Source organism: Ornithinibacillus contaminans (genome assembly GCF_001038425.2).
GTDB lineage: Bacteria > Bacillota > Bacilli > Bacillales > Amphibacillaceae > Ornithinibacillus > Ornithinibacillus contaminans.
Window position 1 is genome coordinate 1 of the sequence record NZ_LDPV02000053.1, and the last position, 57,671, is coordinate 57,671.

54 protein-coding genes (1 of these 54 running past the window's edge) are annotated in these 57,671 nt (G+C 41.7%); 47 read left to right on the forward strand and 7 right to left on the reverse strand.

Going from position 1 to position 57,671, the window contains the following annotated elements; genetic code table 11:
• Positions 1 to 593: IS256 family transposase (locus JF53_RS15835; protein ID WP_201777894.1), on the reverse strand; the 593-nt coding region annotated here is incomplete at its 3' end.
• A gap of 96 nt (positions 594 to 689) precedes the next feature.
• On the reverse strand, positions 690 to 893 hold the full coding sequence (locus JF53_RS15840; RefSeq protein ID WP_047981125.1) for a DUF2187 family protein: 204 nt from the start codon (positions 891 to 893) through the stop codon (positions 690 to 692).
• Between the two features lie 428 nt (positions 894 to 1,321).
• Between JF53_RS15840 and JF53_RS15845 the strand changes: the two genes are divergently transcribed.
• The 35 genes from JF53_RS15845 (at position 1,322) to spoIIID (ending at position 38,411) form a co-directional block, all read left to right on the forward strand.
• Positions 1,322 to 1,921 carry a low molecular weight protein arginine phosphatase gene (locus tag JF53_RS15845; RefSeq protein ID WP_047981126.1) on the forward strand — a complete coding sequence of 200 codons (600 nt, stop codon included), beginning with the start codon at positions 1,322 to 1,324 and terminating at the stop codon, positions 1,919 to 1,921.
• Positions 1,922 to 1,945: 24 nt separating this feature from the next.
• Complete coding sequence (locus JF53_RS15850; RefSeq protein WP_047981127.1) at positions 1,946 to 3,238, forward strand: methyl-accepting chemotaxis protein; 1,293 nt, start codon at positions 1,946 to 1,948, stop codon at positions 3,236 to 3,238.
• Between the two features lie 39 nt (positions 3,239 to 3,277).
• Positions 3,278 to 3,724 (forward strand): ribose 5-phosphate isomerase B, encoded by a 447-nt coding sequence (gene rpiB / locus JF53_RS15855; RefSeq protein ID WP_047981128.1) that lies wholly within the window; start codon positions 3,278 to 3,280, stop codon positions 3,722 to 3,724.
• A 259-nt stretch (positions 3,725 to 3,983) separates the two neighbouring features.
• Positions 3,984 to 4,520: a TIGR01440 family protein gene (locus JF53_RS15860; RefSeq protein ID WP_047981129.1), complete on the forward strand. Its 537-nt coding sequence runs from the start codon at positions 3,984 to 3,986 to the stop codon at positions 4,518 to 4,520.
• A 116-nt stretch (positions 4,521 to 4,636) separates the two neighbouring features.
• Positions 4,637 to 5,872, forward strand: coding sequence for a serine hydroxymethyltransferase (locus tag JF53_RS15865; protein ID WP_047981130.1), 1,236 nt, complete (start codon positions 4,637 to 4,639; stop codon positions 5,870 to 5,872).
• Between the two features lie 482 nt (positions 5,873 to 6,354).
• Positions 6,355 to 6,984: a uracil phosphoribosyltransferase gene (gene upp / locus JF53_RS15870; protein ID WP_047981131.1), complete on the forward strand. Its 630-nt coding sequence runs from the start codon at positions 6,355 to 6,357 to the stop codon at positions 6,982 to 6,984.
• Between the two features lie 24 nt (positions 6,985 to 7,008).
• Entirely contained in the window at positions 7,009 to 8,124 is a 1,116-nt protein-coding gene (wecB, locus tag JF53_RS15875) for a non-hydrolyzing UDP-N-acetylglucosamine 2-epimerase (RefSeq protein WP_047981132.1), read from the forward strand.
• 93 nt (positions 8,125 to 8,217) lie between these two features.
• A complete protein-coding gene (locus tag JF53_RS15880) occupies positions 8,218 to 10,434 on the forward strand; it encodes a S8 family serine peptidase (protein ID WP_053071908.1) in 2,217 nt (738 codons plus the stop codon).
• A gap of 646 nt (positions 10,435 to 11,080) precedes the next feature.
• Positions 11,081 to 11,455, forward strand: coding sequence for an ATP synthase subunit I (locus JF53_RS15885; protein ID WP_047981133.1), 375 nt, complete (start codon positions 11,081 to 11,083; stop codon positions 11,453 to 11,455).
• Positions 11,456 to 11,472: 17 nt separating this feature from the next.
• Positions 11,473 to 12,198 carry a F0F1 ATP synthase subunit A gene (gene atpB / locus JF53_RS15890; protein WP_047981134.1) on the forward strand — a complete coding sequence of 242 codons (726 nt, stop codon included), beginning with the start codon at positions 11,473 to 11,475 and terminating at the stop codon, positions 12,196 to 12,198.
• A gap of 92 nt (positions 12,199 to 12,290) precedes the next feature.
• Positions 12,291 to 12,503, forward strand: a complete 213-nt coding sequence (atpE, locus tag JF53_RS15895) for a F0F1 ATP synthase subunit C (RefSeq protein WP_047981135.1) — start codon at positions 12,291 to 12,293, stop codon at positions 12,501 to 12,503.
• 129 nt (positions 12,504 to 12,632) lie between these two features.
• A complete protein-coding gene (gene atpF / locus JF53_RS15900) occupies positions 12,633 to 13,148 on the forward strand; it encodes a F0F1 ATP synthase subunit B (protein ID WP_047981136.1) in 516 nt (171 codons plus the stop codon).
• Positions 13,145 to 13,687: a F0F1 ATP synthase subunit delta gene (locus JF53_RS15905; protein ID WP_047981137.1), complete on the forward strand. Its 543-nt coding sequence runs from the start codon at positions 13,145 to 13,147 to the stop codon at positions 13,685 to 13,687. Before atpF ends, JF53_RS15905 begins: the two co-directional genes overlap by 4 nt.
• Before the next feature lie 210 nt (positions 13,688 to 13,897).
• Positions 13,898 to 15,409 (forward strand): F0F1 ATP synthase subunit alpha, encoded by a 1,512-nt coding sequence (gene atpA / locus JF53_RS15910; protein WP_047981138.1) that lies wholly within the window; start codon positions 13,898 to 13,900, stop codon positions 15,407 to 15,409.
• 94 nt (positions 15,410 to 15,503) lie between these two features.
• The gene (gene atpG, locus JF53_RS15915) at positions 15,504 to 16,358 is read left to right on the forward strand and encodes an ATP synthase F1 subunit gamma (protein ID WP_047981139.1); all 855 of its coding nucleotides are present in this window, start codon (positions 15,504 to 15,506) and stop codon (positions 16,356 to 16,358) included.
• Between the two features lie 30 nt (positions 16,359 to 16,388).
• On the forward strand, positions 16,389 to 17,789 hold the full coding sequence (gene atpD / locus JF53_RS15920) for a F0F1 ATP synthase subunit beta (RefSeq protein ID WP_047981140.1): 1,401 nt from the start codon (positions 16,389 to 16,391) through the stop codon (positions 17,787 to 17,789).
• A gap of 93 nt (positions 17,790 to 17,882) precedes the next feature.
• Positions 17,883 to 18,281, forward strand: a complete 399-nt coding sequence (locus tag JF53_RS15925) for a F0F1 ATP synthase subunit epsilon (RefSeq protein WP_047981141.1) — start codon at positions 17,883 to 17,885, stop codon at positions 18,279 to 18,281.
• Positions 18,282 to 19,027: 746 nt separating this feature from the next.
• A complete protein-coding gene (locus JF53_RS15930) occupies positions 19,028 to 19,258 on the forward strand; it encodes a DUF1146 family protein (protein ID WP_201777920.1) in 231 nt (76 codons plus the stop codon).
• A 104-nt stretch (positions 19,259 to 19,362) separates the two neighbouring features.
• On the forward strand, positions 19,363 to 20,076 hold the full coding sequence (locus JF53_RS15935) for a YwmB family TATA-box binding protein (RefSeq protein WP_047981142.1): 714 nt from the start codon (positions 19,363 to 19,365) through the stop codon (positions 20,074 to 20,076).
• Between the two features lie 34 nt (positions 20,077 to 20,110).
• The gene (gene murA, locus JF53_RS15940) at positions 20,111 to 21,421 is read left to right on the forward strand and encodes a UDP-N-acetylglucosamine 1-carboxyvinyltransferase (protein ID WP_047981143.1); all 1,311 of its coding nucleotides are present in this window, start codon (positions 20,111 to 20,113) and stop codon (positions 21,419 to 21,421) included.
• 148 nt (positions 21,422 to 21,569) lie between these two features.
• Positions 21,570 to 22,127 (forward strand): hypothetical protein, encoded by a 558-nt coding sequence (locus tag JF53_RS17595; RefSeq protein WP_157052551.1) that lies wholly within the window; start codon positions 21,570 to 21,572, stop codon positions 22,125 to 22,127.
• A gap of 47 nt (positions 22,128 to 22,174) precedes the next feature.
• A complete protein-coding gene (locus JF53_RS15950) occupies positions 22,175 to 22,999 on the forward strand; it encodes a M55 family metallopeptidase (protein ID WP_047981145.1) in 825 nt (274 codons plus the stop codon).
• A gap of 69 nt (positions 23,000 to 23,068) precedes the next feature.
• Positions 23,069 to 23,875 carry a serine hydrolase gene (locus tag JF53_RS15955; RefSeq protein ID WP_047981146.1) on the forward strand — a complete coding sequence of 269 codons (807 nt, stop codon included), beginning with the start codon at positions 23,069 to 23,071 and terminating at the stop codon, positions 23,873 to 23,875.
• Between the two features lie 117 nt (positions 23,876 to 23,992).
• Positions 23,993 to 24,925 (forward strand): ABC transporter permease, encoded by a 933-nt coding sequence (locus tag JF53_RS15960; protein ID WP_047981147.1) that lies wholly within the window; start codon positions 23,993 to 23,995, stop codon positions 24,923 to 24,925.
• 1 nt (position 24,926) lies between these two features.
• Positions 24,927 to 25,880, forward strand: coding sequence for an ABC transporter permease (locus JF53_RS15965; protein WP_047981148.1), 954 nt, complete (start codon positions 24,927 to 24,929; stop codon positions 25,878 to 25,880).
• Positions 25,881 to 25,888: 8 nt separating this feature from the next.
• On the forward strand, positions 25,889 to 26,893 hold the full coding sequence (locus JF53_RS15970; protein ID WP_047981159.1) for an ABC transporter ATP-binding protein: 1,005 nt from the start codon (positions 25,889 to 25,891) through the stop codon (positions 26,891 to 26,893).
• A 15-nt stretch (positions 26,894 to 26,908) separates the two neighbouring features.
• Positions 26,909 to 28,576 carry a peptide ABC transporter substrate-binding protein gene (locus JF53_RS15975; RefSeq protein ID WP_047981149.1) on the forward strand — a complete coding sequence of 556 codons (1,668 nt, stop codon included), beginning with the start codon at positions 26,909 to 26,911 and terminating at the stop codon, positions 28,574 to 28,576.
• A 232-nt stretch (positions 28,577 to 28,808) separates the two neighbouring features.
• Positions 28,809 to 29,732 (forward strand): S66 peptidase family protein, encoded by a 924-nt coding sequence (locus tag JF53_RS15980; protein WP_047981150.1) that lies wholly within the window; start codon positions 28,809 to 28,811, stop codon positions 29,730 to 29,732.
• On the forward strand, positions 29,729 to 30,832 hold the full coding sequence (locus tag JF53_RS15985; RefSeq protein WP_047981151.1) for a dipeptide epimerase: 1,104 nt from the start codon (positions 29,729 to 29,731) through the stop codon (positions 30,830 to 30,832). Before JF53_RS15980 ends, JF53_RS15985 begins: the two co-directional genes overlap by 4 nt.
• Positions 30,833 to 30,876: 44 nt before the next feature.
• Complete coding sequence (locus tag JF53_RS17915; protein WP_053071910.1) at positions 30,877 to 32,040, forward strand: C40 family peptidase; 1,164 nt, start codon at positions 30,877 to 30,879, stop codon at positions 32,038 to 32,040.
• 5 nt (positions 32,041 to 32,045) lie between these two features.
• The gene (locus tag JF53_RS15995) at positions 32,046 to 33,056 is read left to right on the forward strand and encodes an ABC transporter ATP-binding protein (RefSeq protein WP_047981162.1); all 1,011 of its coding nucleotides are present in this window, start codon (positions 32,046 to 32,048) and stop codon (positions 33,054 to 33,056) included.
• Between the two features lie 548 nt (positions 33,057 to 33,604).
• On the forward strand, positions 33,605 to 34,762 hold the full coding sequence (spoIID, locus tag JF53_RS16005; RefSeq protein WP_083443662.1) for a stage II sporulation protein D: 1,158 nt from the start codon (positions 33,605 to 33,607) through the stop codon (positions 34,760 to 34,762).
• A 260-nt stretch (positions 34,763 to 35,022) separates the two neighbouring features.
• Positions 35,023 to 35,913: a M23 family metallopeptidase gene (locus JF53_RS16010; protein WP_047981153.1), complete on the forward strand. Its 891-nt coding sequence runs from the start codon at positions 35,023 to 35,025 to the stop codon at positions 35,911 to 35,913.
• Positions 35,914 to 36,333: 420 nt separating this feature from the next.
• Entirely contained in the window at positions 36,334 to 37,368 is a 1,035-nt protein-coding gene (locus tag JF53_RS16015) for an AimR family lysis-lysogeny pheromone receptor (RefSeq protein WP_047981154.1), read from the forward strand.
• Positions 37,369 to 38,129: 761 nt separating this feature from the next.
• Entirely contained in the window at positions 38,130 to 38,411 is a 282-nt protein-coding gene (gene spoIIID, locus JF53_RS16020) for a sporulation transcriptional regulator SpoIIID (protein ID WP_047981155.1), read from the forward strand.
• 493 nt (positions 38,412 to 38,904) lie between these two features.
• On the opposite strand, the gene JF53_RS16025 is transcribed toward spoIIID, so the two are convergent.
• Positions 38,905 to 39,921, reverse strand: a complete 1,017-nt coding sequence (locus JF53_RS16025) for a nuclease-related domain-containing protein (RefSeq protein ID WP_047981156.1) — start codon at positions 39,919 to 39,921, stop codon at positions 38,905 to 38,907.
• 658 nt (positions 39,922 to 40,579) lie between these two features.
• Here JF53_RS16025 and mreB point away from each other — a divergent pair.
• From mreB to JF53_RS16055, 6 genes are all read left to right on the forward strand, one after another.
• Complete coding sequence (mreB, locus tag JF53_RS16030) at positions 40,580 to 41,581, forward strand: rod shape-determining protein (protein ID WP_047982576.1); 1,002 nt, start codon at positions 40,580 to 40,582, stop codon at positions 41,579 to 41,581.
• A gap of 104 nt (positions 41,582 to 41,685) precedes the next feature.
• Positions 41,686 to 42,489 carry a flagellar hook-basal body protein gene (locus JF53_RS16035; protein ID WP_047982577.1) on the forward strand — a complete coding sequence of 268 codons (804 nt, stop codon included), beginning with the start codon at positions 41,686 to 41,688 and terminating at the stop codon, positions 42,487 to 42,489.
• A gap of 11 nt (positions 42,490 to 42,500) precedes the next feature.
• Complete coding sequence (locus JF53_RS16040; RefSeq protein WP_047982578.1) at positions 42,501 to 43,322, forward strand: flagellar hook-basal body protein; 822 nt, start codon at positions 42,501 to 42,503, stop codon at positions 43,320 to 43,322.
• A gap of 83 nt (positions 43,323 to 43,405) precedes the next feature.
• A complete protein-coding gene (locus tag JF53_RS18020; RefSeq protein WP_083443663.1) occupies positions 43,406 to 43,876 on the forward strand; it encodes a DNA-directed RNA polymerase subunit beta in 471 nt (156 codons plus the stop codon).
• Between the two features lie 108 nt (positions 43,877 to 43,984).
• Complete coding sequence (gene fabZ / locus JF53_RS16050; protein WP_047982579.1) at positions 43,985 to 44,407, forward strand: 3-hydroxyacyl-ACP dehydratase FabZ; 423 nt, start codon at positions 43,985 to 43,987, stop codon at positions 44,405 to 44,407.
• A gap of 178 nt (positions 44,408 to 44,585) precedes the next feature.
• Positions 44,586 to 44,894: a hypothetical protein gene (locus JF53_RS16055; protein WP_157052552.1), complete on the forward strand. Its 309-nt coding sequence runs from the start codon at positions 44,586 to 44,588 to the stop codon at positions 44,892 to 44,894.
• 60 nt (positions 44,895 to 44,954) lie between these two features.
• On the opposite strand, the gene JF53_RS16060 is transcribed toward JF53_RS16055, so the two are convergent.
• Complete coding sequence (locus JF53_RS16060) at positions 44,955 to 45,143, reverse strand: YjfB family protein (RefSeq protein ID WP_047982580.1); 189 nt, start codon at positions 45,141 to 45,143, stop codon at positions 44,955 to 44,957.
• A 191-nt stretch (positions 45,144 to 45,334) separates the two neighbouring features.
• Here JF53_RS16060 and JF53_RS16065 point away from each other — a divergent pair, with 191 nt between their 5' ends.
• Entirely contained in the window at positions 45,335 to 46,651 is a 1,317-nt protein-coding gene (locus tag JF53_RS16065; RefSeq protein ID WP_083443664.1) for a hemolysin family protein, read from the forward strand.
• Between the two features lie 80 nt (positions 46,652 to 46,731).
• Complete coding sequence (locus tag JF53_RS17605; protein ID WP_157052553.1) at positions 46,732 to 46,872, forward strand: hypothetical protein; 141 nt, start codon at positions 46,732 to 46,734, stop codon at positions 46,870 to 46,872.
• A gap of 239 nt (positions 46,873 to 47,111) precedes the next feature.
• Here JF53_RS17605 and JF53_RS16070 read toward each other — a convergent pair whose 3' ends face one another.
• Positions 47,112 to 47,564: a threonine/serine exporter family protein gene (locus JF53_RS16070; RefSeq protein WP_047982582.1), complete on the reverse strand. Its 453-nt coding sequence runs from the start codon at positions 47,562 to 47,564 to the stop codon at positions 47,112 to 47,114.
• Between the two features lie 719 nt (positions 47,565 to 48,283).
• Here JF53_RS16070 and JF53_RS16075 point away from each other — a divergent pair.
• The gene (locus tag JF53_RS16075; protein WP_053072038.1) at positions 48,284 to 50,473 is read left to right on the forward strand and encodes a sensor domain-containing protein; all 2,190 of its coding nucleotides are present in this window, start codon (positions 48,284 to 48,286) and stop codon (positions 50,471 to 50,473) included.
• 70 nt (positions 50,474 to 50,543) lie between these two features.
• Here the strand turns inward: JF53_RS16075 and JF53_RS16080 are convergent, their stop codons facing one another.
• Positions 50,544 to 51,254, reverse strand: a complete 711-nt coding sequence (locus JF53_RS16080) for a threonine/serine exporter family protein (protein WP_047982753.1) — start codon at positions 51,252 to 51,254, stop codon at positions 50,544 to 50,546.
• Positions 51,255 to 51,594: 340 nt separating this feature from the next.
• On the opposite strand from JF53_RS16080, the gene JF53_RS16085 reads away from it, so the two are divergent.
• On the forward strand, positions 51,595 to 52,680 hold the full coding sequence (locus tag JF53_RS16085; protein WP_047982583.1) for a glycosyltransferase family 4 protein: 1,086 nt from the start codon (positions 51,595 to 51,597) through the stop codon (positions 52,678 to 52,680).
• A gap of 329 nt (positions 52,681 to 53,009) precedes the next feature.
• The gene (locus JF53_RS16090) at positions 53,010 to 56,117 is read left to right on the forward strand and encodes a S8 family serine peptidase (RefSeq protein WP_053072039.1); all 3,108 of its coding nucleotides are present in this window, start codon (positions 53,010 to 53,012) and stop codon (positions 56,115 to 56,117) included.
• Positions 56,118 to 56,702: 585 nt separating this feature from the next.
• Here JF53_RS16090 and JF53_RS16095 read toward each other — a convergent pair.
• A complete protein-coding gene (locus JF53_RS16095; RefSeq protein ID WP_157052554.1) occupies positions 56,703 to 57,086 on the reverse strand; it encodes a hypothetical protein in 384 nt (127 codons plus the stop codon).
• A 189-nt stretch (positions 57,087 to 57,275) separates the two neighbouring features.
• Between JF53_RS16095 and JF53_RS16100 the strand changes: the two genes are divergently transcribed.
• On the forward strand, positions 57,276 to 57,671 hold the 5' portion of the coding sequence (locus tag JF53_RS16100) for a glycerophosphodiester phosphodiesterase (RefSeq protein WP_047982585.1). 300 nt of this gene lie beyond the right edge of the window; 396 of the gene's 696 nt are visible here — the first part of the coding sequence; its start codon is at positions 57,276 to 57,278; its stop codon lies beyond the right edge, outside the window.

Here is a 57,671-nt window from a genome sequence, read left to right on the forward strand (position 1 = left end):
GTATAGCCTAAAATGGTGTAAACAGCGTACTTTTTTGTCTCGTATTGATTGCGAATGGTTGTGTACATGCAGTCTACAAAGACAAAAGGATAACATTCATCTAAAGGACGACTTTGCCATTCTTCTAAATCAGGCAGCACGGTATCTGTGATATCAGAAACCATTTCATGAGACACAGAAAAGCCGTAAATGTCTTCAATGGTAGATGATATGTCTCGTTGGGACATGCCTCTCGCATACATGGAAATAACCTTGTCCTCTATTTCAGAAACATCTTTTTTACGTTTCGGGATGATCTGAGGTTCAAAAGAGCCGTCACGATCTCGTGGCACCTCGATTTCCACTTCCCCAGCACTGGTATTTAAGATTTTCTTTCCGTAACCATTTCTCCTGTTATCTGTGCTCTTTTCCCCTTTATCGTTTGAATCATAGCCAAGATGATGGTTCATTTCACCTTTTAACATGGATTCAAACATAGGGCCAAATATGTCTTTCAGTGCATTCTGCATGTCTTGTACGGACTCTGGTTGGTATTGTTCTATAATTCTATTAGCTAACTCTACTGATTTTGGATCACGCTTCGATTTCGCCATTAGAAACAACTCCCCAATTCATATATTCTTAGTTTAACAATAAAAAAATAAACTGCGAAGTAAGAGCCGTACGCTCTCTTACTTACACAGTTTATATTACACTCCCGAAATGATCATATACTTTCCGTGTCTAACGACGGTGTTAGGCATTTCATACCCTAGTGTAGTAGCTGCTTCCTTGGATAACTCCACTAATACACTATTCTCCCTTACTTGAAAAACTTTCCCTTTATATTGATTCTCTCTTCTGTCAAAAAGAACGATGTCACCGATGCTCGCTGTTTGTAATGAATTTTTCATTTACTTATTCCCTCCTAATGGATTGAATCCTTAATGAAAATCGCTATATGTACTATATAGACATTTTCAAGGTTTTGTAAACAAACTGTGAATCACCAACTGTCCGACTTTCGCATATTGTATCGTTACAATTGAAATACGTTAATCTTATAGTATTACTATTGGCTTATAATTTCTACAATTTTAAATGATTTTTGACAATTTCCTTATTTTTAACTAGGAAAAAAGTACTAACACTCTATAGAGGCGTCATCCTATCTAATCATTTCTTCTTTTTCTGTCAACACCATCTATTCTGTGTTATATTTTAGTTAGCAAGTCGATGGTCTATGACTGAAAATGGTTTTAGGCTATAAGTAATTTTACACGGTTGGAATACCGTGTTCGGATTTGTATCATGCCGCCTGATTAGAACTGGAGGTATTGTAATGAAAATTTTGTTTGTATGTACGGGAAACACATGCCGCAGCCCGATGGCAGAGGCGATTGTAAAAGCTAAAATGCCAGAAGTAGAAGTAAAGTCGGCAGGGATTTTTGCAGCGAAGAATCAGCGAGCATCAAAAAATACCATACTGGCACTGGAACAAAAACAGATTCCGTTAGACCATCTGTCACAGCCAGTCACGGAACATTTGCTGAACTGGGCAGACCTTGTTCTGACCATGACGACCCAGCATAAGCAGTCACTAATTGTGCAATATCCGAACTTTCAAGACAAGTATTACACGCTTAAGGAATATGTGTCTGATTCCGATAAAAAAGTATGGAATGAATTAAAGAAGCATTATGCCGAATATGAAACGAAGCGTTCCCAATTTATTCATGAGAACCAGCATAAGCTAGAGCAGCATGTTTTGGAACAAAAGCTACGAGACTATTTAAAACAAGATATTGACCGAATTCAGCAATTAGAAGGTAGTTTAATTAATTATGATATATCCGATCCATTTGGTGGGGACTTAAAAACCTATCAGCAAACCGTAGCCGAAATGGAAGCATACATCGAGTTATTAATGAAAAAAATATAAATACTACTATTGGGGGCTAACACAATGAGCAAAAAGTACCGCTTTGGATTACGATTGAAGTTAGTATTATTCACCACTATTTTAGCAGTAATCACGTACACCACCAGTGCATTTTTTCTTTATTTTCTCTATGATTATGTAGTGGAATTTTGGCAGGTTTCGATGGAATTATATACGATTATAACGTTATTCTTAGGGATTTTTTGGTCGGGAGTGCTTGCCTATTTTGCAGCCCGAATGCTTACCAAGCCGTTAGATCGATTAGCTGTTGCGGCATCAGAAGCAGCAGCAGGGAATTTGAATCAAGCAATTGTGATTCCGAAGACAGATGATGAAATCCAAACTTTGAGCACATCGTTTGATACGATGTTAAGAAATTTAAGTGAAATGGTACATAATATAGATGACCATTTTGAGAATACCAATCAATCGGTTATTCAATTGCGTGCTGCATCGAGTCAAGTCGCACAGCATTCTAATTTGATCAGTGCATCTATTGAAGAAATTTCGAAGGGAGCGGAAAGTTCTTCCGAAGCAATTCAAAATACGGTGGAATCCGTGGAAGAAGCAACCGTCCTAGCCGAAAAAGTACAAGAAAAAGCGGGACAATCAAAGGATAAATCCCAGACAATGTTAGAAACGTTATCGACTAGTAAACAGGTCGTAAACCAACTCGTTGAAGGTATCCAGCAGCTAGCGAATGCACAAGAGGTATCCTTGAAAGATGTGGATAACTTGAAGCAAAATGCCCTTCAGGTAGAATCGATTATTACGATGGTTGGCGAAATTGCCGAGCAGACGAATCTACTAGCACTGAATGCATCGATTGAGGCGGCAAGAGCAGGGGAGCACGGAAAAGGATTTGCAGTAGTTGCCGAAGAAATTCGCAAGCTCGCAGACCAAAGTGCACAAGCTGTTCAGCGAATTTCCGAGCTTATCGAAGCAATACAAGAGGATGTCAATCAAGTCGTTCATAAGATTAATGAAAATGTTCAGCATGCGAAAAAAGAAGCAGATAACGGTGTGGCAACGAATGTTGCGATTGAGCAAATGTCTAGCTCTGTTGAAGAAGTGGCGAATGAAATCGAGGTTATTTTAACGATAGTGAACCAGCAATTAACATCCATTCAAGCGACAGCTTCTCAATCACAGGAAGTTGCGGCAATCGCTGAGGAAACATCAGCTGGAACGGAAGAGGTCAATTCCTCCATCCAAGAACAAGCTGCAACGATTGGAAAAGTGGATGAGCTCGTTCATGAACTAGAAGACCAGGCAAAAGGATTGAATCAGCAAATTCAAAAGTTTAAAGTGAATTAATAGATACAATACCACATCACGGTAAAGGAGCGATTCGAAATGAAAGTAATAATTTCAGGTGACCATGCCGGAATGACAATCCGTAATGAAGTAAAGAGTTTATTAGAGGAAATGGGTATTCCATATGAAGATATAGGCTGCACGTGTGAAACCTCCGTTGACTACCCAGATTATGCGCTACCAGCAGCAGAGCGAGTAGCGAGTGGTGAGTTTGATCGCGGTATTTTAATTTGTGGTACTGGAATTGGTATGTCCATCGCTGCCAATAAGGTAAAAGGCATTCGCTGTGCATTAACACATGATGTTTACAGTGCAAAGCTAACACGCCAGCATAATGATTCGAATATGATTGCAATGGGTGAGCGTGTTATTGGTCCAGGACTTGCAAGAGAAATTGCCAAAACTTGGCTGGAAACGGATTTTGAAGGTGGACGCCACGAAAACCGCCTTGGAAAAATCAATACGTACGAAGAAAATAATCGATAAAATCTGGAGGCTGGAACATAAGTAAAATGAGAAGATGAAAGGACGAACAATGCACTGATTCAGCGACTCCTGCGGGAGGAAGGGCAACGGTGAGCCCCCGCAAAAGCGATAGCTCTGAGGAGGCTAACCAGCCCCCTGCGGAAAGCGAAGTATATTCCCGGAGCGGGTATCGTGCGACAGCGTTCGGATTTTATCTAACCATAAACACTTATGTACCAGCCAATTACCATTTTAAATAATACTGGTAAGGTGATGTGGCATGCAGGACATTCAACGTGATTTATCGGCAATCACGACGGAAATCATGCAAGAAAATTTTCTTAAAAAAGATGCTCTTTTTGTAATCGGTTGCTCTACAAGTGAAGTTGCTGGAAAACGAATTGGTACAGCAGGCAGTGAAGAAATAGCTAGGCAAATTTTTTCAGCAATGACGGATCTTAAGCACCAAACCAGCATCCATCTCGCATTCCAATGCTGTGAGCATTTAAACCGAGCATTAGTCGTGGAGCGCGCCACAATGGTGAAATTCCAGCTAGAAGAAGTAGCAGTTGTGCCCGTTCCAACGGCAGGTGGTTCAATGGCTTCCTTAGCCTATAAGGAGATGGATGATCCAGTTGTTGTAGAGAATCTAAAAGCAGATGCTGGAATTGACATCGGCGAAACTTTGATTGGTATGCATCTAAAGCATGTGGCAGTACCAGTTCGCTTTAACCAACGCTATGTTGGCAGTGCACGAGTAACGGCAGCAAGAACACGACCGAAACTAATTGGTGGAAGCAGAGCCGTTTACGAGTAGTATCAGCTTTTCTAGTTATAGTCCTATGAAATGGAGCATGCTACTTAGCGGCATTCCAATACATAACGATTCACAACTAAAATTCTAGTTTGGAAACTACGGGGAGGATATGGCCAATGGAACATGTAAAACAAGGAGATCGTGAATTATTTGAAGCAATGGAAGCGGAAAAAAAGCGTCAACAAACGAAAATCGAGTTAATTGCCTCTGAGAATTTTGTGTCAGAAGCGGTTATGGAAGCAATGGGATCCGTATTAACCAACAAATATGCAGAAGGTTATCCAGGCAAGCGTTATTATGGGGGCTGTGAGCATGTTGATGTTGTAGAAAATCTAGCTAGAGACCGTGCAAAACAATTGTTCGGAGCAGACCATGCTAATGTTCAACCGCATTCTGGTGCACAAGCAAACATGGCTGTTTATTTTTCCGTACTAGAGCCAGGTGATACGGTCCTTGGCATGAACCTTAGCCATGGCGGTCACTTAACACATGGTAGCCCGGTTAATTTCAGTGGTTCACTATATAACTTCGTGGATTATGGAGTGGATAAGGATACAGAGCAGCTAAATTATGATGCTGTTTTGGAAAAAGCAAGAGAAGTGAAACCGAGGTTGATCGTAGCGGGTGCTAGTGCATATTCCCGTCTAATTGATTTCTCAAAGTTCCGCGAAATTGCTGATGAAGTCGGTGCCTACTTGATGGTTGACATGGCCCATATCGCAGGTCTTGTCGCTGCAGGCTTACATCCAAATCCAGTACCATATGCAGATTTTGTAACGACCACTACCCATAAAACATTACGCGGACCACGTGGTGGCATGATTCTTTGTAAAGAAGAGCATGCGAAAAAAATTGATAAAGCGGTATTCCCTGGCATGCAAGGTGGTCCATTAATGCACATCATTGCAGCTAAGGCTACTTCTTTTAAAGAAGCATTATCCGATGATTTCAAACGCTATTGTAAGCAAATCATCTTAAATGCAAAAGCGTTAGGAGACGCATTAGTTGCTGAAGGGATCCGGGTTGTATCCGGTGGTACAGACAACCATCTATTGTTATTGGATGTAACTCCATTAGGAATTACCGGAAAAATTGCCGAACACGTGCTAGACGAAATCGGCATTACCGTTAACAAAAACACGATTCCATTTGATACTGAAAGCCCATTTGTCACAAGCGGAATTCGCGTCGGCACACCGGCCGTAACAACACGTGGCTTCAAGGAAGTTGAAATGCGTGAAATTGCAGCAATCATTTCATTAACCTTGAAAAATCATGAAGATGAAGCGGTATTGAAGGAAGCGGCTGACCGTGTGTTAGCTTTAACAGAAAAATCACCATTATATGTGTAGCGTTGAGAGAGGATGCCGTTTTCGGCGTCCTCTTTTTGCTGCCTGAGCACGGGTGGACGCGTTGCTGGGTTTACGATGAATTAACAGTATTCCGCGCTGAATTCCAGCTACAATCCAAACTGGAATCCCGAACCGATGCAAGTTTATGCCGAAGTGCCACTCAGAAAACCCGAACTCTCGCACACAAATCCCGAACCCCAAGCGAGGAATCCCGAACGCCTCCCGGAATCCCGAACCAAAGCAAGTTTATGCCGAAGTGCCACTCAGAAAACCCGAACACCACCACACAAAACCCGAACCCCAAGCGAGGAATCCCGAACCAAAGCAAACCCCCGCCCGCAACTCACACCCCCACCCAGACCTGAGCCCCCACCCCCACCCACCCAAGCAATTTTCCCAAATCCACCTCGTTTACCTTGAATAACTGGCGTTTTTTCAGTACAATTTTAAAGATGTAACTTATACGAAGGAGTGGTCGCCAAATGGGAAATGTACATGTTTTAGATCATCCGTTGATCCAGCATAAATTGTCTTATATTCGAGATAAGAATACTGGAACGAAGGAATTTCGGGAGCTAGTGGATGAGGTTGCGATGTTAATGGCTTTTGAGATTACACGTGATTTGCCGCTAGAGGAGACTACGATTGAAACACCGGTAACAACGACGAATACGAAGGTGTTAGCTGGGAAGAAAATTGGCTTGATTCCAATTTTACGTGCAGGACTTGGAATGGTAGATGGAATGCTGAAGTTAATTCCAGCAGCAAGAGTTGGGCATGTTGGATTATACCGTGATCCTGAAACATTGAAGCCTGTTGAATATTACATAAAACTGCCTTCTGATATTGAAGAGCGTGAATTAATTGTTATTGATCCGATGCTAGCGACTGGTGGATCAGCCAATGATGCGATTCAGTCACTTAAGAACCGCGGGGCAAAAAATATCCGCCTGATGTGTTTAATCGCTGCGCCAGAGGGTGTGGAAGTGATTAAAGAGGCACATCCAGACGTCGATATTTATTTGGCTGCACTGGATGAAAAACTTGATGATCATGCATATATTGTACCTGGTCTAGGCGATGCCGGTGACCGTTTGTTTGGTACAAAATAACTAAAGCGTATCGGAGTGGGGAAGATGGCAAAACGTATCAAAGTGATGACGATATTTGGGACAAGACCAGAAGCTATTAAAATGGCTCCGCTCGTGCTTGAACTGAAAAAAAGAACGGAAGAATTTGAACCCATCGTCACGGTAACAGCACAGCATCGAGAAATGCTGGACCAAGTATTAGATATTTTCAACATTACCCCTGATTACGATTTGAACATCATGAAGCAAAAACAGACATTAGCACAAATCACAACTCGGGCACTAGAAGGTCTCGATGAGGTGATGAAAAAAACGCAGCCGGACATTGTACTTGTTCATGGTGATACAAGTACGACATTCGCTGCTTCCCTTGCAGCTTACTACAATCAAATTGCGGTTGGCCATGTGGAAGCGGGACTCCGGACATGGAATAAATATTCCCCATATCCAGAGGAAATGAATCGTCAGCTTACTGGCGTTTTGGCAGATCTGCATTTTGCACCGACGGAAAAATCAAGGCAAAACCTGTTGGATGAAAATAAACCATCGGACAAAATTTTGGTCACCGGGAATACCGCAATTGATGCTCTGAAAACAACAGTCAATGCGGACTATTCTAGTGGTATCTTACACAACATAGGGGACAGGCGACTGGTGTTGATGACAGCACACCGCCGAGAAAACCTAGGTCGAAACATGCAGCAAATGTTCCGAGCTATCAAGCGATTGGTGGAAAAGCACCAAGATATCCATGTTGTGTATCCAGTGCATTTAAACCCTGTTGTTCGGGAAACCGCGAATGAAATTCTTGGGAATGATGACCGCATCCAGTTAATCGAACCGCTAGATGTCGTAGATTTTCATAATTTTGCATCGAGAGCGTATTTGATTTTGACCGATTCAGGTGGAGTGCAGGAGGAAGCGCCATCACTTGGTGTTCCAGTACTTGTTCTTCGTGATACGACTGAACGCCCTGAAGGAATCGATGCTGGCACATTAAAGCTAGCTGGTACGGATGAGGAAACCATTTTCAATTTAGCGGATGAATTGTTATCAGACAAAGCAGCACATGATAAAATGGCAAAAGCGTCCAATCCATATGGAGATGGTGAAGCATCCCGTCGCATTGCAGATGCGATAGCGGCATATTTTAATAACTAAACTGTTAAGGAGATTCCTAGATGCTAGGGTCTCCTTTTGTTATGTATCAATCCTTTTCCTTTTACAAATGCTACTAAGAGAGGAGGGGAAAGTATGTGGACAAGAAAATTAACAATGCTAGCGATGATTATTGGTGTTTCGTTTTTTTGCAGTCCGATTAAAGCACAAATGCTAGTAGATGATCAATCGATCATCATTGAGGTGGAAGGAAATCCTGAGGCACATAAAGAATACATAGAAACCTATCATCCTTTTATCGAAGTAATGGCGACCTATGACACATTATTTAACGGATTAGCATTACAAGGAGCCCCGAAGGATTTAGCGAAAATGGGGACATTGGATTTTATCAAAGCAGTCCATACGGTTCAGCATTATGAAGCAATGCTGTCACCAACCATTGGAAAAATTTCTGATCCAACAGAACTGGAAAAAAACCAAGATATTGTGTGGCCAGCTGAGCTAAACAACACGACATATACTGGAAAAGGTATCACCGTTGGCGTGATTGATACAGGGATTGATTACAACCACCCTGATTTACAGGAAAATTATATAGGTGGTTATGATGTAGTCGACTTGGATGATGACCCAATGGAAACACAGGAATCGGAAGGGATTCCGACTGAACACGGGAGTCATGTTGCTGGCATTATCGCGGCAAACGGCAATATGAAGGGTGTAGCACCAAATGCAAAAATTCGCTCCTATCGCGCTCTAGGACCGGGCGGTAGTGGTACTTCTGTACAAGTAATTGCGGCTATGGAACAGGCAGTTCAAGACGGAGTGGACGTTATCAATCTGTCCTTGGGGAATTCGGTAAATGGACCAGACTATCCAACGAGTGTTGCGGTCAATCGAGCGTCAGAGCTTGGGGTAGCAATTGTGATTGCCAATGGAAATAGTGGTCCAGAAAACTGGACAGTGGGAGCACCAGCCACAGCACGAAACGCTTTAGCAGTCGGCGCTTTTGCCAATTCCCAAACCTTACCAATGCTCTACGATGCCTTGTCCAATCAAAAGATTTCCCCGGTTCCAATGATGGGCTCTGTGCCGTGGGACTTAACCAAGAGCTATGAAATAGTTGCTAATCCAGAAGCACCACTAGAAGGAAAAATTGCCTTACTACAGCGTGGAGAAGTGCCATTTTATGATTTAGCAAAGCAAGCAGAGGAAAAAGGTGCTATTGCGGTGATAATTTACAACAACGAACAGGGCAGTTTTCAAGGAGCAATCACGGGCCGTGACGAACCGATTACTATTCCAGTTGTATCTGTGTCCAAAAAAGACGGAAAAAGGCTGTTAAACATGGCAAAGCAACAAGCCCATCCCTATCTTGAAACAATATACGAACAAACGAAAAGCGGAGTAGCTACTTTTAGCTCAAGAGGACCGGTAACCGTCAATTGGGAAATAAAACCGGATGTACTAGCACCTGGAACGAATATTTTAAGCACAGTTCCAGGAGGCGGATATATGCCGATGCAAGGAACCAGTATGGCAAGTCCGCATGTTGCAGGTGTCGTTGCCTTGCTGAAGGAAGCGCATCCCAACTGGACGAATGAACAAATTTTTGGAGCGCTAAAAACTACGGCATACCGATTGGAAACAGAGGATGGAACACCAGCTGAACCAATAGGGCAGGGAATGGGAAAAATCGATCCGAAGCGTGCCATCGAAACGACAACAATTATTCACAATCCTTCATTAGGATTTGGGAAAATTGATGAATACCGGAAAACAAAAACAATGAAGCTTACCATCGAAAATACTGGCGACCAGCCACAACGCTACTCGTTTTCCATTCCCAAAAAGCAAAAAGGATTAAGCTGGAAACTGCCAATGTCTTTTACAGTGGAAGCGGGAAAGAAGCTAACAGTACCAGTGGAACTAGGCATCACGTCAACACAACTAGAAAAAGGCATTCATCAAGGGTGGCTAGAGCTACAGTCAGATTCGGACACTTTTACCCTTCCATATTTATTCATAAACGAAACAGCCGACTTTCCGAAAGCGACCGGCTTTGAATTTAGTCTAAAGCCATTCTCGGAGGATGAATACGTATACCGGTTATATGTAACGGAAAAGGCAAAATCCGTATCCGTGGAATTATATGATCCACAATCATTAGTATTTGACCGTATACTCTTTACGATGGAAAACATAAAAACGGGAATGAACGAAGGCTACATGTCCAAACGAGAAATCGGCAAGCCGGGCTATTACCTCGCCATCATTACCGTACAACAGCAAGACGGAACATACGAAAGCTACCAAACGGAACTAATGCTAGAACCAGACTTACCATGAATAGTAGTAGGAGAGAGTAGGAATAATCATACACGGAGCGATTAAATGCAGGATGATATATTTGCGCGAAACGTTTTATTTTTTCGGTAAAGTCTATCCTACTCTCTCCCTACAAAAATATGGAACGAATTTCACAAAAATGTCACTACTATAAAAAGGGTAATTCGATATAATGAAAGCAAGGAAACACACCTGCTGTCAATTTTGGAAAAACACTATCGTTCTTTTGTGAAATTTGCACAAAATTGATAGGAAACCAATTGACAACAAACTATACCTAAGGTACACTTGCTAAGTATGGAATGATAAGGTTTTCATTAAACTGAAATTACTATGTTTAATTTTCCAAATACATAGAATTTAACTTGAAGACCTCTCCAGTCTAGAAACCCCATATTCTCTTGGGAAAAAGAGAGTTTTCTTGTGGGGAAAACACCATACCTAGCAATTGTGACAACAAGCACAATATCTGCTAATTTAGTAGGTGAAGCCATTCTCAAGACTTTTTCTCGATAGCTAATTAAAAACTAGTTTCCACTAGACCAACCTTCACCATCATCGGTCTTTTACTAGGAATTAGCTAAGTTAACACAACAAGAATGGTGACAGTTGTTAGGGAATTTACCAAGTCGGGAGTAAATCAATCATGACCAACAATCAAACTGCAATGTCCCGTCAACGTAAATGGATGTTTTACCTTCTAGCAATTCTCGTTCTTGGAGTAGGCTTTACTCCGTATGTAACGATTTTCCTCGGGCTACTTTTAGGAAGTGCCATTAGCTTCTACAATCTTTATCTATTACAAAAGAAAACAAGTGAATTTACAGAAGCAGTCGCAAAGAAACAGCCAGCACGAGGATTGGGAACTATTTCTAGATTTGCAGCAGTTGCTTTAGCAGTCATAATCGCCCTTCGTTATGAAGCGTATTTCAATATGATTGCTGTTATAATTGGATTAATGACTTCTTATTTAGTCATTATGATAGATTTTATTGTTTACAAAAATAAGGATAGTGCTTGAAAGAGGGGTGAATAAGTATGGATCATGGCGCACCGATAGTACATGACGTCTTTGGGATCAGTTGGCTTGATTTCAATCTGTCCAATGTATTGATGATTATCGTAACATCCTTAATTGTTTTCGTCCTTTCCGTTTTAGGCGCAAGAAAGTTGAGAATGAAACCAACTGGTGCACAGAATGTCATGGAGTGGGTTCTCGACTTTGTCAAAGGAATCGTCAATGACACAATGGATTGGAAAACAGGAAAGCTATTCTTACCATTAGCATTAACCCTATTTACATATATCCTTGTTGGAAATATGTTAGGTGTTATTACAAATGGTGTATACAATGGGGAAACATGGTGGAAATCACCAACAGCAGATCCAGGTATCACACTAACATTAGCAGCAATGGTAATTATTTTATCGCATTTTTATGGAATTAAATTGCGTGGTGGAAAAGCATATGTGAAATCATATTTCCAACCATTATGGCCACTATTCCCAATTAAGTTAATTGAGGAATTCTCGAATACCTTAACATTAGGTTTACGTCTATTCGGTAACCTATATGCCGGTGAGGTACTACTAGCATTACTAGTTGGTTTAACTGCTCACAATGGTATTGTAGGATTCTTAGGTGGTGCAATTCCATTCTTAGCATGGCAAGGATTTAGTATTTTCATTGGAGGAATCCAGGCATTTATCTTCACGATGCTTGCAATGGTGTATATTTCTCACAAAGTAAGTGAAGAACACTAACTTATTAATTAACCAGTTTTAATAGAATATCTGTTGAAACCGGAAATTATCTTAAAAAAATTATATGGATATCTTAAGGAGGATTTTATATTATGGGAGCTTTAGCAGCAGCAATAGCAGTAGGTTTAGCAGCACTTGGTGCAGGTGTAGGTAACGGATTAATCGTAAGTCGTACAGTTGAAGGAATCGCTCGTCAACCTGAGCTTAAAGGTCAACTTCAAACAACAATGTTTATCGGGGTAGGTCTAGTAGAGGCAATGCCTATCATCGCAGTAGTTATCGCATTAATGGTAATGGGTAGCTAATTAAATATACCTCTAACTAAAAATGGCGAAGATGTCCTTTTGAACTTCGCCGTTATTTTTACCTGAGTAAGGAATGGACTTTTAAAATACAGTAAAATGTACGAATCAGGTTGAAAGGAGTGAATTTAAGTGCAAGCATTCACTATTTACGCATCGCTTGGTGGATTTTATGTAGGAGATATGTTAGTACAGCTAGTTTTCTTTGCTATACTTCTATTATTAGTGGCCAAGTTCGCTTGGGGTCCAGTTGTGGACATGATGAAAAAGCGTGAAGATTATGTAGCGAATGAAATCGAAGCAGCAGAACAAAGCCGCATCGAGGCTGAAACCGCAGCGAAACAAGCGCAAGAACAATTAAATCAAACGAAATTAGAAGCACAAAAAATTATAGAGGATGCGAAAAGCGCTGGTGTGAAGCAGGAGCAAGATATTATTGAATCGGCTCGCCAGGAAGCAGAACGCATCAAAAAATCTGCCCAGGCAGATATCAGGAACGAGAAAGAAAAAGCACTTCAAGCACTTCAAGATCAAGTGGCATCCTTATCTGTTCTTATTGCAAGTAAAGTAATTGAGAAAGAGCTAAGTGCACAAGATCAGGAGAAGTTGATAAACGAATACATTAAAGAGGTAGGAGAAGAGCGATGAGTGAAGCAGTAGTTGCCAAACGTTATGCAGATGCTCTTTTCCAACTCGGAAGTGAATCGTCACAGCTTGATAAATTCGTTGATGAATTGACAGTTGTGAAGCAGGTTTTTCAAGAGAACAGTGATTTACAAGCATTTCTAATGCATCCACGTGTTACAAACGATAAAAAGAAACAATTTTTAGAGGAAGTGTTTAAAGGTGTTTCTAAGGATGTTGTGAACACACTTAAATTATTAGTGGAACGACATCGTACAGCGATCATTTCTGATATTATTGATCAATTTATCGAGCATGTAAACAATGCAGGCGGAATTGCACAAGGAACAGTATATTCTGTTCGTAAGTTGTCAGATGCTGAACAGAAAGAGCTTGAAAACTCATTTGCAAAACGTCTGAACAAAAATACAATCAAACTTGTTAACGTAGTAGACCCTTCTATCGTAGGAGGCGTAAAAATCCGCATGGGCAATACCATCTATGATGGAACTATTAGTGGAAAACTACGACGTATTGAGCAAAATATTAAACTTGGCAGCTAGGAAAGGATAAAAACTTTCCACCTGCATAAGAAAACGAACAGAAAGAGCGTTCGTCGTATCTTGGGTATTTGAGGAAGTACATACTCCTCGTAAAGCTACAAGAAGTAATTTCGAAAAACAGTTCATGTAGCAATACATGAAGTCGCTTCGCCAAAAAACGAGCGAATGCGAGTTTTTCTAACGAACATTTGATGATAGGGGTGAAATGGTATGAGCATCAAAGCTGAAGAAATTAGTAAATTAATTAAGCAGCAAATCGAAAATTTCGATTCAGATATTGAAGTAAGTGATGTCGGCACAGTTATTGAGATTGGGGACGGTATCGCACGTGCTCATGGCCTTGATAATGTCATGGCTGGAGAGCTTGTTGAATTTTCAAATGGTGTAATGGGTATGGCACAAAACCTTGAAGAATCGAACGTTGGTATCGTTATCCTTGGCCCATACACAGGAATTAAAGAAGGCGATGAGGTTCGTCGCACAGGACGTATCATGCAAGTACCAGTTGGGGAAGAACTAATTGGTCGTGTTGTAAACCCATTAGGGCAAGCAATTGACGGTGGTAAACCAATTGAAACGACGAAAACTCGTCCAATCGAGTCTGCGGCTCCAGGTGTTATGGATCGTAAATCCGTACACGAGCCACTTCAAACTGGTATTAAAGCGATCGACGCCCTTGTACCAATCGGGCGTGGACAGCGTGAGCTTATTATCGGGGACCGTCAAACTGGTAAAACAACAGTTGCGGTTGATACGATTTTAAATCAAAAAGACCAAGACATGATTTGTATCTATGTTGCAATCGGACAGAAGGAATCAACCGTTCGTGGAACCGTTGAAACATTCCGTCGTTACGGTGCATTAGATTACACTATTGTTGTTGCGGCGGGTGCATCTGACCCTGCTCCATTATTATACCTAGCACCATATACAGGGGTAACAATGGGTGAGGAATTCATGTATAACGGCAAGCACGTTCTTGTTGTTTACGATGATCTTTCCAAACAAGCAGCAGCATATCGTGAGCTTTCCCTATTACTTCGTCGTCCTCCAGGTCGTGAAGCATTCCCAGGGGATGTATTCTACTTGCATTCACGCTTACTCGAGCGCGCTGCAAAATTAAGTGATGCAAAGGGTGGCGGTTCGTTAACTGCATTACCATTTGTTGAAACACAAGCAGGTGATATTTCTGCTTACATCCCAACAAACGTAATCTCCATCACAGATGGACAGATTTTCTTACAGTCTGATTTATTCTTCTCAGGCGTACGTCCAGCGATTAATGCAGGTCTTTCTGTATCACGTGTTGGTGGTTCAGCACAAATCAAGGCGATGAAGAGTGTAGCCGGTACATTACGTCTAGACCTAGCATCATTCCGTGAACTAGAAGCATTTGCTCAGTTTGGGTCAGATCTTGATAAAGCGACACTAGCAAAACTTAACCGCGGGGAACGTACTGTAGAAGTCTTAAAACAAGGATTACACAAACCACTTAAAGTTGAATACCAAGTTGTTATTATCTACGCACTTACAAAAGGATTCTTAGATGATATTCCAGTTGAGGATATCACACGCTTTGAATCGGAACTTAATGTATGGCTAGATTCTAACCGTGCAGATTTACTTGCAACGATTCGTGACACTGGAAAACTTCCAGAAACAAGCGATATGAACGATGCAATTGAATCATTCAAGAAAACATTTTTAACTTCTGAAAACTAATAGATGATTTTTTGGAGTAAGCGTCGGCATATCTTAAGTTTCCATTAGTGCTTAAATATGCCACCTACTTCCCATGAAAGGGTGGTGAAAGAGCTTGGCATCACTTAGAGATATTAAGAATCGAATTGATTCTACAACGAAAATGAAAAAAATCACCAAAGCGATGGAAATGGTATCGGCATCGAAAATGAACAAGGCAGAACAAAATGCAAAATCATTTGTGCCTTATAGCAAGAAAATGCAAGAAGTCGTTGCAAGTATTGCGAATAATACCGATGCAGATCATCCAATGCTACAAAAGCGTGAGGTGAAAAAGACAGGTTATATCGCGATTACTGCTGATAGTGGATTAGCAGGAGGATATAATGCAAACATTTTAAGGAATCTAAATCAAACGATTGGGAAGAACCATCAATCAGCAGATGAATATACGGTGATTGCAATTGGACGTATGGCGGTTGACTTCTGTAAGAAGCGTAACTTACCAGTTGCGAAAAGCATTATTGGCTTGCCAGCCCAGCCATCATTTAATGAAATTAAAACAATTGCTTCTGAAACGGTGCAAATGTATACAGACCAAGAGATTGATCGATTAGTAATTATTTACAATCATTATGTAAGTCCAATCTCGCAAGTCGTTACAACAAACCAACTATTGCCAATTGAACATGTTGATGCATCTGGTTCAACTAGTCAATATGAATATGAGCCAAATGAAGAACAAATCTTGGCAGTACTTTTACCGCAATACGCTGAAAGTCTGATCTATGGTGCATTACTGGATGCAAAAGCAAGTGAACATGCTGCACGAATGACAGCAATGCGTAGTGCAAGTGATAATGCATCTGAATTGATCGATGATTTATCCTTGGTCTATAACCGAGCACGCCAAGCAGCAATCACACAAGAAATTACTGAGATTGTTGGCGGAGCGAGCGCTTTAGAATAGTAGTAAATGAGTTTGTTAGGAGGGAAATCGATGAGCAAAGGACACGTTACACAAGTAATGGGACCAGTCGTTGACGTACGATTCGAAGACGGCCAGCTTCCAGAAATTTATAACGCATTAACTGTCCAACTTGAAGATACAGCAAGTGGAGCGTTAACACTTGAGGTTGCACTTCATCTTGGCGACAATTCAGTTCGTACAATTGCAATGGCATCAACCGACGGAATTAAACGTGGCATGGTAGTAGAAAACTTAGGTAGACCGATTTCTGTACCTGTTGGTGACGTTACATTAGGGCGCGTATTTAACGTATTAGGAGAAAAAATTGACTTGGATGAAGAACTACCGGCGGATATTCGTCTAGATCCAATCCACCGTCAAGCTCCTAATTTTGAAGATCTATCAACTGAAACTGAAATTCTTGAAACAGGAATTAAAGTAGTAGACCTTTTAGCACCATATATTAAAGGTGGTAAAATCGGTCTATTCGGTGGTGCCGGTGTAGGTAAAACCGTATTAATCCAGGAATTAATTAATAACATCGCTCAAGAGCATGGTGGTATTTCTGTATTCGCTGGTGTAGGGGAACGTACTCGTGAGGGTAATGACCTTTACTACGAAATGAAAGATTCAGGCGTTATCGCAAAAACTGCCATGGTATTCGGTCAGATGAACGAACCACCAGGTGCGCGTATGCGTGTTGCCTTAACTGGTCTTACAATGGCAGAATACTTCCGTGATGAAAAAGGCGCAGACGTGCTATTATTCATCGACAACATTTTCCGTTTCACACAAGCAGGTTCAGAGGTATCCGCCCTACTTGGCCGTATGCCATCTGCCGTTGGTTACCAACCAACACTTGCAACAGAAATGGGTCAATTACAGGAACGTATTACATCAACTAACAAAGGTTCAGTTACATCAATTCAAGCAATTTATGTACCAGCCGATGACTATACGGATCCAGCTCCAGCAACAACATTCGCTCACTTAGATGCGACAACAAACTTAGATCGTAAACTATCTGAGCAAGGTATCTACCCTGCGGTGGATCCATTAGCATCTACTTCTCGTGCACTTGACCCTGAAATCGTTGGTCATGAGCATTACGAAGTAGCTCGTGAAGTACAGGCTACCCTGCAAAAGTACCGTGAATTGCAAGATATCATCGCAATCCTTGGTATGGATGAGCTATCTGATGATGATAAATTAACAGTAGCTCGCGCACGTCGTATCCAGTTCTTCCTATCACAAAACTTCCACGTAGCTGAGCAATTTACTGGTCAAGAAGGTTCATATGTACCAGTAAAAGAAACAGTTAAAGGATTCAAAGAAATCCTTGAAGGAAAATACGATGACCTTCCAGAGGATGCATTCCGCCTAGTTGGCCGTATTGAAGAAGTAGTAGAAAAAGCGAAAAGCATGGAATAATAAAGATTGGGTTAGCGTGAAGGTCATTCCTTTATGAAGCTCCTGTTAGTGTGATCGCTGACAGGAGTATAGCCAGTCCAAGGAGGGGTTACATTGAAAACACTAACTGTGAGTGTTGTTACTCCTGATGGCCCTGTTTTAGAAGATACGTATGAAATGGTTAGCTGTCGCGCAGAAAATGGTGAACTCGGTATTTTACCAGGGCATATTCCATTAGTTGCGCCACTTGCAATAAGCGCTGTTCGTTTAAAGCGCGAATCAAGTGAAGACCAGCTAGCGATTAACGGTGGATTTTTGGAGGTTCGCCCAGATAAAGTAACCATACTTGCACAATCTGCTGAAAAACCTTCAGACATCAACGTCGCACGTGCCGAAGCGGCAAAAGAACGTGCCGAAAGCCGACTTCTATCCAAAGAAGATCATATTGATCGTGTTAGGGCAGAATTAGCACTCAGAAGAGCACTCAACCGCTTAAAGATTGCTCAAAAATAATATTTGTTTATCAAAATCCCCTGTGGCCAGCGCTGCAGGGGATTTTTTTGTGGGGAAGATGCTAAGGGCAGTGCTGTGTTCGGGATTTCTTTGCGAACTTCGGGATGTGTCGGCACATGTTCGGGCTAACTGATTGGCACTTCGGGATAAACTCATCATTATTCGGGATACATTGCTGTGTTCGGGATATCTCCACAAACTTCGGGACTGCTCAGCCTACGTTCGGGATAAATAACTGGCACTTCGGCATAAAACCACTTATGTTCGAGCCTAGTGGAGTCGGAATTCAGCGAGAATCGCGATTAATTCAGCGTAGCAGCAGATAATTCAGCGAGAGCCACGATTAATTCAGCGCAACAGCAGATAATTCAGCGAGAGCCACGATTAATTCAGCGCAACAGCAGATAATTCAGCGCGCAACGTCAATATTTCAGCGTACCGAATTTATAGCAACTATAAAACTCATGCACAACAATTCAAATTTAAATTTGCACCACATCACCTCTCTTTCCCACACCACCCCAACTCGCTCACCACATTTCCAATTGAAACCCTGGGAATATATTACCAATCCAAAATCCAACATACTCCACGCCAATGTCGATATTTCCCGGGAAATGTGAAATTTTTTTCTCGGAGCTGCTCGCTTTGTCGAAGTATAGTAATTACCCATGCATCATTTGACATCGGGATAAATGCATGGCAGAGTACTAGTAGAATGAACTTTAATAAATAAGGTGGTTATTATGTTATCAATTGGACAAGTTGCACTCATGAGTATCCTGTCACACATCATTTTTATCTTCATCACCTGGCGATTAATGCAGACAATAAATTTTGATCCGTTAATTCGGAAAGGACGCGGAACAGAAGCGAAAATTCTAATGCTGTTTATAACTATTGTCATTGGTACAGGGATCAGCAGATTTTTCCTCGAATTCTTGCAATGGTCACAGGATCTTATTTACCTGCTCTAAATTACTGAGCAGAATAGGAAACTAGTAAACTATTAAAATGAAATGTATGTAATTCACCTCCCTTGTTCATACTTGTAGATAAGTAGAGCAGGGGGAATTTTATTATGAAACGAATTTTGATGATTAGTCTTGGCGTAATGTTTATTGCTAATACTGTAATGGCACAAAAAATTGATACCAATGAACTAATTGAAATAGCAGGAATGATGGAAGAAAATGATTTAGATATTGATAGCTGGGAAGTTACGGTGAAGGAAAATAAGACAGAATCAATGCTGCAAGATATCATACAGGAACTTAGCACCGGTTATTCGGTCACGAAAGAAGAGAACGAGAACAGTATAATATATTCAGTTACGGACACTCATAAAACGGGTAATTTATTCGTAACTTATAGGGCGTTATTTCCAAAAAACAAGCAGTACCAAGCGGAGCTGGTTGTAACAATACAAGGAAATACGTGGGGTGCTGAGGTTCAATCTGATTATCTAGAAAACTTGTCAAACATAACTGGAAAATATTTTTCTGACAACGCAAAAATATACTCTTGTATGAACTCTAAGGCTAGTGCTATAATGAAAAAGGATTATATAGTAAAGAATCTGACAAAAAAGCTTGATTTGCGACATAAATATAGACAAAATGACAATTTAAATACGACAAGAAATATAGAAATCATATATGGCTACACCTCGTTATGGAGCCATGCAATTACCATTCAGGATACACCAGTAAACGTACAAATCGTCACGAAACATGGTGGTAATGGTGGTGTCCAATTTACAATTGGAACACCCATCCTAATAAATGAATATTAATATAGTGAAAATGGATCTGAAGGAGATTTGGAATATGGATAAAATCATCGTAAGAGGCGGACAGCAATTGAATGGTAATGTTCACATTGAGGGTGCCAAAAACGCCGTACTACCAGTGATTGCTGCGAGTATTCTTGCTAGTGAAGGGAGAAATGTTATACACGACGTCCCAGTTCTAGCTGATGTTTATACAATTAATGAAGTTTTACGAAATATGAATGCAGATGTAGATTTTAACAATAATACGGTTGTAATTGATGCTTCAAAGGATTTAATAACGGAAGCGCCATTTGAGTATGTTCGAAAAATGCGTGCCTCCGTTCTTGTTTTGGGTCCGTTACTTGCTCGTTACGGGCATGCGAACGTAGCAATGCCAGGTGGATGTGCAATCGGATCGCGCCCTATTGATTTACACCTTAAAGGTTTTGAAGCAATGGGTGCAAAAGTTCATGTCGGAAATGGCTTTGTAGAAGCTGAAGTAAATGGTAGATTAAAAGGTGCAAAGATTTATTTAGATATGCCAAGTGTTGGTGCTACAGAAAATATCATGATGGCTGCCGCACTTGCAGAAGGAAGAACAGTTATTGAAAACTGTGCTAAAGAACCAGAAATCGTTGACCTAGCAAACTTCCTAAATAAAATGGGTGCTAAAGTTGTCGGTGCAGGTACAGAAACAATCCGCATAGATGGCGTAGAAACGCTACATGGTACGGAGCATTCAATCATTCCAGACCGAATTGAAGCAGGTACCTTCATGGTTGCTGCTGCTATTACTGGTGGGAATGTCCTAATCGAAAATGCAGTCAGTGAACACCTACGACCACTTATCTCGAAATTAGATGAGATGGGTGTAACAGTTATGGAAGAAGGAAATGGCATCCGAGTAATCGGACCAGATGTGCTACAAGCAACAGATATTAAGACATTGCCACATCCTGGATTCCCAACGGATATGCAATCCCAAATGATGGCACTAATGCTTTGTGCACATGGCACAAGTGTCATTACCGAAACGGTATTTGAAAATCGTTTTATGCACGTTGAAGAGTTCCGTCGCATGAATGCAAAAATGAAAATTGAAGGCCGCAGTGTCATCATTGAAGGCCCAACTGAACTACAAGCAGCAGAAGTAGCAGCAACAGACCTACGTGCAGCAGCTGCTCTAATTCTTGCTGGCCTTAGAGCGGATGGCTTAACAAGAGTAACCGAATTAAAACACTTAGATCGCGGATATGTTGATTTTGCTGGAAAGCTAGCTAAGCTAGGCGCAGATATCGAACGCGTCGATGAAAATGGCGACATTGTTAAACCACAAGAAGTAGATTTTGTAGCAGAAAGCTTATAATAGAATAGAATATTATCAAAAGTGGAGCATTGTGACGATGCTCTGCTTTTTTTGTTTGGTTTTGGGCGGAGGATTAAGGAAGTGCTGATGCTAGGATGCGAGAGGCGGGGTAGGGGTATCAGCAGAAATATGAGATTAGCAGCAGGAAATGGCTAACTTCAAGCTAACCGCACCGAGTGTAACATCGCTCAAACCACCAAAGTATCGCCCGAAAACCAAGAACATCGCTCGAACCACCAAAGTATCGCTCGAAAGCCGAGAATATCGCTCAAACCACCAAAGTATCGCCCGAAAGCCGAGAATATCGCTCGAACCACCAAAACATCGCCCGAAAACCAAGAACATCGCTCAAACCACCAAAGTATCGCTCGAAAACCGAGAACATCGCTCAAACCACCAAAGTATCGCTCGAAAGCCGAGAATATCGCTCAAACCACCAAAGTATCGCTCGAAAGCCGAGAATATCGCTCAAACCACCAAAGTATCGCCCGAAAGCCGAGAATATCGCTCGAACCACCAAAGTATCGCCCGAAAGCCGAGAATATCGCTCAAACCACCAAAGTATCGCTTGAAAACCGAGAATATCGCTCAAACCACCAAAGTATCGCCCGAAAACCAAGAACATCGCTCAAACCACCAAAGTATCGCCCGAAAACAGAGAACATCGCCCGAACCACCCCACCCCAAAAAACAACCACTCATGTAACCCCAACCCAACACATATACTGTAATAAAAACGGGAGGGGACTTGTTATGAAGCTATACTTATCGGTTGATATGGAAGGGATAACGGGCTTGCCGGATTATACATATGTTAGTTCTTCCCAGCACAATTACGAGCGCGCTCGTAAAATCATGACAGATGAAACCAATTATATTCTCGATACCGCATTTAAGACGGGTGCTAAGGAAGTCCTTGTGAATGATAGCCACTCCAAAATGAATAATATATTAATCGATCAGCTGCATCCGGAAGCACAATTGATAACTGGTGATGTGAAGACGTATTCAATGGTACAAGGACTAGATGACAGTTTTGATGGCGCAATGTTCATTGGATACCATGCAAGAGCCGGAATGCCTGGGGTGATGTCGCATTCGATGATTCATGCAGTAAGGAATTTTTATATTAATGATCAGCAAATTGGGGAACTGGGGATGAACGCATTACTTGCCGGTTATTTTGGTGTGCCTGTTTTACTAGTTTCTGGGGATGATGAGACTGCAAAAGAGGCAGAAGAACTGATACCGAATGTGACGACTGTTGTGGTGAAGGAAGCAATTTCAAGGTCGGCTGCGAAAAGCTTAACACCGAAGAAGGCTGGGGAATTATTGCAGCAAAAAGTGACACAAGCTCTCGAAAATAAACAAAATGCACAGCCACTCATTCCACCTGACAATCCAACCTTGAAAATTGAATTTGCAAACTACGGAAACGCGGAGTGGGCGAGCCTAATGCCCGGTGCGGAAATAATACCGAAAACGACGATAGTGAAATATGAAGCGAAGGATATGTTAGAAGCGTACCGTGCCCTGCTTGTTATGATTGAGCTTGCCTTGAATACAAAGTACGCATGACGAAAACGTATGCCACAGTAGCAATCCGACTACGAACTTCACAAAATGCACCCAAACAGGAGGGGAAATATGAAGCAACTAACCAAACGAATCCAAGAAATTATCAAGCATGCTGGCGGAACTTGGGGAATATCACTGGAGGATTTAACGACGAATGAGGCATGGGGATTAAATACGGAGGAGTCTTTTTATGCGGCAAGTGTGATTAAGGTTCCGATTATGATTGCCGTATTTGATGCGCATCATCAAGGTGCGTTAAATCTTACCGATACCGTACACCTAGACCGCGATGCCCTGGTAGGCGGGAGTGGCGTGCTGCAACATTTAACGATAGGGACGCGATTTACTATTCATGACTTACTCACGCTCATGATTATTCAAAGTGATAATACAGCAACCAATATCCTTATTGATCTCCTCGGGGTGGAAAAAATCCAGCAAACAATGGAGAAGCAGGGACTAGTAAAAAGTAAATTTTACCATAAAATGATGACCGTTCCAGTTGATCGAGAAGGGATAAATGAAATAACTGCTCGCGAGATGACGGTAATGCTGAAGAAATTAGTGACTGGAAAAATAATTTCTGCCTATGCATGTGAACAAATGATTACCATCATGAAAAAGCAACAAATTCGTACCACACTTCCTGGGAAAATTCCAACCAACTCAAGCCAATTAATAGGTGCACTCCCAGAGTGGGAAATCGCGAATAAAACTGGGAGTGTATCCGGGATTAGGCATGATATAGGGATATTTTATGTTGGAAAACGGACGTTAGTCGCAGCCGTCTTATCAAAGGATGTGGATGACATCCGAGCTGTAGATGCACTAGGCGAAATTGGATTGGAAATTTGGCAGCATTTGCAGAAAAACTAGAACCAGGAAAACTTTCATTCTAGTAATTTTAGAATAATTAGGTTAACAGTAACATAGCCTATTTCAAAAGCTTATCTACACGTTAGAAAAGCACTTTGGGTACGGGAGTTGGAGGCAATGCTCAAATATATTTTAAAACGATTAGCTATTATGGCAATTACATTGTGGATCATTATCACGTTAACATTTGTGCTAATGGTGTCCGTTCCAGGCTCGCCATTTAATAGTGAGCAGAACTCAAATGAAATTGTCCAACAAAATTTAGAGAGGCATTATAACCTGGATAAGCCGTATTATGTCCAGTATTTTCTCTACTTAAAATCGATCGTCACCTTTGATTTTGGTCCATCGATTAAACAACCGAACCAGACAGTGAACGACTTGCTAGGAAGAGGGTTTCCCATTTCCTTTGAACTTGGAATGGTGACGATTATCGTGGCGGTTATCTCTGGGATTACCCTTGGCATTTTTGCTGCACTACGGCATAACGGAATCATCGATTATTTGGCCATGGGACTGGCAGTGCTCGGGATTTCGATACCGAACTTTATTCTAGCAACCCTACTAATCCAGCAACTTGCTGTGAATTTGGAATGGTTTCCGGTGGCGACTTGGTCAAGCCCCATGCATATGGTCCTTCCAGTTCTAGCCTTGGCGACTGGACCGATGGCAATCATTGCCCGCTTAACAAGGTCAACGATGCTAGAGGTGTTAACACAGGATTATATTAAAATGGCTCGGGCAAAAGGACTCGCCCCTTGGAAAATTATTATCAAACATGCACTAAGAAATGCGCTGATGCCAGTGGTGACCATCATGGGGACGCTACTTGCTGGAATTTTGACAGGGACATTTGTTATTGAACAAATTTTTGCCATACCGGGGATGGGGAAATATTTCGTGGAAAGTATTAATAATCGGGATTACCCGGTAATCATGGGGACGACCGTATTTTATAGTGCCTTCTTAATCATAATGCTCTTCTTAGTCGATATTGCTTATGGAATTTTAGACCCAAGAATAAAACTGAACAAGAAAGAAGGGGAGTAAGATGAAGTCAAACCAAAGTCCCCAACGATTAACCAAAAGCCAAGTGCCAGACGAGTGGTTTTCATGGCGGGAAAAAAATGCATATGAACAAGAACTAGTTGCCAGACCCTCCTTATCCTACTGGAAGGATGCATGGCGGCGCCTCAAGAAAAATCGATTAGCCATGCTTGGCTTAGGATTTTTAGTTTTATTAATTTTCATGGCGATTGCAGGTCCAATGATTTCTCCATATGAAGTGAACATTAATGATTTGCCAAATCAGTACCAATCACCATCCGCCGATCATTGGTTTGGTACCGATTCCCACGGGCGAGATGTATTCACACGGACATGGTATGGCGCCAGAATTTCCTTGTTTGTCGGATTTATGGCAGCGCTCTTAGACGTCACGATTGGCATAGTTTGGGGCGGGATTTCCGGCTATAAAGGTGGACGCACCGATAACATCATGATGCGTATTATTGAAATTTTATATGGATTGCCCTATTTATTAGTTGTCATTCTCCTCTTAGTCGTGATGGGACCAAGTCTTTCAACCATCATCGTAGCCCTGACCATCACCGGATGGGTTGGGATGGCCAGGATTGTGCGCGGGCAGGTCATGCAAATTAAAAACTATGAATATGTGCTTGCCTCTAAATCATTTGGAACGAAGACACCGCGAATCATCAGGCGAAATTTAATCCCTAATACGATGGGACCGATTATTGTGCAAATGACCTTAACTGTTCCATCGGCAATTTTTGCGGAAGCATTTCTAAGTTTTATTGGACTCGGAATTCAGGCGCCATATGCCAGCTGGGGTGTGATGGCGAGTGACTCATTAGGAGCGATTCTATCTGGAAATTGGTGGACATTATTTTTCCCAGCGTTTTTCATATCGTTTACAATGTTTGCCTTTAATGTCTTAGGGGACGGACTGCAGGACGCACTGGACCCTAAATTAAGGAAGTAGGTGTGGTGATGGAAAAAATTCTTGATGTAACAGACCTTCACGTGACCTTTACAACTTACGGAGGAACTGTGCAAGCGGTGCGTGGGGTGAGCTTCCATTTGAATAAAGGAGAAACACTTGCCATCGTTGGCGAATCGGGCTGTGGAAAAAGTGTGACATCGAATGCCATCATGCGTCTCATTCCTAGCCCACCAGGAAAAATTTCCAATGGTACCATTCTGTTTAAGGGAAAGGATTTATCAAAGCTATCCGAAAAGAAAATGCGGGCCATCCGTGGTGTGGATATTTCCATGATTTTTCAGGATCCGATGACAGCACTTAATCCTACACTAACAATCGGGACTCAGTTAATAGAAGGGCTAAAGCAACACCAAAACGTATCCGATGCAGAGGCGAAAGAAAAAGCATTAGAGATGCTAAATTTAGTCGGCATCCCAAATCCAGCAGAACGGATGAAACAATTTCCCCACCAATTTAGTGGCGGAATGCGCCAGCGGATCGTCATTGCTACTGCCTTAATTTGTGAGCCGGAGCTCCTGATTGCTGACGAGCCGACAACGGCACTTGATGTCACGATTCAAGCACAAATCCTAGAGTTATTTGAAAAGATTCAGGATGTAACAGGTGTTTCCATCATTTTAATTACCCATGATCTCGGTGTTGTCGCCAAGCTCGCAGACAGAATCGCGGTCATGTATGCCGGAAAAATCATTGAAACAGGGACAAAACGAGATATTTTTTACAATCCGCAGCATCCATACACAAAAGGACTTTTAAATTCGGTTCCGAGATTGGATGCAAAAGGGAAGTTACAGCCAATTGACGGAACTCCACCAGATTTATTCTCACCGCCAGCAGGATGTCCATTTACACCACGATGTCCTTTTGCCATGGAGGTGTGCAATAAAGTGTACCCGGATTCATCCAAGCTTTCCGATTCCCATACGGTGGATTGCTGGCTACAGGATGTTCGGGCAAAACAGCTTGTGACCACCACGGTCACAAAACAATGATGAGGGGGAAATGAAATGAAGAGACTTCTCTTTTTACTAACGGTTATCTTCAGTATTGTTGTGCTAGTTGCTTGTACGGCCAACGAAGATGCAGGGCAAGAACCAGATGAAGGGGAAAATGCTACCGAGCCTGGGGATGATGGGACTGGTGAGTCAACCGATGACGGGACAGCGGATGGAAAAGTTCTTCGGCTAAATAACGGAATCGAGCCGACCTCATTGGATCCTTCAATTGGATTTGATGCGGTATCGTGGGATCCGTTAAACAATTTAATGGAAGGTTTAACACGATTAGATCAAGAACATCGCGCAGGACCGGGAGCTGCGGAAAAATGGGACATTTCAGATGACGGCTTAATCTACACCTTCTACCTGCGCGAGGATGCAACATGGTCCAATGGTGATCCAGTCGTCGCTGAGGATTTTGTCTATGCGTGGAAATACATGCTAGACCCAGAAACAGCGTCACCAGCAGCTTTTTTAGGCTACTTTATTGAAGGGGCAGAGGCTTATAACAGCGGGGAAGGCACTGCTGATGATGTTGCAGTCCGCGCAGTAGATGATAAAACATTAGAAGTGACATTAGCAGCGCCAACCGGATTTTTCCTTGATGTCTTAACGAATCCAGCATTTTTCCCAATCAATCATCAAGTCGCACAGGATAATCCGAACTGGCATGCCGAAGCGGAAACCTTTGTCGGCAATGGTCCATTCAAACTAGAATCATGGGATCATGATGTGGAAATGGTATTTGCCAAGAACGAAAACTATTGGGACGCAGATGCAGTAAAGCTTGATCAAGTTCATTTTGCCATGGTGAACGACACGAATACACAGTATCAAATGTTTGAAAGTGGCGATCTAGACACAGCAAGCATTCCACCAGAATTATCGGATCAATTAATTGAAGGGGACAATGTGTTCATCGGGCCATATGGCGGACTGGAATTTTTCCGGTTCAATGTAACGATGGAGCCATTCCAAAATGCTAAGATTCGCCAAGCATTCTCCTATGCGATTAATCGTGACGACATTGCCCAGTATGTTGTCAAAAATGGCGTTGAACCAGCATACGGTTATATTTCACCTGGATTCACGAGTCCAACCGGTAGTGATTTCCGCGATGCTAATGGTGATTTAGTAGCGTTTGATCCAGATCTAGCCAAGCAATTGTTAGCGGAGGGAATGGAAGAAGAAGGCTATGACGAATTACCAGAAGTCACATTAACCTATAACACAAGTGACACGAATAAAGCCGTTGCCGAAGCACTTCAAAGCATGTTCTTGGAAAATTTAGGTGTGGAAGTAACCCTTGAGAACATGGAATGGGGCGTATTCACAGAGGCGCAGCAAAATCTAGAACTGCAATTTTCACGCAGCTCATTCATTAACGACTACAATGACCCAGTGAATTTCTTAGAAAGCTTCATCACAGATTCCTACATGAACCGGACAGGGTTTTCGAGTGAAGCCTATGACGAGCTGATTGCCAACGGAAAATCCGAAACCGATGAAGAACAGCGCTGGCAATATCTCTATGACGCTGAAAAAATGCTAGCCGAAGAAATGATCGCAACCCCAGTTCGCTACTACAATACCGTGGTGCTGGAAGCAGATGGAGTGGAAGGAATCTTACGCCACCCAGTTGGATACTTTGATTTGAAATTTGCAGATAAGAACTAGGTTTGAGTAGGGTGTTTGGGTGGGGGATTAGCAGGGATCCTGGAGCATCAGCAGATATGTGGAAATATCAGCAGGAATTTCGGATTATCAGCAGATATATGAAAACATCAGCAGGAATTTCGGATCATCAGCAGATATATGAAAACATCAGCAGGAATTCCGTAGCATCAGCTAGAGTAAAATTAACAAACTCCAGCCACCCAAACCGATCACCAAGAAAGTAGGGATACACATGCTTTTACCCAAAACACTGAGTAAGGGGGATGCCGTTGGGGTGATTGCGCCGGCGAGTCCTCCAGGCGGTGATCGACTTCAATGTGCACTGCCTTTTCTGGAAAGCATGGGGCTTCAGATTAAACTAGGGAAGAGCATTGAGCGAGTGCATGGTTATTTGGCAGGGACGGATAAAGAACGGCTGGAAGATTTTCATGACATGGTAGCCGATGAACAGGTGAAGGCAATTTTCTTTGCGCGTGGTGGATATGGTTCGGGCAGGATTGCAGCTGCAATTGATTATCAGCTCGTGGCCACACATCCAAAAATCATCTGGGGCTATAGCGATATCACCTATTTACACACGGCCATCCGGCAAAAGACAGGGTTAGTTACCTTTCATGGTCCAATGCTATCCTCTGATGTGGCCGATTCAGAATTTGATGCGTTATCAGCAAGTATGTTTCAGCAATTATTTACACCAATGACATTAAAATATGACGAAGCGATTTCCGAGTTAGAGGTTTTAGTCGAAGGGGTGGCGACAGGGCAGCTCGTCGGTGGGAACTTATCAGTACTGGTTAGCACACTAGGAACGGAATTTGAGATAGACACTTCTGGCAATATTTTATTGCTAGAAGATATAGATGAGGTACCATATCGGGTCGATTCAATGTTAAATCAGCTCAAGCTAGCGGGGAAATTTGATCATTTAGCCGGTGTAATGATTGGTGATTTCGCGAATGCCGAACCGAAAAAATTGCCATCGCTTACGCTAAAGGAAGTGTTCTACGATTATTTTAGCAACCTAGCTTGTCCGGTGATGGCTGGGTTTAAAATTGGGCATTGCTACCCGCATTTCGCCGTACCGCTTGGGGGCGGTGCGACGATGGTAACGGATAAAAAGCGTGTCTATATTACACCAGGGGTGACTAGCACATGATTATACAACAAATCGAAATAGCTTCATGCGCTGTTCCACTTAACAAACCTTTCAAAACAGCATTACGTACCGTTACTGTAGCTGAGTCTATCATCGTTAAAGTAACATGTGATAATGGAGTCGTTGGCTGGGGAGAGGCGCCGCCAACCCATGTGATTACTGGCGATAGCTTGGCGAGCATTGCATTTACGATAAATAATATTTTAAAACCAGCACTGCTTGGGATGTCGCTTCTGTATCGTGAGGATATTTTTGAGGTAATTACTAACAGTGTACTCGGAAATACTAGCGCAAAAGCGGCAATCGATATGGCAATTTATGATTGTCTCGCGCAATATGCTAATATGAGCCTCGTGCAATTTTTGGGTGGTACAACCAAGCAAATGGAGACAGATTTTACGGTTAGTGTGAATAGTTCAGAGGAAATGGCGGGAGATGCCAAATCCTATGTTGCGGCAGGCTTCTCCATCTTGAAGGTGAAGGTTGGGAAGGACAAAATCGAGACGGATATCGAGCGAATTACGGCAATTCGTGATCAGGTTGGGGCAGATGTTACGATTCGTCTCGATGCCAATCAAGGCTGGCAGCCAAAGGAAGCGGTTCGCGCTATTAAGCAGTTACAGGCAAGTGGGATGAATATAGAATTTATCGAACAACCGGTTAAAGCCCATGATTTGCAAGGGTTAAAATATGTGACTGAGCTTACCGAAATCCCGATTATGGCCGATGAAAGTGTGTTTACCGCCCGTGATGCTAGGGGAATTTTAGAGATCGGCGCGGCCGACATGCTTAATATTAAATTGATGAAAGCAGGCGGCATTCACGAGGCAATAAAGATTGCTAAACTCGCAGCTATCTATGATGTCCCCTGTATGGTTGGCAGCATGATTGAGTCCAAGATTGGAATTACGGCAGCTGCTCATTTTGCCGCTAGTCAACCGAATGTGAAATACTATGATTTTGATGCGCCATTAATGTTATCCGGGGACTTAATCGAAGGTGGAATTTCCTATGAAGCTAGTAAAATCAACCTGGAAGAAGGTAAAGGACTCGGCATCCGCCAATTAAATGAAACCTATGTGGTGGAAAAATTAGCGTAGCACCTGTTATACAGTAGAAATCCCGTGCAGAAAGGAGAAAAATCATGTTCCCACAAAACTTTTTCAGTTTTTCCGACACATTCTATGTTGTTTCCGTCCAAGTCGCTACAATGTGGACTACTCCTGGGAAGGTAACCAATTTGGATCTACCAGCAATCGCCAATCCAACGAATTTAGAAGAATGGACGAAACTGCTCACCTACGAACAAAAATTAGCACTGTGCAATGACAACCGTGTCCAGACACAAGCGTTGTACGGTGAACCAGTGCTTGTGAAAGAAATCCAAGGAGAGTGGGCTAAGGTTACCATTCCAAATCAACCATCCCATAAAGATGTAACTGGCTATCCGGGCTGGATACCACTACGACAGCTCAAAAAAGTAACCAAACAGGATTGGGTACGACCAGAAACCGCGGCAGTCACAGCAACACATGCATGGTTGGAAACAGAGACAGGAGAAAAGATAATTCGCTTAAGCTACATGACTTGTCTCCCGTGCATAGCTACTAATAATCGTGGAGATAGCGATACGAATAAAATTAGCAATAACGTTAGTAAAACTACTAGTCAAATTTTCAGCGAAACAAATACCGTTTCTACTAGAGAATCATCCAGCGAAGCAAGGAATATAGCTACAAGCGAAGCTAACACTATAACAACCAGCGAAACTACCCATAAATCTACCAAAAATCCCACAAGCAAGACCACCGACAAACGCACTAAAAATACCGACAAAAATAGAATCAAAGTATACACCCCGCATGGCACACTGTATCTACCAACCGATGCGATAACGATTTTTCCAACTGATACGGGATGTAATCCAAAGGATGGCTCCGCAATTATCGAAGCAGGAAAGCAGTTTCTTGGTTTGGAATATTTGTGGGGTGGGATGAGTTCATTTGGCTATGATTGTTCGGGATTTTCCTATGCGATGCATAAGGCTGCAGGTTATCAGATTAGTAGGGATGCGTCTGATCAAGCGGAGCATGGCAAAGAGATAGCGTTAGATGAACTGTTGCCAGGGGACCTTCTCTTTTTTGCCTATCAGGAAGGGGTGGGGAGCATTCATCATGTCGGGATTTATTTTGGGGACGGAAAAATGATACATTCTCCGCAAACTGGTAAAGGGATCGAGATTACGAGCTTGAAGGACACCATTTATGAAAAGGAACTTTGCGTGGCACGGCGTTATTGGAGGGGGTGATGGAAATGAATGGGGATAAGATTTTGCAGGTCAAACAAGTAACCAAGCATTTTACTATTGGAAAGGGGCGCATTTTACAGGCGGTCAATGATGTCTCCTTTGATGTGAAAAAAGGGGAAACGTTCGGGCTTGTTGGCGAATCAGGCTGCGGGAAGTCCACCATTGGTAGAACCATCATCGGGCTTTATAATCGCACCAAGGGCGACGTTTTGTTTGACGGAAAAAATGTGCATCAGCTACCGGAACGGGAGCTTTTCCAGTTGCGCCAGCGTATGCAAATGATTTTCCAGGATCCGTATGCCTCGCTTAACCCACGCTCCACCGTACGCGAGGTTATTTCCGAACCAATGGAGGTTCACAAGCTTTACAAAACGAAAAAAGAACAAAACGAACGGGTCTATCAATTATTGGAGGAGGTCGGGCTGAATCTGGAGCATGCGAATCGGTATCCACATGAATTTAGCGGTGGGCAACGACAACGGATTGGAATTGCACGGGCACTTGCGCTTGATCCAGATTTTATCATTGCTGATGAGCCAATTTCCGCACTCGATGTATCCGTCCAGGCCCAAGTCGTCAACCTTCTAAAGCAGCTACAAAAAGAAAAAGGGCTGACCTTCCTATTCATTGCGCATGACTTATCGATGGTAAAACAAATCTCCGACCGTATTGGGGTCATGTATTTAGGGAACATGGTCGAGCTAACCGGAAGTGACAGCCTCTACGAAAACCCATTACACCCATATACACAAGCACTTCTGTCCGCAATCCCGATTCCAGATCCCGACATGGAGGAGTCACGGGAAAGGATTATTTTACAAGGCGAACTACCAAGTCCAATTAATCCACCAAGTGGCTGTGTATTTTCCACCAGATGCCCCTTTGCAATGGATATATGCTCACGGGAAAAGCCAACTTGGCAGGAAGCAGAGAGTAATCATTTTGTTGCCTGTCACTTATATCAAGATAAGCTAGAAAACAAAACGACAACTGAACCAGTTGTACGAATACGATGATGAAGCTAAGAGGCTCCCAAATTAGGTAGCCTCTTTTCTTTCGATGTGTAGGGTTAACCTTGTAGTAGCATCATGGAACCGGGGATATCGCTTGAAAATCTAGAATATCGTCCGAACCGCAGAAATATCGCTTGAAAAACCAGAATATCGCTCGAACTGCCGAAACATCGCTCGAAAATCTAGAATATCGCCCGAACTGCCGAAACATCGCTTGAAAATCTAGAATATCGCCCGAACTGCCGAAACATCGCTCGAAAATCCAGAACATCGCTCGAACTGCCGAAACATCGCTCGAAAATCTAGAATATCGCTCGAACTGCTGAAATATCGCTTGAAAATCTAGAACATCGCCCGAACTGCCGAAACATCGCTCGAAAATCCAGAACATCGCTCAAACCACCAAAACATCGCCCGAACCGCTTGTCCTACCAAAAATCCAAATCACTAGATTTTTAAAATTCTAGTTCTATTGTTTTGGCTAGCTGTATAAGTTTAATAGTAGGAATGCTAGATATGATGAAAAAATATCGTATAAGAGGAGGATACCTTTGAGAAATCGAAATTTTACTAGTAAACAATTCCATAAACTGAAGAAGAAAAAAAGCGCTTTTAAGCAGCAATCAATCCGAAAGCATTTGTCTGCCGTTCCAAGCTATTCTTTTTCCAAAAATCCTGCGGCAAAGAATTCTGGGAAAGGACGCTTGAAATGGGGTGTTCCGACCATCCTTGTTGGTAGTACCGCTTTTATCATACTAGTTATTCCGACGATTATTGTCGTCCCGTCCATTTCCAAAAGTGCTGTCCAATCGGAGACAATCGAGCAGCAAGCTGAATATGAGGATGCCTTAGCATCGGATTCCGCAGTAGAAGTAGCAGTTATGCGGACACAGACAGAACAAATTGAAAATGTTCCATTAGAAACATATGTATCACGCGTTGTTGCTTCTGAGATGCCGGTTGAATTTGAAACCGAAGCATTAAAAGCACAAGCCTTGGCAGCCAGAACATATATTGTTAACCAGATGCTTTACCCAGAGAAAGAGGAGAGTTCTGATGTGACCGATACCATTCAGGATCAGGTATATAAGGATGAAGTCGAGCTCCGGGAAAGATGGGGAAATAAATACGACCAGAACATGGGAAAAATAACCGAAGCGGTACTGGCAACGAAAGGACAAATCCTTACCTATAATGATGAGCCAATTACCGTACAGTTCTTCTCCACGAGCAATGGCTATACGGAGAACTCAGAGGACTATTGGACAAATGAAATTCCATATCTCCGCAGTGTGCCAAGCCCATGGGATGAGGTTTCTCCGTATTATATAGACCAGGAAACCTTTACATTAGAAGAGGTAGAAGCCGCACTCGGAATTGACCTACCAAGCGGCAAACAATTAACAATAGAAGCAACTAGAACTGAGAGCCACCGAGTAGAGGAATTGAATTTAGCAGGAAACACGCTTACAGGGCGGGAAGTACGAGAAAAATTAGAGTTACGCTCCAACGATTTTACGATTGAACAAAAAAACAATCATCTCATTTTCACGACAAAAGGTAATGGCCATGGTGTTGGCATGAGTCAATACGGCGCCAATGGGATGGCGCAAGAAGGCAAAAACTATGAGGAAATCGTAAAATATTATTACCAAGGCATTGACATTAGTAACCTTGATGATGCTGTCCCGGCTTTGGTAATGCAATAATATAACGCCAGGTTCTATGTGGAATCTGGCTATTTTTATGTCATATCCTTCTAAAGCTCATCAGTAGAAAACCCAAGTATGTACCCCATTCATCTTCCAACTATTCTAGCAAAACGCCGCCACTAAGCCCATCACAATCATACCGAAATCCTTACTATCCCCAAAAACAAGCAGAAAATCCGTAAAATCTGAAAAAAAATGACTGAAAAGGTATAGTTTCCTCAATTTCTGTTCAGAATGGTTGTTGAGGTGATGAATAAATGAAAGAGGAAAACAAAGGCGCTCCAAAAAATAATTGGCAACGCATTTTCCGCAAAAAATGGTTTTTCCCAGCTGTATACTTAACAATTGCAGCTATTTTACTAGCAACAGTTGTATGGTATCAAAACTTGGACAATCAATTACCAGAGGCTGGAGATGAGCAGGAGTTAGGTGAGAATTACACACCAAATCCGAATGATGATGCTGAGGCTGTAATGGACTCACAGGAAGTCATTAAAATGCCTGTGGCAGATCAAGAACAAGCAGAAATCGTAACTAAATTTTATGATTACGACGCAGAACAGGCTGAGAAAGAAAGTGCACTGATTCTTCATAACAACCGCTACTATCAAAGTACTGGTTTAGACATCGTGTACCCAGACGGGGAAGCATTTGATGTCTTAGCAGCACTAAGCGGATCTGTTACGGAGGTCAAAGAAGATCCATTACTAGGAAACGTGGTAACCCTATCACATGATAATGGCGTCACTACTTATTATGCTAGTCTAGGAGAAGTTGGTGTACAAGCAGGCGATGAGGTAAAACAAGGTGATGTAATCGGAACTGCTGGTCAAAGTAAATTCGGTCAAGACCTAGGAACTCGCTTACATTTTGAATTACGAAAAGATGAACAAGCGTTTAATCCAGAAGAATTTTTCAACCAGCCGGTTAGCAAGCTAGAAGCGGATTCTGAAAATGTTTCAGAAGAACCAGATACAAGCAGCATTCAATCAGAGGAAGCAGATTCTAGCAGCAGCACCGAAAGCGGAAATACGGATGAGGAAGAATCAACAGAAACAGATTCTAGTGATTCTACTAATGGATCGACCGATGAAAACCAAGAGGAAGAGTCCACAGATTCTAACTCCGATTCAGATTCAGAAGCCTAAAAAAGAACAAAAGGAAATCCTAGTAAATATAGCTACTAGGATTTCTTTTTTTCATCATTTCTCGCTATTTTTCCACTCAACGAAATTCTAATGCTAGGAAATCCTACACCTCTTTACACATTTCCAGAAAAAGAGTCATTTTATCCTATTTCATAAGACCTACAAAACTAACAAAATTCGTCAAGAATCCCTTCATTCCACAAGCATACCGAGAAATGTGTCGAACGATTACCGCTTGTTTTCAATGTTTTATGTGTTACTATTAATTTATCGAAAAATAATGGAATGTCGTTCATTATGTTGAACCAGAGATGAAATTTTGCCATCTCCTAGAAAATCATACACTATTAGCATGATACTCCTAGCAACAGAGCTTTACAGGCTATTAGAGTAGAAGTTTGAAAGGAAGGTTTCACCAACATGAGTTATGGAAACATTAACCTGCTGCCAGAGTACATGACATCGATATCGGATAGTTCCGAGCTAACAATTGGTCAAGTCATATTAATGCTAACGCAAGATCATAGTGAAGATGAAGTGCTAGAATTGACGCGTAAATTCTGTTTGCAATCCTCCTCTAATGAAATTCAGAAAAAAGGGATGGAGTTTTTATATATAAACGGATTTTTCGATGATTTAAAGCTACTCATCCAAAAAAATTACGAGTCAGCCAATAGTGTGAACAGAAGATGGGCAGAAGTTTATCAGATTATGCTCGATCGCCGCGCTAAACAGTATTCACCAGGTCAGATGCGATTACGTCTTAGAGAAATCACGCCGACAGATCCAGAGCTGAGATGTCTCATTGAATTGTGCATTGTTGACACGTACTTCAGCCAACTTGACTTTGGTAAAATTGGTAACTTATTGGACAAACAGCAGGAATTATTTGATGCCATCCATGATAACTTTATGATCTCATGCTTTAATCTAAGATTTTATCAGAAATTATTTATCTACTATTGGAAACGTAATGAACTGATTATGGCAAGAAAGTATGCTTTTCGTGCATTAAACCAATCAAACAGCCCGGCCACAAAGGCCAGTATGCATGTGAATTTGGGGCTGACATATTCATTTGATACGTATTATCAAGGAATGTACCACCTAAAAGAGGCTTTAAAAATTTCCAAGCAATATAACTTACAACGGTATATTCACACCATAGAGAATCATAATATTCCATTTCTTTCCGCGCATTTTAAGCGCCCAAACAATATAGTGACCACTGACATAAGTGAGCAAGCACATTTAGAGATTGCGAAGGGAAATAATGATAAAGCAATCGAGCTCCTTAGTGGAATCGAGCTGACTTCCCTTTTCAAAATGTATTATATGGGGCTTGCCAAGCAAGATAAACACATGCTTAACGAATCATGCAAGATGTTTGTGGAAAGAAGTGACTATTTTTATAGTAGATTGCCGATGAATGCAATCAAGAATCTCGAGTCATAGTTGAACTTCACGGAATCTACGAAGATTACCTGAATTCGTTATGATGGGATTCAACTTTGCTTTATAAGTCAAAAAATGGGAGAGGAGGAATTTAAATGAATAAATTCAAAACTTTGCTTTTCTCATCGTTTTTAGGTTTTGTAGTACTGTTCACTTTAGTTCAACCAGCTAGTGCGTTATTAGCAGATCCAGAGTATGGAGATATTGATTAATAGTTGTTTGTATTACAAGTAAGAAAAAGTTGAATCCATTATATAAAATCAAAAGTTCTATACACTCGTATAGGACTTTTGGTTTTTTTACATGTTTTTTTGCGGACGATGTAGGTGGAAGAGACAGTAATTGATACAGGGAGAAAAAAACTTCTTGTCCCCTTGCCTTTCCGAGCATTTTTAATCATAATCCCTCCCCAACGGTAATAAAATGTTACAAACCAAGCATTCAGAAAAGTCTGAGGTGAGAGCTTATGTGGCTCTTAGTTGAAGCATCATAATTTGCTTGATTACATATTATCCGATAAAAATTCCATATTTCTAATTTCATCCTTATTCTTATTTTATCCGTATCGCACTACATATGATGACATAACTTTTCAAATATGTAACTCAACCCCTGTAGAACCCACAATAATCAGCCACTGAACATTCCATCTTTGCTGGCGTGTAAAGGTGGATACTCGAAAAATGGTTTCTGCTCATTTTTCGAATCACCTAGTCTCATGTCTGCACCTCAGAAATATTCAACATAGGGAGGCGAACGGTGTGCACGATTACATCAAAGAAAGAACTATCAGGATAGGTGAACATGTCGTGGAAACGAGGAAGACCGTCCGAGTGATAGCAAAGGAATTTGGTGTTTCCAAAAGCACAGTCCATAAAGATTTGACCGAACGATTACCAGAGATCAACCCAGAGCTAGCGCAAAAGGTAAAAGAAATCCTAGAGTACCACAAATCCATCCGACACCTCCGTGGCGGAGAAGCAACCCGCAAAAAATACAAAACCACCGACCCAGCCGAAGAAGACGCAGCAACCGTCCAATAACCAGCATCACCACCCTTGGCTAAAGGAGGTGACTGATAGCAGGAAGTACTTAGGATTAAAAATCAGGATTGCATTGGTTAGCCGAAAACGCACCGGGTGAGGTGCGTTTTTTGGGGTGTTATTATGGCGGTTGGTGTTGTTATGTGATGTGGTATCTGGTTGTGGTTTGCAGTGCAGGGGCGGGGTATCGCTCAAACCGTGAGAATATCGCTCGAACTGCGAGAATATCGCCCGAACTGCCGAATTATCGCCCAAACCGCGAGAACATCGCTCGAACTGCCGAAATATCGCTCAAACCGCGAGAATATCGCTCGAACTGCCGAAATATCGCTCAAACCGCGAGAATATCGCCCGAACTGCCGAATTATCGCTCAAACCACCAGAACATCGCTCAAACTATAAATAGGAAAAAATCCTAATCATTTATTTATCTTTCATTGGCTATAGTGCTTTTTATTACCCATTATGGAGCTAAGTTATCCTAACATTATACCTATACAAAAATGGATTTATTAGCATTCGGCAGATAAGAATCTTGAGGAAATGCAGCTAGTGGAGGTGAATGGTATTTTCTGCCACTGTTTTCACCGGAATACTTAAGATTCATGGAATTTAATAATCTGTGTGCTGTTTTTTGAGAATCTATTTTTAGTAAATCCCGACATTCTTTATTTCTGATAACAGATTTATGCAATAAAAAATAATCTAGGATTAACCGTTCATGAGCGTTTTTGTCCTCTGATCCACATTGAGAGCAGTTCCATCTTCGTTTTGAATATTGCATAGGAAATATATTGCAGGATGGACATGCTATGCCGTCAATTAAATGTTCAGGTAAAATATTAAATTGTTTGAGTAAATTAGGTTTGTAGGGAGTATCTTCTCGAAGAAGTAATTTGTTTAACTTTCGTAAGGTGTTTTGATCGTATTTCTCGGAAATGAAAGTTGAATAAAGTTCCGCAAGTTTTGAATGCAAAGTTTCCAGATGGATTAATTTATTTGAGATGTCCTTATCGCCGGTATAGGAGAGAATGGTTGATGGGTTACTTAAAACCGCGATGGTTTCAATTGGAATTGGAGGGAGATTGAATTGTTGAAGCCAGTTTGTTAAATGTAATTTTTGGGTCTGTGCTTGTAAAATTGGACTTTTATACCCCTTTTTTCGCTCTCCATCATGCTGAATTAACTGTTGCGTAGTGGAATCATATTCAATTTCACTTTTCAAATTTTTGATTTCTAATATTAACATGAATTTATTTGTAACAATTAATGTATCAATCTGGAAAAAGAAAGAACCGTTTTTTAAACGAAGATCCTGATAAATAAAGGCATCCTTTTGGGGATAAATCGAGAGGGTGTAATCAGCAGACTTCTCACCTCGGTAGCCCGCGAGGTAATTAGCATGCTCTTCAATGAGAAATTTGTGCTTGCGATAATTAGGTTTCAAACAACGAAACAACGCTTCGTAACAGAGTAGCGTATATGACTTTGTACGATATTTTTTATACAAAAAACAACACTCCTTTTATTTTGTTATTAAAGTAATTCTACAAAAAAAGACAATTTCCTTCTTATATTTTTAAAAATTGTAGGTAGAAGAAGATTTGCTAAACTGTATTACTGTTAACTGAAATTGTGAACATCGCTCGAACCGCGAGAACATCGCTCGAACCGCGAGAACATCGCTCGAACTGCGAGAACATCGCTCGAACCGCGAGAACATCGCTCGAACCGCGAGAACATCGCTCGAACTGCGTGAACATCGCTCGAACCGCGAGAACATCGCTCGAACCGCGAGAACATCGCTCGAACCGCGAGAACATCGCTCGAACCGCGAGAACATCGCCCGAACTGCGAGAACATCGCCCGAACTGCGAGAACATCGCTCGAACCGCGAGAACATCGCTCGAACCACGAGAACATCGCCCGAACCGCGAGAACATCGCTCGAACCGCGAGAACATCGCTCGAACCACGAGAACATCGCTCGAACCGCGAGAATATCGCTCGAACCACGCGCAACATCGCTCAAATACACACCACCTCCCCCTTCCCGGACTTTTTTCCTAAATTATTGCAGTTTTATGTAGAAATTTGTGGTATTATAGTTTATAAGTAGCATTGTGTTTTCGGACAGGTGCGGAAGTATTCATACGAGGAGGATTATGGATGTTTTCAAGAGATATTGGAATCGACCTTGGTACGGCTAATGTGTTGATTCATGTTAAAGGTAAAGGAATTGTGCTTAATGAGCCATCTGTAGTGGCGATGGATCGAAATACTGGCCGGGTGCTTGAGGTTGGAGAGGCCGCACGCCGAATGGTTGGACGGACACCAGGAAATATTGAGGCGATTCGCCCGTTGAAGGATGGGGTTATTGCTGATTTTGATGTGACAGAAGCAATGTTAAAATATTTTATTAATAAAATTAATGTTCGCGGATTTTTATCGAAGCCGAGAATGCTGATTTGCTGCCCGACTAATATTACGAAGGTTGAGCAAAAGGCGATTAAAGAGGCTGCGGAGAAATCTGGCGGTAAAAAAGTGTATTTGGAAGAAGAACCAAAGGTAGCAGCGATTGGTGCTGGGATGGAGATTTATCAGCCTAGTGGTAACATGGTCGTTGATATCGGTGGAGGAACAACAGATGTAGCGGTTCTTTCCATGGGGGATATTGTAACTTCTGAGTCCATTAAAATGGCTGGGGATAAATTTGACCAAGAAATTCTTCAATATATTAAGCGCAAGTATAAGCTTTTAATTGGGGAACGTACGGCAGAAAGTATTAAAATCAATGTCGCAACTGTCTTTAAAGATGCTCGCCATGAGCAAATGGATATTCGTGGCCGTGATATGGTAACTGGGCTTCCACGTACGATTACCGTACATTCATCTGAAATTGAGGAAGCACTACGCGAACCAATTTCATTAATCGTACAAGGTGCAAAAACTGTTCTAGAGCGTACACCACCAGAATTATCTGCCGATATAATAGATAGAGGCGTTATTTTAACTGGCGGTGGAGCATTAATTCACGGTATTGACCAGTTATTAGCAGAAGAACTTAAAGTACCTGTATTCCTAGCAGAAGAGCCAATGCATTGCGTGGCAAAAGGAACAGGAATCATGCTTGAAAATATCGATAAGGTTGAACGCAGAAATATTGTTTAATCTTATTTACAACTAGATGCAACAACATTAACGGCATTCACGATAATGCCACAACATGAGGCAGTCATGCCAAATATTCTTACGGAAAAAGGGAGGCGCATTGTATGCTTAGAGGATTTTATACTGCAGCAAGCGGAATGCTAACGATGCAACGACAGCAAGAAGCATTGTCAAACAATATTGCCAATGCCAACACACCTGGTTACAAAGCGGATCAGGCCTCGATACGGGCGTTTCCTGAAATGCTTTTGTATCAAATGGGTTCTGAAAATGTTCCAACAAAGCAACCGAAGAATTTTCCGGTACAGAACCCAATTGGTTCCATTAATACTGGCGTATATGTGCAGGAATATGTACCTAATTTTATACAAGGATCACTAAAAGAAACTGGAATAACAACAGACCTTGCATTAAATGATGGAGTTTTTCCAGATGAAACGGGTGGCATCTTTTTCACTGTGCAAAATGAAAATGGTGAGCCGCGTTATACGAGGAATGGTAATTTTACCGTTGATGGTCAGGGGTATCTAGTTTCAACAGAAGGGTATTATGTGTTAGACCAAGCAGGTAATCCGATTCAAACGGATGGTATGGAGTTTACCGTCAATCCGGATGGTCAACTGCAAGTAGGCGGTCAAGCGATTCAGTTGGGTATTGCGTATACGGCGAATGCCAATGACTTGGAAAAAGAAGGTAACGGACTGTTGGCTGGTGAAGCTGGTCCTGTACCAGCTGGAGTAACATATAGCGTTCAACAAGGGTTCTTAGAGCAATCCAATGTTGATGCCGCACAATCGATGACCCAAATGATGGAGTCGTATCGATTATTTGAAATGAACCAAAAAGTGTTAAAAGCATATGATGATAGTTTAGGAAAAACCGTAAATGATGTTGGACGAATTGGATAGGAGGGAAAATCATGTCTAGATTAATGCTACAGGCTGCAAGTACAATGAATCAGCTGCAACAAAAAATGGATTTAATCGGGAATAACATAGCCAATATTTCAACGACTGGTTATAAAACAAGACAGGCAGATTTTTCTTCCCTATTATTTCAACAAATCAATAACATGACAGACCCTGCCAATGCAGAGGGAAGATTGACTCCAGATGGCGTTCGTGTTGGTTCAGGCGCGAAGCTTGGCTCGATCAATGTTGATTTGTCATTAGGAAATTTAACCAATACTGGACGCGCGCTTGATGTTGCGCTAACACAGCCAAATCAATTATTCCAGATCTCTGTAACGGAGAATAACGTAACGGAAACACGCTATACAAGAGATGGTTCCTTCTACCTAAGTCCACTTGCCAATAACCAAGTGGCGCTTACAACAAAGGATGGCGATCCGGTATTAGGGGTTAATGGCCAAATCATATTTGAAGATGGCTTTGATGAAATTAATATTACCGACAACGGTCAAATTACCGTAAGACGTGGTAACGATACACAAGTTGTTGGGCAGCTTGATGTGGTTGAAGCGGTCCGTCCGCGCCTGTTAGAAGCAACAGGAAATAATAATTTCCGCCTGCCTGATTTAGATGCTTTAGGCTATAACCAAGCAGACATCATTCAGGATGTACAAGCAACCATGAAAAGTGGCACATTAGAAAGCTCAAACGTTGATATGGCACAGCAGCTGACCGATTTAATCACTGCACAGCGTTCATATCAATTTAATGCCCGTACGATTTCCATGGGCGATCAAATGATGGGCTTAGTCAATCAATTACGTTCATAAGGAAAAAGGATGATTGACGCAGTGTAACACTATCACGTATAGTAAAAACAGAAGTGAATGCAAGGAAAATAGGTGAACCCGGTATGTCCACAACAAACCAATTTGATAAAACAAAGGAAGAGAATGCTTCCGAAAAAAAGCAAATTGAATTGACATCAGTGCGTAATGTCATCGAACAGGAATCCGTAAGCAAAAAAGTGCCAGTCATATCGAGGCGTACAAAGGAAGCAGAACCAGATTTATCTGAGGATGAGGCAAAAGAACGCAGAAGAAAACGATCTGCAAGTGCGGAAATCGAAATGACAGAAACACAAGCACAAACGAGAAAACAACAAAAGAAACAGCAAAAGCTCGAAAAACGCCAAAACAAAATGCCGCGATTGCGTATTTTTCCAATTTGGTTACGTATTGTCGTTGTCGTCGTATTAGCTGTAGTTGCGTTGCTCGTTGGCTTAATGATTGGCTATGGTGGACTAGGTGATGGTAATCCTAGAGATGCGCTAAAGTGGGAAACTTGGCAGCATATTATTGATATCGTAGTAAAAGAAGAATAGACATGACAGCCTGTGCTCATTGGAGTGCGGGCTTTTTTATGGAAATACTAATCATAAACGATATTCTCTGTTATAATGGGGAAAACAATACATAAAAGGAGATTTCTTATGTTGGATATTAATGAAATCAAAAATATAATTCCACATCGCTACCCATTTTTACTAGTGGACAAGGTGTTAGAGATGGAAGAAGGGACACGTGTTGTAGGCATTAAAAATGTCTCGGTAAACGAACCATTTTTCCAAGGACACTTTCCTGATTATCCAGTAATGCCTGGGGTTTTAATTATCGAGGCGTTAGCGCAAGTTGGTGCGATTGCGGTGTTAGGAAAAGAAGAGAATCGTGGCAAAATTGGTTTCTTAGCTGGGGTTGATAAATGTCGATTCAAGCGTCAAGTAAAACCAGGTGACCAATTAAGGCTAGAAGTTGAAATTACACGCGTGAAGGGTCCAATCGGTAAAGGAAAAGGAATTGCAACAATTGACGGCGAACTAGCATGTGAGGCAGAAATTACTTTTGCAATAAAATAATGATGAATGGGAATGCTACCAGTAATGGTGGCATTTTTTGAACTTCCCGCTAAAATGTTATTTTTTCGTAAAAAAACTGTATCACTTTTTGTAAAAAGGGGAAAGCTAATGCCGAAAGTTATTACTACAAGGAGGAAATGTCATGAATAAGAAATGGCTTATAAAATTTGGTGCGCCCGTGTTGGCACTATCGCTTATGACTGCATGTGGTACGGATGAAGAAGAAGATCCGATTGACGACCCAGTAGAAGACGAAGCGCCATTAAATCAAGAAGATGACAATGGTGTGGAAAATGACCTAGAGAATGACGGAACCGGCGGCGATACTGGCGTTGATGACGGTACCAACAATGACGATGGCCTGATGGAAGATGGCACAGACGATAATCAAAACGGTACTGGCAACGGAACCGGTACTGACGGTGGCACAGACACTGGCACCGATGAAGGTACAGATAACTTAAATGATGACGAAAACAACGAATAACTTCTTTATAATAAATCCCCTGGACATAGTAGCCAGGGGATTCTTCGTTTTTATATTCGGTTAAAGTTGAATATCCACTCGTTTACCAAGTGTTGGATGCTGTGCTTGTGGAGCTGATTGACTTAACATTTCTGTCAACTGCTGTCCTTGCTGCTGCATAAGATCTTTCACATTGCTCATTATTGCCAAGCTAGCATCGGTACGAACTTGACTATTTGCCATCACTACTGACATAGCTGCAATATCCATGCAAAAACCTCCTTATGTATCCGTTAACTCTAGTCTACCATAGAATGACTAGGAAACCCACGAACTTTTTCCTATGGTGTCGAAATTAACTTCCAAGTTGCTTTAAATCACATTCCTATTTAAAATTAGAATAAGAATGTCATAAGATGTAAAAATTAGACTGAATAAGAAAAAGGAATGGTGAAACAATTTTGGACACCCCGCTGATATCGATTAGTATTGTACTCATCTTAATTATTGCAAATGGTATTTTTGCTATGACCGAAATTGCAATCGTAACATCGCGAAAAGCAAGACTAGAGAAAATTGCTGAAGATGGCGATAAACGTGCGACTTTTGCACTCAAACTTGCAGAGCATCCGAATCAATTATTATCAACTATCCAGATTGGGATTACCCTAATCGGAGTGGTAACGGGTGCATTTGGTGGAGCTGCCATTGCCAGTCAATTAGCACCAGTGCTCGAAAAAATTGACGTACTAGCACCATTTAGCGCACAGCTTAGTATGTTTATTGTCATTGCTCTGACTACTTACTTATCCTTGATAATCGGAGAATTAGTACCGAAGCGAATAGGAATGTCTAACCCAGAAAAGGTAGCCTTACTGATCGCTAAACCAATGTACTATTTTTCAAAAGTAGGAAAACCATTAATCTGGATCCTGAGCAAATCAACCGAGCTTGTACTGAAGCTTTTCCGCGTGAAGACATCGAACGAACCAGATGTTACGGAAGAGGAGATTACACAACTAATCGAACAAGGCGTCTACAGCGGTGTCGTTGAAAAAATTGAGCATGAGATGGTGGAACAAATTTTCTATATGGGCGACCAGCGCTTAGGCGATATCCTAACACCACGAACATATTTGGAATGGATTGATATAGAAGATTCACTAGAAGAAAACCTAGAAGTCATGACGTCCAGCAATCACACCGCATTCCCAGTCGGGGCAGGTAGCTTAGACAATTTTCAAGGCGTCATTCATACCAAACAAGTTTTCGCACAGCTAGCCAAAAACGAACCAATAAAGCTAGCCGACTGTATCGAAGAAGCACTCGTCCTGCCAGAAGCAATGATGGCCTTTCAAGCACTGGAAAAAATCAAGGATTCTGGCAAACACCAGGCAGTGGTCATCGATGAGTACGGTGGCATCGAAGGATTTGTCACCTTACATGACTTCATCGAAAGCATTGTTGGGGACATGCCCAACCTAGAAGACATCGATCCTAGTATCATCCAACGCGATGAAACCTCCTGGCTAGCCGACGGATTAATCACAGTCGAAGCATTCAAACGCTACTTTGACATCGATGAACTCGAGGATCTAAGAAGCGAAGCCCACACACTCGGAGGCTACATCACAACCTACCTCGGCGACATCCCACTCACTGGCGACTCAATTATGGTAGAAAATTTAAAGCTAGAAGTAGTGGATATGGACCACGTGCGCGTGGATAAAGTTCTAATTACAAAGGTAGAAGTGGACGATGATGAAGAAGTAGATTAAGGAGCAGGGGGATGGGTTAAACCATTCCCTTGTTTTTATTTGATCGAGCCGATTTTTTAGTAGAGCTTTGCTGTTGAGGGATGTGGCTTGAACGGGTGGAATATCGCTCGTTATGGCGGGATATCGCTCGTTATGGCGTAATATCGCTCGTTATGGAGCAATATCGCTCGAACTGGCGTAATATCGCTCAAACTGGCGAGATATCGCTCGAACTAGCGTAATATCGCTCAAACTGGAGAGACATCGCTCGAACTGGGAGAACGTCGCTCGAACTGGCGAGATATCGCTCGAACTGGCGAGACATCGCTCGAACGGGTGGAATATCGCTCAAACTGGAGAGATATCGCCCAAACTAGCAGAATATCGCTCGAACTGGCGAAACATTGCTCTAACTAGCAGAACATCGCCCTCCCCCCAAAACCATCGCCCAAACTCCCGCACTGTGCCGCACTGACCCACTCTATAGCTGTGTCCGTGTCTTCTTCCCAGTAGTCTTGCGAATGATTTGATTTAACACTTCTGAGAACATCAATCCAATTGCAATTCCACCTGCCAAAAGCATGACTTTTGCAGAATATTGAACAGCATTCAAGTAATCATTTTGAACGAAGCTGCGCATTGCTTCATAAGCCATCCCTCCAGGTACGAGCGGGATGATGCCGGAAACATTAAAAACAATGATTGGGGTTTTGTACACTTTTGCACAAATTTGGCTTAAGACAGCGACCAGCATTGCCCCGAAAATTGTGGCTGGAACGGTGTCCATGTCATATTGGACAAGTACATAATATACAATCCAACCTGCCATCCCAACAAATCCACATTGTGGCAGCACTTTCCTTGGTGCATTAAATAATATGCCAAACCCTGCTGATGATATAAAACTTGTAACAAGCTGGGCGATAATTGCCATGATGATTCCTCCAATATGTAAACATTAAGTTAATCTCTACTTTAAGTGCAAACCGAACAAGAGCATGAGATGCCAAAGTGCCAGCCGATAACCCCATGGCCGGGATCAGAGTTATCGCTACGCTGAATTATCATCGTTCCTCGCTGAATTCGCTTGGTTAACCGGCACTTGTTAACTAAAACTATCGTGATAAGTCCCGAACCTGGGGCGAGATATCCCGAACTCTGGCCGTGATATCCCGAACATCAAGCAAGGAATCCCGAACCCCTGCCAGAATCCCGAACCTCACCCGATTATTCCCGAACATCGAGCGAGAAGTCCCGAACCAAACGAGAGATATCCCGAACTTTGGTCAACATATCCCGAACCCCAGCGCCACTACTTCACCGCACCGCGACCACCCCCAGCGCCCCAGCGCCACTACTGCACCGCGATCGCCACCAGCATCATAAAAGCGCAGCCTGCCCTCCCCTGCACCACCACCAGCATCACCCGCAAAACAATCTCCCTCTATTCTACCCATCCCACAACAACTTAGCAATCCCAAATCCTATCCGCGAAATGTGTCGAATTTTGGTAAAAATTATCGTTTTTTGATGTTTCGTAAAGCGAAATATCTAGCGAATATTAAGAAAACTATTTGAAATGGAGGACCTTTATACTATAATCGAAGATAAGTATTAGAATAATTGATCAATTATTCAGAGGAGAGAGCTACCATGGCAGAGATCAATTCTACAAAATCCGACATCTTGAGATTGCTCTTTCAACATGACATGGCCAATAATAATATAAGTCAAGACACGTCAATGAGCGATGCTGTGGACTCCCTTTTAAGCTTTTATGCAGCAATCGGGAGCAACCATCCGGATAGCATCATGGTATTCTCTCCTGACGGGGAATTACGTTCGAATAATCAAAAGAGGTTTTTGACGAAACCAATACATAAGCTTGAAGATTTTAAACCATTCCTCTTAAAGAAATCCTATGAGCAGGTTGAAGAGATATTTTATAATGCCCGAAATGGAAACACGGAGCGTTGTGAAATTCAACTGAAACGTAGGAAGCAGTTCTATGAAATATTCATCATTCCCGTACAGAACATCGATACCAATGTGGACGGGATTGTACTAATTGCTAGAGATATTACGGACTATAAACTAAGTCATTTACAAAGTGTCTCGGAAATTCAGAGCTATAAACATATCGTGAACCATTTAAATATGGGGGTCTGGGTAAGTGAGTACAAAACTGGAAACTTAACCTTTGTTTCTGAGCGATTGGCTGCCTTATACGAGTACCCATTGGACGACTTTTTCCATAAATATCAACGCATGGAAAATGTGATCCAAGCTGCTGTTCTACCTGAAGATCGTGAGCGAATTACTTGTAACGAAAAGGATTTCCTATTAAAAGGTGAACCAGTACGATTTCGCATTCAATGTGGGGATGGCTCGGTTAAATGGATTATCTGTCAAATGGCTCCACATTATGATGATGCAGGCAATATTACGCATATTTTTGGCATGCAAACCGATATTACTGAGGAAGTAAAATTACAGGAGCAGTTTCAATACACGGCTAATCACGATTTGCTAACGACTTTGCCAAATCGAAGAAGTCTTTATCAGAAATTGGACACGTTACTTGGAAATGAAACGCCATTTGCGGTCCTGTTTTTTAACTTAGATCGTTTTTCAGTGATCAATGGTACATTGGGCTATCAGGTTGGGGATAGTGTGCTAAAGACGATTGCAACAAGGCTAATTGTCATGCTTCCTGAAAAAAGCTTTATTGCGCGGTTAGAAAGTAATGATTTTATTATTGTGTTTGAGGATTATACGAGGAAAGATCAGCTGATCAGGATGATCAAAGACATTCTAATCGATATAAAGCATCCACTCACGGTAAATGGGTATGAGATCAATATTACGACGAGTATCGGAATCAGCATGTATCCTGATGATGGCGAGACAAAGGAAATTCTGATGGATAAGGCACATGCAGCCCTAACCCACGCGAAGAAAAGCGGGAAAAGCACGTATCAATTATATTCCGATTCCAACGACAACCTATTCCAACGAAAACTGGCGATTGAGAAGGATATGCTTGAAGCTTTGGAAAAAGAAGAATTTGAACTGTATTATCAGCCGCTAGTTGAAACACAATCAGGCACTATTTTAGGAGCGGAGGCGTTAATCCGATGGAATCATCAGGAATGGGGGATGATTCCACCAGGAGAGTTTATTCCAATCGCCGAAGAAAATCAGCTCATTTGCGAGATTAGTGATTGGGTAATTAAAAAAGCATGTGCACAGCTCCGTGCGTGGCAGGATAAGGGACTGGAACCAATCCCGATCTCTGTTAATATTTCACCGATTCGCTTAATGAAAAAAGGGTTAACTGAATTTGTCAAAAGCCAACTAGCTACGTATCAAGTTCCTGCTGATTATTTAGGTGTTGAGATTACCGAGGGTTCGCTGTTGAAAAGTGAAAAAGGAGTGCTCGCAACGATTGCGGAATTAAAAGAGCTTGGCGTGCGAATTGCTATTGATGATTTTGGTACCGGATTTGCCTCGCTTAATTACTTGCGGGAGTATCAAGCCGACACGTTAAAAATCGATCAAGTATTCATTCAAAGCCGAGATGGACAGGTGGAGAAGGATAATATTATCGTTGGCTCGGTCATGCAGATGGCCAAAGCGCTCAATATGCGGATTATCGCAGAAGGCGTGGAGGAAATCGGGCAATATCGTTTCTTGAGAAATCGCGAATGTGACCTCATACAAGGTTATTTATTCTCCGGTCCTGTTCCTGTTCATCAATTTGAGCATTTTCTTAAAGAAGGTTATTTAGAACCAGACCCTGAGAAGGTCGAGAAAGACAGACTCAGAAGAATAAAAAGCTAAAGAAGAACGATCGGTACCCATGTCCGAATCGTTCTTCTTCTTTTCATGTAACATCGCTATGCGCGAACGCTTAGGAAAACGCCAGCACCACAGCGACCCCAGTCCCAATCGCAAATGCCGTCAACAATGCTTCCACGCCCTTGGAAACACCAGCGACCAAATGTCCTGCCATCAAATCACGTACTGCATTGGTGATGTGAAGACCAGGTACAAGTGGCATGACCGCACCGATAATAATTTTATCCAGCTCAACGCCAAGCCCCGTGTGAACAAATAATACAGCTAAAATACCGACGATAAACGAAGCAACAAACTCCGAGATGAACCGTATTTCTACCAGCTTATCAAACAACAGAAAGCCTAGAAAGCCAACCCCACCAGCAATGACTGATGGAATAAAGTCTGCCCAAATCCCACCGAACATAATCGTGAAGCAGCCACTAGCAATGGCTGCAATAGCCACCATCAGCTTGTTGGAATATAGGAACTTCTTCCCCGCGAGCTCCTTTAATACCACTAATGCTTCATCAAGTGACAATTCACCAGCAGCAATCCTGCGGGAAATACTATTCACCGCAGCAATTTTATATAAATCAGTTGTCCGTTTCTCAATTCGCATCATATTGGCAGCCTCTGCCTGATCCACGGAAAAATTAATTCCCGTTGGTGTCACATAGCTCTGCGGATTTTTCACATCAAACGCCCGGGCAATCCGGTTCATGGTATCCTCCACCCGATATGTTTCGGCACTACTTTCCAGCATGATTCGGCCTGCTAGCATACAAACCTTTGTAATACGATTATCATTTTCCAAATTCCAAACAACCTTCCGTACGCAAATTTCCTTTCCCTATTATAGTAGGGATTGGGGTTAGATGGAAGTAAAAATATAATTAAATGGATAATACTATAATGTAAGAACAATTTCCTCTCGAATTTAACTAGGCCTCTATTATTTCCAGATTGACTTTATTGGAAAGTGGTAATAGATTAGAACAAGGGAACATTTCCTTTTAAGTTATCATTACAAATGCAGTATCAATTTGCAACGGAACTATTCGTTTCGGTATAATTCAATTAATGGATTGATTTTAACTTTTAGGTAGATTAGGGAGAATAGTATGTTTAACTATATGGATTTAGGGATTGCCTTTATTATAGCTTTAATTGCGTCGTTTTTAATAACATATCCAGTCAAGAAATTGGCGAATAAAATAGGTGCAGTAGACTTACCGAGCGATCGGAAAATCCATGAAAAGATAACCCCAAGAATTGGTGGACTCTCCATTTTTATTGGTGCTTTTCTCGGTGTTCTTTATCTACAACCACATCATGAACATTTAACAGAAATCCTTTGTGGTGCAGTTATCATTATTATTACCGGAGTACTAGATGACAGATTTTCATTACATCCAATTGCGAAACTAACAGGTCAACTTATTGCGACTTCATTTTTAATCTCTGGTGGTTTAATAATAGACCGAATTACCCTACCACTCATTGGCCAAATAGAACTTGGATTTTTCAGTGTCCTCGTTACCGTCCTATGGGTGGTGGGCATTACCAATGCGATAAACTTAATTGATGGATTGGACGGGCTTGCAACCGGTGTTACGACCATTGCCTTAATTAGCTTATTGATTATGGCGATTGTGGATGCTCAAGTTTTGGTAGCTTATTTCTGTATCGTGTTAATTGGTTCTAATCTTGGCTTTCTATATCACAACTTCTATCCGGCAAAAATCTATATGGGGGATACCGGATCGAATTTCTTAGGCTATATGATTGCGGTTATTTCGATTCTAGGCTTGTTCAAAAATATAGCCTTACTCAGCTTCGTCATCCCAATTATTGTCCTAGCTGTGCCGATATTTGATACGTTATTCGCAATTTTGAGGCGCTCGTTAAATAAGCAAAATATCATGCAGGCGGATAATAAGCATATCCACTATCAATTATTATCTGCGGGCTATAGCCACCGCAAAACGGTATTGATACTTTATGGTATTAGTGCGATATTTGGTGCACTTGCTGTTATTTTCTCCAATGCGTCGATAACAGCGAATCTATTTATCGTCATTATCTTGGTATTTTTACTCCATATATTAGCCGAAATTGCTGGGCTAGTTTTAGGTGGTAAGCGTCCCGTCTTAAACTTCTTTAAACGGCTGTTCAGAGGAAAAGTGAAGCAACAAGAACAACAATAAGTAGATGAAACGAATGGAGGACCAGTGATGGTCTTCTATTTTTTTTTTTTTTGCAGTAAGATAGCTACCGATCAAGCAAAAAGACAAATCATATCCGTTTGTATAGTTCTTTGTACCCGTACGAATCTGTAGTTTTCTGTTGGGTAATGCCAAACAATAGCATAAAAACAAGAAAACCTCCCGCCTTATGTCCCACTACTTTGGAACCTTGTCTAATTTTTATGAATTATCTATCATTAAGGTTATTAAGTTTTTAGATTACTAGAATGATAGGGGTTTAGGGCTAAAGACTTAAAACTATTAGTCAAACTTATAAGAGGAGGAGCAAAATGATCAAACGTATTTCCGTATTGGCTTTAATCTTTCTATTAGCATTTAGCACGGTAACCTTTGCGATGACTACTCGAGATATCACGGTTAGCACGGGTGATTTACAAAGGGGAGAACTTTCCAAGGAACTAGCGGAATCCATTAGTCCTAACGAAAAAGTTCGTGTCACTGTTGAAGTAGAGGGTGACGCACCGATTGTGAAAGCAACGAAAAAAGGGGTTAAGTTTGGCGATTTAAGTGTAAGTGAAAAGAAACAACTTTTGAATCAAGCAAAAGCAGCGAAAAACGCAGTAAAAAATGCTATAAAGCAAAAGAAAATTAAGGCAACCTATCTTCAGGATTTCGAAGCGGTTGTCAACGGATTTAGTGCAGAAGTAGCATATGGCGAAATCGAGGAAATTGAAAAACTTCCGAATGTTAAAAGTGTCGTCATTTCTACCGAATACGAGCGTCCGATTGACGAACCGGATATGACGTATAGTAAGGAATTAGTGCAAGCACAACAAGCGTGGAATGATTATGGTTACAAGGGTGAAGGAATGGTAGTTGGTGTCATCGATACTGGTGTCGATTATACACATCAGGATATGGTACTAACAGATAGATCTACGGTAGCCCTTACCGAGGAAGAAGTAACCGATATTATTGCCGAAGAAGACTTACCGGGTCTATTCTATTCGGACAAAGTTCCATATGGCTACAACTACATGGATCAAAACCATGAATACACGGATGATTTTCCAGGTGCATCCTCCCATGGTATGCACGTATCGGGAACAGTTGCTGCCAATGGGGATGAAACAAATGGGGGAATCGTTGGGATCGCCCCAGAAGCACAAATCCTGAATTTAAAAGTATTTGGAAATGATCCGGATTTGCAAACGACGTATGGCGATGTGTACATTGCAGCGATTGATGATGCCATCAAACTAGGTGCCGATGTACTCAATATGAGCCTTGGTTCAGCGGCTGGCTTTGTGGACAGTCAAAGCCCAGAACAACAAGCAGTAACTCGTGCGGTAGAAAATGGTGTGCTGATGTCCATCTCTGCTGGTAACTCAGCAATGTTTGGGGATGGCTATTTCTATCCATACGCATCGAATCCAGATTACGGTGTCAGTGGATCGCCTGGGGTTTCTTATGACTCTTTACAAGTTGCATCATTTGAAAATACCTATATGACCGTGGATGCACTGGAATACTCCGTTGCTGGCGGTGAAGGGGTAACGGCAGGATTTATGTCTGCTAGTCAAACGGCACCGGAACCTGGTGCAACCGTTGAACTAGTCGAAGCGGGACTTGGTGCCCCAGAAGATTTTGAAGGAAAAGATTTAGAAGGGAAATATGCACTTGTTCAACGTGGCGTGCTTGATTTCGTAACGAAAGCAGTAAATGCACAAAATGCTGGAGCTGCTGGTGTTATCGTCTACAACAATGCAGATGGTATGATCAACATGGCAACAGATCCATCGATCGTGATTCCGCAGTTATTCTTAGCGAAATCAGATGGGGACGTCTTGGCAGCAGCACTACAAGACGGACAGGCAGTAACGGTAACATTTAGTGGGGAAACGACATCGGTTCCAAATGCAGAGGCAGGTAAGATGAGTACATTCTCCTCATGGGGATTAACACCGAACCTTGATTTCAAACCAGAAATCACGGCACCAGGTGGACAAATTTACTCTACATTAAATAATGGCCAGTACGGTGTGAAAAGTGGTACATCGATGGCAGCGCCACATGTTTCCGGTGGTAGTGCTCTCGTATTACAACGAATTGATGAAGAATTTGGTCTAGAAGGCGCAGACCGTGTCTTACGGGCAAAAAATATTATGATGAATACGTCAGCACCAGTAGAATTTGACGGGGCATTGGTATCACCACGTCGTCAAGGTGCAGGGTTAATGCAGCTTCATTCCGCACTAAAAACGCCAGTAATGGTTACGAATGCCGAGACTGGTGAAGCGAAAGTTGCGTTGAAAGAAATCCAGGAAAATCAAGTAACATTCGAGCTTACGGCCGAAAACTTCTCGGATGAATCGGTGAGTTATGAAGTGAGTGCCAATGCACAAACAGACACACCACTTAATGGTGGCGGTGTATTAGTAACCGTGCCAAACCAATATGGTGCACTAGACTTAGGTTCAGTCGCAACCGTCGATGGGGATAGCGTCAGAACCATCGAAGTGCCGGCAAATGGTTCAACTACTTTTGAAGTAACAATTGATGTTAGTGATTGGGATGCTGATTTAAATTCCATCTTTACCAATGGCTATTGGTTAGAAGGATTTGTGACCTTAACCGATCCAACAGATACGAATCCGGAATTAACGGTTCCATATGTTGGCTTTAAAGGTGAATGGGATTCGGCCCCAATTTTTGATACGCCAATGTGGGATCCAATGACCTTCTACGGTATGACAGGGGTTGCTACTTCATTAGGTGGAGAGGATTATGGCTTCCTAGGATTTGATGCACTAACTGGTGGATACGATCCAGCCAAAATTGCCTTTTCACCAAATAATGATGGTACCCAGGATGATGCGTTATTAGTGCTTTCCTTCTTACGGAATGCGAAGGACGCAACATTCACGGTACTCGATGAAGATGGAAATGTCGTAGAAACACTATACAGTGATACGTATTTCCGGAAAGACTATTATGATAGTGGTCTAGCATCCTATTATAAGTTGTCATCGGATTGGGCGTGGGATGGTTTAATCAACGGCTCATTAGCAGAAGATGGCCAGTACTACTTACAAGTAGAGGCAGCGATTGACTATGACGGTGCCCAAGCACAAAGCTTTGCACTTCCATTATTACTTGATACAGACGCTCCAGATATCGAAGCGGATATCAATCGTGGTAAGCGAGAAGTATCAATTGCCGTTGCAGATGCGAATGGTAGTGGCGTTGCCCAGTGGCAAGTGCTAGTAGACGGTGAAGAAGTAGAAGTACCAGTTGGTGAAACGGAACTACACTTAGATGGTATTCACCCAAGCCAAGTTGTCACTGTCATTGTGACGGATAATGCTGGTAACGTGACACAGAAGAATGTTCTTGGACCTCAAGGGAAGGCGAAGGGGAAGTTGAAGGATAAGTAGAATAGGTTAATAGAGAATGACCGATACCATGCAAGGTATGCGGTCATTCTCTTTGTTTTTTTCATTCGACGGCAAAAAATAGTAATTTTTTCGGGTATTAGGAATAACGCTAGAATGCTTATTTTGTAAGTGTCTAGTAGCAAGAGAAACTTGCCAATCAATACCATTTTACAAACTCTTCACTTCCGATTAATACCATCTTTACAAACCATCTCTATACTAAAAATAGAAATGATAGAAGAAATACATAGAGGCGATTCGAAGCAATTCTTGAGGAGGATAGCTAATCGTGCTGAAAAAGAGGAAGTCTAACCTAAAAAAACTAGCCTATGTACTTTTATTTCCAATTCTTATTTATGTATTAGTGAAGAACTTCAGACATGAGCAGTATGTGAAGCTTTAACAATTCTTTTATTTTTAGTTACCCCCTTTCTTAATATAGATAAAATGACACGTTAACCTTTTGGGCTACGTGTCATTTTCATTTGATGATATGTTTAGTAAGAAAAAACCATGCGTATTTCACTTGAATTCAAAAAGGTGGAATCGGACTTCTTCAATACACAATCCGATAAATATTGTAAGCTAACGCTCTTTTTGAATACTGCTAATAATCTCCTTTGTCACTTCTAAAAGTTTCCCTTTGTAATGATCAAGTAAATGGCTTAATTGATCATGGTTAAGCGTCATTTCTTCTGTAAGAAATTTTTTATTTAGTAGCACTTTTGCCTTGTTTCTAGATAGTGTTGAAATGTGAATTTCCCTTGATTCAATTTCAACTGTATCCTTGCTTTGGTGAAGCTCGGTATAAATTGGGTGATCCGTACCTACCATAATAGCGACTAGCTCCACTAATTCTTCATCTGAAATCATAAAATAAACCCTTCGGAAAAGATAATCCTTTTTTGCTAATGATCGACTTAACACATTATCATGCTCCTTGTTTAATGTGGTGTTATTTATGGGCATTTAAAATTAATCCTAAAAGCCTTCTATTTGATACATCGGCATATAATCATATGTGTAAAGGGCAATGCTGCAAGTTTAGCGAACATCTTTACTTCGATTTACATTAACTTCACAAGTTCTCCATATCCAGTTAATATAAAATTTTTATAATTATGGTGAGAAGGATCAAAAAATTAAGGGGGAAGTTTGATGACAATTCGAGGTATTGCCCATCGTGGTTACCCAGTGAACTACCCAGAAAATACATTATCATCCTTTCAAGCAGCAATTGATTTAGGGTTCTCGCATATGGAACTAGATGTACATATGAGCAAGGATGGTGTGCCGGTCGTCATGCATGATCATACGATTAATCGAATGACAGATGGAAGCGGAGAGATCCGAAATTATACTGTAGAGGAACTGAAGCAATTTACGATTGCTTCAGAAGAAAAGATTCCAACATTAGAGGAAGTACTGAAATTAGCCAAAGACCGAATTATGATTTCTATTGAGCTAAAAAAGCCCAAACTTTACCCCGGTATAGAGCAGAATATTTATGAAATCATTAAAAAGTTCGAGATGGAAGATCAAGTTTATGTTATT

Excerpts from the sequence above, each read along its gene's own strand:
- JF53_RS15840 (WP_047981125.1), bottom strand. The coding sequence starts at position 893 with ATGAAAAATTCATTACAAACAGCGAGCATCGGTGACATCGTTCTTTTT.
- JF53_RS15845 (WP_047981126.1), top strand. The coding sequence starts at position 1,322 with ATGAAAATTTTGTTTGTATGTACGGGAAACACATGCCGCAGCCCGATG.
- JF53_RS15850 (WP_047981127.1), top strand. The coding sequence starts at position 1,946 with ATGAGCAAAAAGTACCGCTTTGGATTACGATTGAAGTTAGTATTATTC.
- rpiB (WP_047981128.1), top strand. The coding sequence starts at position 3,278 with ATGAAAGTAATAATTTCAGGTGACCATGCCGGAATGACAATCCGTAAT.
- JF53_RS15860 (WP_047981129.1), top strand. The coding sequence starts at position 3,984 with ATGCAGGACATTCAACGTGATTTATCGGCAATCACGACGGAAATCATG.
- JF53_RS15865 (WP_047981130.1), top strand. The coding sequence starts at position 4,637 with ATGGAACATGTAAAACAAGGAGATCGTGAATTATTTGAAGCAATGGAA.
- upp (WP_047981131.1), top strand. The coding sequence starts at position 6,355 with ATGGGAAATGTACATGTTTTAGATCATCCGTTGATCCAGCATAAATTG.
- wecB (WP_047981132.1), top strand. The coding sequence starts at position 7,009 with ATGGCAAAACGTATCAAAGTGATGACGATATTTGGGACAAGACCAGAA.
- JF53_RS15880 (WP_053071908.1), top strand. The coding sequence starts at position 8,218 with ATGTGGACAAGAAAATTAACAATGCTAGCGATGATTATTGGTGTTTCG.
- JF53_RS15885 (WP_047981133.1), top strand. The coding sequence starts at position 11,081 with ATGACCAACAATCAAACTGCAATGTCCCGTCAACGTAAATGGATGTTT.
- atpB (WP_047981134.1), top strand. The coding sequence starts at position 11,473 with ATGGATCATGGCGCACCGATAGTACATGACGTCTTTGGGATCAGTTGG.
- atpE (WP_047981135.1), top strand. The coding sequence starts at position 12,291 with ATGGGAGCTTTAGCAGCAGCAATAGCAGTAGGTTTAGCAGCACTTGGT.
- JF53_RS15905 (WP_047981137.1), top strand. The coding sequence starts at position 13,145 with ATGAGTGAAGCAGTAGTTGCCAAACGTTATGCAGATGCTCTTTTCCAA.
- atpA (WP_047981138.1), top strand. The coding sequence starts at position 13,898 with ATGAGCATCAAAGCTGAAGAAATTAGTAAATTAATTAAGCAGCAAATC.
- atpD (WP_047981140.1), top strand. The coding sequence starts at position 16,389 with ATGAGCAAAGGACACGTTACACAAGTAATGGGACCAGTCGTTGACGTA.
- JF53_RS15930 (WP_201777920.1), top strand. The coding sequence starts at position 19,028 with ATGTTATCAATTGGACAAGTTGCACTCATGAGTATCCTGTCACACATC.
- JF53_RS15935 (WP_047981142.1), top strand. The coding sequence starts at position 19,363 with ATGAAACGAATTTTGATGATTAGTCTTGGCGTAATGTTTATTGCTAAT.
- murA (WP_047981143.1), top strand. The coding sequence starts at position 20,111 with ATGGATAAAATCATCGTAAGAGGCGGACAGCAATTGAATGGTAATGTT.
- JF53_RS17595 (WP_157052551.1), top strand. The coding sequence starts at position 21,570 with ATGGCTAACTTCAAGCTAACCGCACCGAGTGTAACATCGCTCAAACCA.
- JF53_RS15950 (WP_047981145.1), top strand. The coding sequence starts at position 22,175 with ATGAAGCTATACTTATCGGTTGATATGGAAGGGATAACGGGCTTGCCG.
- JF53_RS15955 (WP_047981146.1), top strand. The coding sequence starts at position 23,069 with ATGAAGCAACTAACCAAACGAATCCAAGAAATTATCAAGCATGCTGGC.
- JF53_RS15960 (WP_047981147.1), top strand. The coding sequence starts at position 23,993 with ATGCTCAAATATATTTTAAAACGATTAGCTATTATGGCAATTACATTG.
- JF53_RS15965 (WP_047981148.1), top strand. The coding sequence starts at position 24,927 with ATGAAGTCAAACCAAAGTCCCCAACGATTAACCAAAAGCCAAGTGCCA.
- JF53_RS15970 (WP_047981159.1), top strand. The coding sequence starts at position 25,889 with ATGGAAAAAATTCTTGATGTAACAGACCTTCACGTGACCTTTACAACT.
- JF53_RS15975 (WP_047981149.1), top strand. The coding sequence starts at position 26,909 with ATGAAGAGACTTCTCTTTTTACTAACGGTTATCTTCAGTATTGTTGTG.
- JF53_RS15980 (WP_047981150.1), top strand. The coding sequence starts at position 28,809 with ATGCTTTTACCCAAAACACTGAGTAAGGGGGATGCCGTTGGGGTGATT.
- JF53_RS15985 (WP_047981151.1), top strand. The coding sequence starts at position 29,729 with ATGATTATACAACAAATCGAAATAGCTTCATGCGCTGTTCCACTTAAC.
- JF53_RS17915 (WP_053071910.1), top strand. The coding sequence starts at position 30,877 with ATGTTCCCACAAAACTTTTTCAGTTTTTCCGACACATTCTATGTTGTT.
- JF53_RS15995 (WP_047981162.1), top strand. The coding sequence starts at position 32,046 with ATGAATGGGGATAAGATTTTGCAGGTCAAACAAGTAACCAAGCATTTT.
- JF53_RS16010 (WP_047981153.1), top strand. The coding sequence starts at position 35,023 with ATGAAAGAGGAAAACAAAGGCGCTCCAAAAAATAATTGGCAACGCATT.
- JF53_RS16015 (WP_047981154.1), top strand. The coding sequence starts at position 36,334 with ATGAGTTATGGAAACATTAACCTGCTGCCAGAGTACATGACATCGATA.
- mreB (WP_047982576.1), top strand. The coding sequence starts at position 40,580 with ATGTTTTCAAGAGATATTGGAATCGACCTTGGTACGGCTAATGTGTTG.
- JF53_RS16035 (WP_047982577.1), top strand. The coding sequence starts at position 41,686 with ATGCTTAGAGGATTTTATACTGCAGCAAGCGGAATGCTAACGATGCAA.
- JF53_RS16040 (WP_047982578.1), top strand. The coding sequence starts at position 42,501 with ATGTCTAGATTAATGCTACAGGCTGCAAGTACAATGAATCAGCTGCAA.
- JF53_RS18020 (WP_083443663.1), top strand. The coding sequence starts at position 43,406 with ATGTCCACAACAAACCAATTTGATAAAACAAAGGAAGAGAATGCTTCC.
- fabZ (WP_047982579.1), top strand. The coding sequence starts at position 43,985 with ATGTTGGATATTAATGAAATCAAAAATATAATTCCACATCGCTACCCA.
- JF53_RS16060 (WP_047982580.1), bottom strand. The coding sequence starts at position 45,143 with ATGGATATTGCAGCTATGTCAGTAGTGATGGCAAATAGTCAAGTTCGT.
- JF53_RS17605 (WP_157052553.1), top strand. The coding sequence starts at position 46,732 with ATGTGGCTTGAACGGGTGGAATATCGCTCGTTATGGCGGGATATCGCT.
- JF53_RS16070 (WP_047982582.1), bottom strand. The coding sequence starts at position 47,564 with ATGGCAATTATCGCCCAGCTTGTTACAAGTTTTATATCATCAGCAGGG.
- JF53_RS16075 (WP_053072038.1), top strand. The coding sequence starts at position 48,284 with ATGGCAGAGATCAATTCTACAAAATCCGACATCTTGAGATTGCTCTTT.
- JF53_RS16080 (WP_047982753.1), bottom strand. The coding sequence starts at position 51,254 with ATGCTAGCAGGCCGAATCATGCTGGAAAGTAGTGCCGAAACATATCGG.
- JF53_RS16085 (WP_047982583.1), top strand. The coding sequence starts at position 51,595 with ATGTTTAACTATATGGATTTAGGGATTGCCTTTATTATAGCTTTAATT.
- JF53_RS16090 (WP_053072039.1), top strand. The coding sequence starts at position 53,010 with ATGATCAAACGTATTTCCGTATTGGCTTTAATCTTTCTATTAGCATTT.
- JF53_RS16095 (WP_157052554.1), bottom strand. The coding sequence starts at position 57,086 with ATGCCCATAAATAACACCACATTAAACAAGGAGCATGATAATGTGTTA.